The organism is Lentzea cavernae, assembly GCF_014653695.1.
Lineage (GTDB): Bacteria > Actinomycetota > Actinomycetes > Mycobacteriales > Pseudonocardiaceae > Lentzea > Lentzea cavernae.
Window position 1 is genome coordinate 114183 of the sequence record NZ_BNAR01000003.1, and the last position, 57671, is coordinate 171853.

At 68.4% G+C, this 57671-nt stretch carries 56 protein-coding genes (2 of these 56 cut by a window edge); 25 read left to right on the plus strand and 31 right to left on the minus strand.

The window, feature by feature from the left end; translation table 11 throughout:
* The 3 genes from IE307_RS10565 to IE307_RS10575 all read right to left on the minus strand — a co-directional run.
* On the minus strand, positions 1 to 456 hold the start of the coding sequence (locus IE307_RS10565; protein ID WP_191297728.1) for a glycoside hydrolase domain-containing protein. The gene continues 1875 nt to the left of window position 1, outside the view; the window shows 456 of its 2331 coding nt (coding positions 1-456); its start codon is at positions 454 to 456; its stop codon lies off the left edge, out of view.
* Between the two features lie 221 nt (positions 457 to 677).
* Complete coding sequence (locus IE307_RS10570) at positions 678 to 3467, minus strand: transglycosylase domain-containing protein (RefSeq protein WP_191297729.1); 2790 nt, start codon at positions 3465 to 3467, stop codon at positions 678 to 680.
* 80 nt (positions 3468 to 3547) lie between these two features.
* Positions 3548 to 3946 (minus strand): DUF5318 domain-containing protein, encoded by a 399-nt coding sequence (locus tag IE307_RS10575; protein WP_191297730.1) that lies wholly within the window; start codon positions 3944 to 3946, stop codon positions 3548 to 3550.
* A gap of 164 nt (positions 3947 to 4110) precedes the next feature.
* On the opposite strand from IE307_RS10575, the gene IE307_RS10580 reads away from it, so the two are divergent.
* Both IE307_RS10580 and IE307_RS10585 read left to right on the plus strand, forming a co-directional pair.
* Positions 4111 to 4650: a PadR family transcriptional regulator gene (locus IE307_RS10580; RefSeq protein WP_191297731.1), complete on the plus strand. Its 540-nt coding sequence runs from the start codon at positions 4111 to 4113 to the stop codon at positions 4648 to 4650.
* Positions 4651 to 4679: 29 nt separating this feature from the next.
* On the plus strand, positions 4680 to 5765 hold the full coding sequence (locus tag IE307_RS10585; protein WP_191298335.1) for an inositol-3-phosphate synthase: 1086 nt from the start codon (positions 4680 to 4682) through the stop codon (positions 5763 to 5765).
* 50 nt (positions 5766 to 5815) lie between these two features.
* Here IE307_RS10585 and IE307_RS10590 read toward each other — a convergent pair whose 3' ends face one another.
* Genes IE307_RS10590 through IE307_RS10600 form a run of 3 tightly spaced genes read right to left on the minus strand, consistent with a single transcriptional unit; the run spans position 5816 to position 8152 of the window.
* Positions 5816 to 6550 (minus strand): SDR family NAD(P)-dependent oxidoreductase, encoded by a 735-nt coding sequence (locus IE307_RS10590; protein WP_191297732.1) that lies wholly within the window; start codon positions 6548 to 6550, stop codon positions 5816 to 5818.
* 17 nt (positions 6551 to 6567) lie between these two features.
* A complete protein-coding gene (locus IE307_RS10595) occupies positions 6568 to 7257 on the minus strand; it encodes a ComF family protein (protein WP_191297733.1) in 690 nt (229 codons plus the stop codon).
* Position 7258: 1 nt separating this feature from the next.
* The gene (locus tag IE307_RS10600) at positions 7259 to 8152 is read right to left on the minus strand and encodes a DNA-processing protein DprA (RefSeq protein ID WP_191297734.1); all 894 of its coding nucleotides are present in this window, start codon (positions 8150 to 8152) and stop codon (positions 7259 to 7261) included.
* A gap of 101 nt (positions 8153 to 8253) precedes the next feature.
* Here IE307_RS10600 and IE307_RS10605 point away from each other — a divergent pair, with 101 nt between their 5' ends.
* On the plus strand, positions 8254 to 8835 hold the full coding sequence (locus IE307_RS10605; protein ID WP_191297735.1) for a hypothetical protein: 582 nt from the start codon (positions 8254 to 8256) through the stop codon (positions 8833 to 8835).
* On the opposite strand, the gene IE307_RS10610 is transcribed toward IE307_RS10605, so the two are convergent.
* Positions 8784 to 9410, minus strand: coding sequence for an HAD family hydrolase (locus tag IE307_RS10610; RefSeq protein WP_191297736.1), 627 nt, complete (start codon positions 9408 to 9410; stop codon positions 8784 to 8786). The genes IE307_RS10605 and IE307_RS10610 overlap by 52 nt on opposite strands.
* A 67-nt stretch (positions 9411 to 9477) precedes the next feature.
* On the opposite strand from IE307_RS10610, the gene IE307_RS10615 reads away from it, so the two are divergent.
* The 5 genes from IE307_RS10615 (at position 9478) to IE307_RS10635 (ending at position 16212) form a co-directional block, all read left to right on the plus strand.
* The gene (locus tag IE307_RS10615) at positions 9478 to 10644 is read left to right on the plus strand and encodes an MFS transporter (RefSeq protein WP_191297737.1); all 1167 of its coding nucleotides are present in this window, start codon (positions 9478 to 9480) and stop codon (positions 10642 to 10644) included.
* A gap of 64 nt (positions 10645 to 10708) precedes the next feature.
* On the plus strand, positions 10709 to 12739 hold the full coding sequence (locus IE307_RS10620; RefSeq protein ID WP_191297738.1) for a PhoX family protein: 2031 nt from the start codon (positions 10709 to 10711) through the stop codon (positions 12737 to 12739).
* A 131-nt stretch (positions 12740 to 12870) separates the two neighbouring features.
* A complete protein-coding gene (locus IE307_RS10625; RefSeq protein ID WP_191297739.1) occupies positions 12871 to 14973 on the plus strand; it encodes a PhoX family protein in 2103 nt (700 codons plus the stop codon).
* A gap of 116 nt (positions 14974 to 15089) precedes the next feature.
* Positions 15090 to 15626: a DUF3455 domain-containing protein gene (locus IE307_RS10630; protein WP_229904600.1), complete on the plus strand. Its 537-nt coding sequence runs from the start codon at positions 15090 to 15092 to the stop codon at positions 15624 to 15626.
* A gap of 46 nt (positions 15627 to 15672) precedes the next feature.
* Positions 15673 to 16212, plus strand: a complete 540-nt coding sequence (locus tag IE307_RS10635; protein ID WP_191297740.1) for a DUF3455 domain-containing protein — start codon at positions 15673 to 15675, stop codon at positions 16210 to 16212.
* On the opposite strand, the gene IE307_RS10640 is transcribed toward IE307_RS10635, so the two are convergent.
* Positions 16185 to 17360 carry an MFS transporter gene (locus IE307_RS10640; RefSeq protein WP_229904601.1) on the minus strand — a complete coding sequence of 392 codons (1176 nt, stop codon included), beginning with the start codon at positions 17358 to 17360 and terminating at the stop codon, positions 16185 to 16187. The genes IE307_RS10635 and IE307_RS10640 overlap by 28 nt on opposite strands.
* A 12-nt stretch (positions 17361 to 17372) precedes the next feature.
* On the opposite strand from IE307_RS10640, the gene IE307_RS10645 reads away from it, so the two are divergent.
* Together IE307_RS10645 and IE307_RS10650 are read left to right on the plus strand one after the other, a co-directional pair.
* The gene (locus IE307_RS10645) at positions 17373 to 18050 is read left to right on the plus strand and encodes an SDR family oxidoreductase (RefSeq protein WP_191297741.1); all 678 of its coding nucleotides are present in this window, start codon (positions 17373 to 17375) and stop codon (positions 18048 to 18050) included.
* Between the two features lie 379 nt (positions 18051 to 18429).
* A complete protein-coding gene (locus IE307_RS10650) occupies positions 18430 to 19305 on the plus strand; it encodes a hypothetical protein (protein ID WP_229904602.1) in 876 nt (291 codons plus the stop codon).
* Between the two features lie 13 nt (positions 19306 to 19318).
* On the opposite strand, the gene IE307_RS10655 is transcribed toward IE307_RS10650, so the two are convergent.
* The 5 genes from IE307_RS10655 to IE307_RS10675 all read right to left on the minus strand — a co-directional run bounded on the left by IE307_RS10655 (position 19319) and on the right by IE307_RS10675 (position 24961).
* Positions 19319 to 20626 carry an amidohydrolase family protein gene (locus IE307_RS10655; RefSeq protein WP_191297743.1) on the minus strand — a complete coding sequence of 436 codons (1308 nt, stop codon included), beginning with the start codon at positions 20624 to 20626 and terminating at the stop codon, positions 19319 to 19321.
* 431 nt (positions 20627 to 21057) lie between these two features.
* Positions 21058 to 22215, minus strand: coding sequence for a sensor histidine kinase (locus IE307_RS10660; protein ID WP_191297744.1), 1158 nt, complete (start codon positions 22213 to 22215; stop codon positions 21058 to 21060).
* Positions 22216 to 22517: 302 nt separating this feature from the next.
* The gene (locus IE307_RS10665; protein ID WP_268250358.1) at positions 22518 to 23624 is read right to left on the minus strand and encodes a nitric oxide synthase oxygenase; all 1107 of its coding nucleotides are present in this window, start codon (positions 23622 to 23624) and stop codon (positions 22518 to 22520) included.
* 132 nt (positions 23625 to 23756) lie between these two features.
* Positions 23757 to 24401 carry a tRNA (guanosine(46)-N7)-methyltransferase TrmB gene (gene trmB, locus IE307_RS10670; protein WP_229904692.1) on the minus strand — a complete coding sequence of 215 codons (645 nt, stop codon included), beginning with the start codon at positions 24399 to 24401 and terminating at the stop codon, positions 23757 to 23759.
* A 68-nt stretch (positions 24402 to 24469) separates the two neighbouring features.
* Positions 24470 to 24961, minus strand: a complete 492-nt coding sequence (locus tag IE307_RS10675; RefSeq protein ID WP_191297746.1) for a hypothetical protein — start codon at positions 24959 to 24961, stop codon at positions 24470 to 24472.
* A 185-nt stretch (positions 24962 to 25146) separates the two neighbouring features.
* Here IE307_RS10675 and mycP point away from each other — a divergent pair, with 185 nt between their 5' ends.
* Complete coding sequence (gene mycP / locus IE307_RS10680; RefSeq protein ID WP_191297747.1) at positions 25147 to 26295, plus strand: type VII secretion-associated serine protease mycosin; 1149 nt, start codon at positions 25147 to 25149, stop codon at positions 26293 to 26295.
* Here the strand turns inward: mycP and IE307_RS10685 are convergent.
* From IE307_RS10685 to IE307_RS10695, 3 genes are all read right to left on the minus strand, one after another.
* Entirely contained in the window at positions 26261 to 27163 is a 903-nt protein-coding gene (locus IE307_RS10685; RefSeq protein ID WP_191297748.1) for an ABC transporter ATP-binding protein, read from the minus strand. The two genes, mycP and IE307_RS10685, sit on opposite strands and share 35 nt — an antisense overlap.
* Positions 27164 to 27254: 91 nt before the next feature.
* Positions 27255 to 28010 (minus strand): DUF2705 family protein, encoded by a 756-nt coding sequence (locus IE307_RS10690; RefSeq protein WP_191297749.1) that lies wholly within the window; start codon positions 28008 to 28010, stop codon positions 27255 to 27257.
* 5 nt (positions 28011 to 28015) lie between these two features.
* Positions 28016 to 28927, minus strand: coding sequence for an ABC transporter ATP-binding protein (locus IE307_RS10695; protein WP_191297750.1), 912 nt, complete (start codon positions 28925 to 28927; stop codon positions 28016 to 28018).
* A gap of 131 nt (positions 28928 to 29058) precedes the next feature.
* On the opposite strand from IE307_RS10695, the gene IE307_RS10700 reads away from it, so the two are divergent.
* On the plus strand, positions 29059 to 29493 hold the full coding sequence (locus IE307_RS10700; RefSeq protein WP_191297751.1) for a PPOX class F420-dependent oxidoreductase: 435 nt from the start codon (positions 29059 to 29061) through the stop codon (positions 29491 to 29493).
* Between the two features lie 3 nt (positions 29494 to 29496).
* On the opposite strand, the gene IE307_RS10705 is transcribed toward IE307_RS10700, so the two are convergent.
* On the minus strand, positions 29497 to 30282 hold the full coding sequence (locus IE307_RS10705; RefSeq protein WP_191297752.1) for an HAD family hydrolase: 786 nt from the start codon (positions 30280 to 30282) through the stop codon (positions 29497 to 29499).
* 48 nt (positions 30283 to 30330) lie between these two features.
* Here IE307_RS10705 and IE307_RS10710 point away from each other — a divergent pair, with 48 nt between their 5' ends.
* The 3 genes from IE307_RS10710 to IE307_RS10720 are packed head-to-tail and all read left to right on the plus strand — an operon-like array spanning position 30331 to position 32241.
* Positions 30331 to 30858 carry a TetR/AcrR family transcriptional regulator gene (locus IE307_RS10710; protein ID WP_191297753.1) on the plus strand — a complete coding sequence of 176 codons (528 nt, stop codon included), beginning with the start codon at positions 30331 to 30333 and terminating at the stop codon, positions 30856 to 30858.
* Positions 30858 to 31337: a pyridoxamine 5'-phosphate oxidase family protein gene (locus tag IE307_RS10715; RefSeq protein WP_191297754.1), complete on the plus strand. Its 480-nt coding sequence runs from the start codon at positions 30858 to 30860 to the stop codon at positions 31335 to 31337. Before IE307_RS10710 ends, IE307_RS10715 begins: the two co-directional genes overlap by 1 nt.
* On the plus strand, positions 31321 to 32241 hold the full coding sequence (locus IE307_RS10720) for an SDR family oxidoreductase (RefSeq protein ID WP_229904603.1): 921 nt from the start codon (positions 31321 to 31323) through the stop codon (positions 32239 to 32241). Before IE307_RS10715 ends, IE307_RS10720 begins: the two co-directional genes overlap by 17 nt.
* Here the strand turns inward: IE307_RS10720 and IE307_RS10725 are convergent.
* Together IE307_RS10725 and IE307_RS10730 are read right to left on the minus strand one after the other, a co-directional pair.
* Positions 32238 to 32894: a response regulator gene (locus IE307_RS10725; RefSeq protein ID WP_191297755.1), complete on the minus strand. Its 657-nt coding sequence runs from the start codon at positions 32892 to 32894 to the stop codon at positions 32238 to 32240. The genes IE307_RS10720 and IE307_RS10725 overlap by 4 nt on opposite strands.
* 9 nt (positions 32895 to 32903) lie before the next feature.
* Positions 32904 to 34082 carry a sensor histidine kinase gene (locus IE307_RS10730; RefSeq protein WP_308436352.1) on the minus strand — a complete coding sequence of 393 codons (1179 nt, stop codon included), beginning with the start codon at positions 34080 to 34082 and terminating at the stop codon, positions 32904 to 32906.
* Positions 34083 to 34190: 108 nt separating this feature from the next.
* Here IE307_RS10730 and IE307_RS10735 point away from each other — a divergent pair, with 108 nt between their 5' ends.
* Positions 34191 to 34877, plus strand: coding sequence for a hypothetical protein (locus tag IE307_RS10735; protein WP_191297756.1), 687 nt, complete (start codon positions 34191 to 34193; stop codon positions 34875 to 34877).
* The gene (locus tag IE307_RS10740) at positions 34874 to 35242 is read left to right on the plus strand and encodes a GntR family transcriptional regulator (protein WP_191297757.1); all 369 of its coding nucleotides are present in this window, start codon (positions 34874 to 34876) and stop codon (positions 35240 to 35242) included. Before IE307_RS10735 ends, IE307_RS10740 begins: the two co-directional genes overlap by 4 nt.
* Here IE307_RS10740 and IE307_RS10745 read toward each other — a convergent pair.
* Positions 35227 to 35682: a hypothetical protein gene (locus tag IE307_RS10745; protein ID WP_191297758.1), complete on the minus strand. Its 456-nt coding sequence runs from the start codon at positions 35680 to 35682 to the stop codon at positions 35227 to 35229. The genes IE307_RS10740 and IE307_RS10745 overlap by 16 nt on opposite strands.
* Before the next feature lie 54 nt (positions 35683 to 35736).
* On the opposite strand from IE307_RS10745, the gene IE307_RS10750 reads away from it, so the two are divergent.
* The 6 genes from IE307_RS10750 to IE307_RS10775 all read left to right on the plus strand — a co-directional run bounded on the left by IE307_RS10750 (position 35737) and on the right by IE307_RS10775 (position 42618).
* Positions 35737 to 37239: a dynamin family protein gene (locus IE307_RS10750; RefSeq protein WP_191297759.1), complete on the plus strand. Its 1503-nt coding sequence runs from the start codon at positions 35737 to 35739 to the stop codon at positions 37237 to 37239.
* Complete coding sequence (gene grpE / locus IE307_RS10755) at positions 37236 to 37601, plus strand: nucleotide exchange factor GrpE (RefSeq protein ID WP_191297760.1); 366 nt, start codon at positions 37236 to 37238, stop codon at positions 37599 to 37601. The genes IE307_RS10750 and grpE overlap by 4 nt, the downstream gene beginning before the upstream one ends.
* Positions 37598 to 39418: a dynamin family protein gene (locus tag IE307_RS10760; RefSeq protein WP_191297761.1), complete on the plus strand. Its 1821-nt coding sequence runs from the start codon at positions 37598 to 37600 to the stop codon at positions 39416 to 39418. The genes grpE and IE307_RS10760 overlap by 4 nt, the downstream gene beginning before the upstream one ends.
* A 104-nt stretch (positions 39419 to 39522) precedes the next feature.
* Entirely contained in the window at positions 39523 to 40209 is a 687-nt protein-coding gene (locus IE307_RS10765) for a hypothetical protein (RefSeq protein WP_191297762.1), read from the plus strand.
* Between the two features lie 311 nt (positions 40210 to 40520).
* Complete coding sequence (locus tag IE307_RS10770; protein ID WP_191297763.1) at positions 40521 to 42332, plus strand: phosphoenolpyruvate carboxykinase (GTP); 1812 nt, start codon at positions 40521 to 40523, stop codon at positions 42330 to 42332.
* A gap of 73 nt (positions 42333 to 42405) precedes the next feature.
* Complete coding sequence (locus IE307_RS10775; protein ID WP_191297764.1) at positions 42406 to 42618, plus strand: hypothetical protein; 213 nt, start codon at positions 42406 to 42408, stop codon at positions 42616 to 42618.
* A 285-nt stretch (positions 42619 to 42903) separates the two neighbouring features.
* Here the strand turns inward: IE307_RS10775 and IE307_RS10780 are convergent, their stop codons facing one another.
* The 5 genes from IE307_RS10780 to IE307_RS10800 form a co-directional block, all read right to left on the minus strand.
* Entirely contained in the window at positions 42904 to 43746 is an 843-nt protein-coding gene (locus IE307_RS10780; protein WP_191297765.1) for a septum formation family protein, read from the minus strand.
* Complete coding sequence (locus IE307_RS10785; RefSeq protein WP_191297766.1) at positions 43743 to 44990, minus strand: pyroglutamyl-peptidase I; 1248 nt, start codon at positions 44988 to 44990, stop codon at positions 43743 to 43745. Before IE307_RS10785 ends, IE307_RS10780 begins: the two co-directional genes overlap by 4 nt.
* A 71-nt stretch (positions 44991 to 45061) precedes the next feature.
* Positions 45062 to 46696 carry a monocarboxylate uptake permease MctP gene (gene mctP, locus IE307_RS10790; RefSeq protein ID WP_191297767.1) on the minus strand — a complete coding sequence of 545 codons (1635 nt, stop codon included), beginning with the start codon at positions 46694 to 46696 and terminating at the stop codon, positions 45062 to 45064.
* Positions 46696 to 46962 (minus strand): DUF3311 domain-containing protein, encoded by a 267-nt coding sequence (locus IE307_RS10795; protein ID WP_191297768.1) that lies wholly within the window; start codon positions 46960 to 46962, stop codon positions 46696 to 46698. The genes mctP and IE307_RS10795 overlap by 1 nt, the downstream gene beginning before the upstream one ends.
* Before the next feature lie 105 nt (positions 46963 to 47067).
* On the minus strand, positions 47068 to 47754 hold the full coding sequence (locus IE307_RS10800) for a GntR family transcriptional regulator (protein WP_229904605.1): 687 nt from the start codon (positions 47752 to 47754) through the stop codon (positions 47068 to 47070).
* Between the two features lie 96 nt (positions 47755 to 47850).
* Here IE307_RS10800 and IE307_RS10805 point away from each other — a divergent pair, with 96 nt between their 5' ends.
* Positions 47851 to 48630, plus strand: a complete 780-nt coding sequence (locus tag IE307_RS10805; RefSeq protein ID WP_191297769.1) for a LamB/YcsF family protein — start codon at positions 47851 to 47853, stop codon at positions 48628 to 48630.
* Here the strand turns inward: IE307_RS10805 and IE307_RS10810 are convergent, their stop codons facing one another.
* From IE307_RS10810 to IE307_RS10835, 6 genes are all read right to left on the minus strand, one after another.
* Entirely contained in the window at positions 48631 to 49530 is a 900-nt protein-coding gene (locus IE307_RS10810; RefSeq protein WP_191297770.1) for an ROK family protein, read from the minus strand. It lies immediately after the preceding gene.
* A 19-nt stretch (positions 49531 to 49549) separates the two neighbouring features.
* Complete coding sequence (locus tag IE307_RS10815) at positions 49550 to 51658, minus strand: hypothetical protein (protein ID WP_191297771.1); 2109 nt, start codon at positions 51656 to 51658, stop codon at positions 49550 to 49552.
* A 5-nt stretch (positions 51659 to 51663) separates the two neighbouring features.
* On the minus strand, positions 51664 to 52431 hold the full coding sequence (locus IE307_RS10820) for an amino acid ABC transporter ATP-binding protein (protein WP_191297772.1): 768 nt from the start codon (positions 52429 to 52431) through the stop codon (positions 51664 to 51666).
* Positions 52428 to 53225: an amino acid ABC transporter permease gene (locus IE307_RS10825; protein WP_191297773.1), complete on the minus strand. Its 798-nt coding sequence runs from the start codon at positions 53223 to 53225 to the stop codon at positions 52428 to 52430. Before IE307_RS10825 ends, IE307_RS10820 begins: the two co-directional genes overlap by 4 nt.
* A gap of 73 nt (positions 53226 to 53298) precedes the next feature.
* Positions 53299 to 54117: a basic amino acid ABC transporter substrate-binding protein gene (locus IE307_RS10830; protein WP_191297774.1), complete on the minus strand. Its 819-nt coding sequence runs from the start codon at positions 54115 to 54117 to the stop codon at positions 53299 to 53301.
* Between the two features lie 241 nt (positions 54118 to 54358).
* Positions 54359 to 57013 (minus strand): MGH1-like glycoside hydrolase domain-containing protein, encoded by a 2655-nt coding sequence (locus IE307_RS10835; protein ID WP_229904606.1) that lies wholly within the window; start codon positions 57011 to 57013, stop codon positions 54359 to 54361.
* A gap of 136 nt (positions 57014 to 57149) precedes the next feature.
* Between IE307_RS10835 and IE307_RS10840 the strand changes: the two genes are divergently transcribed.
* A protein-coding gene (locus IE307_RS10840; protein ID WP_191297776.1) for a P-loop NTPase fold protein crosses the window boundary here: on the plus strand, positions 57150 to 57671 show its start. The gene runs 1539 nt beyond the window's last position; the window shows 522 of its 2061 coding nt (coding positions 1-522); the start codon lies at positions 57150 to 57152; its stop codon lies off the right edge, out of view.

The following is a 57671-nucleotide window of genomic DNA, read 5'->3' on the forward strand; positions in this document are numbered from 1 at the left end:
CTGGATGTTGCGCACCGAATCACGTCCGCCGGACAACAGGACGTAGGCGTCCATGGTCAGAATCGCCTTGAACAGCTTCGGATCGACCCCGCCCTCAGCGCTGAAACCGATGTCGCGCCTGAGTTCCCCCACCGCGTACTTGGTACCGAGGTGGTAGGTGCCCTCCACCTGGCCCGCGTCGTAACCCTTGCAGAACAGGCCGTGCTGGAGGATCTTGACGATGTTGGCGTGCGGGTAACCGAGCTGGATGGTGCCCCGCTCACCGAGCAGGCGCAGCGTGGTCGGCCCGAACGAGTCCGACAACGTGCCGATGCCGAGCTCGATCTGGAGGGCCCGGGTCAGCGAGTACATGGTGGTCCACCCGGTCTTGCCGTTCTCCGGGCATCTCTCGTAACCGCCTCTGCTGCCGTACGTGGCATTGACCCATTGCTGGGCCTCGAGTACGCGTGGATCCATTTTCCCCCCAAGGAAAATCAAATGGACCAGGTGTATGAACTTGTGCGTTCAGCTTCGGGCACTACGAGATTAACCGAGCCGAGGCTGAAGATCGCCAAGCCGGCGCGCAGTTGAACGGTCGCTGCTCCTCGGGCGCAAAAAACCGCTCCCCGGAGAGTCAGAACTGGAATTCCAGTCCGACCTCCGGGGAGCGGTTCGTGTGCACCGAGCCCCCGAGGGGATCAGCCTTCGCCGGGGCTACCACCCCTGGGGCGACCGCTGGTCGACGGATCGGGGTCGTCCGACGGGTCCGGGCAGTTGATGTTCGGGATGCAACCGCCGGGGGGCTGCGGCTTCGTCTGCGACGGCTTGCCGGGCTCCGAGGTCTGCGACGGCGGCTGCTCGGCGCTCGACGGCTTGTTGTTGCTCGACGGGATCACCGGCGGGTCGGACTTGCGCGGCGGGTTGAAGTTGCCCAGCGGGTTCGGCTTCGGGAACGCTTCCTTCTGCGCGCCCGCGAGTGCCCCGTCCATGAACTTCTTCCACATCAGGCCGGGCAGACCGGAGCCGAAGACGGCCCTGCCGGTCTTGTCCTTGATGGCCACGTTGCCCTGGTCCTTGCCGACCCACACGGAGGCGGACAGCTGCGGCGTGTAGCCGACCATCCAGGCCTTCGAGTTCTGGTCGAGGCTGCCGGGGAGCTCGTGCGTACCGGTCTTGCCGGCACACGGACGGCCGCCGGCGCACGCGATGGCGCCCGACGGGATCTCCTTCAACGTCTCGGTGACGTTGTCGGCGATGTCGCGGCTCTTCGTCTCCACCGGGTCGAACGCCGGGACCGGCTTGTCGACGTGCTGGTAGAGGACGTCACCGGTCGGTCCCACGATCTTCGTGACGAAGAACGGTTCGCGGTAGATGCCGCGGGCCGCGAACGTGGCGTACGCCGAGGCCATGTCGAACGGCCGCACCTGGGCGCTGTCGGCGCCGATGGCGATACCGGCGGTGGGAGCGTTGCCGCCCTCGCCGACCAGCGTCTGCTTCTCCTGGCCGCCGACCCGCACGACCTTCGGGATGCCCGCCGCGTGCGCCGCGTCGGCCACGGCCTTGGTGCCCGTGCCCTCCGGACCCGCCACCATGTCGTAGAACACGGTGTTGAGGGACTCCTTCATGGCCTGCTTGATCGGGCACTGCTTGCCGCACTGGCTGGAGCCCGCGTTGCGGACCTCGACGCCGGCGATCTTGCGCGGGGTGGCGTCGTAGGTGTCGCCGATCCCCTTGCCCGCCTTCAGCGCCGCCACCAGGTCGAACGGCTTGAACGACGAGCCGGCCTCCTGGATCGTGCCCTTGGCGTAGTCGATGCCCTTGAGGCCTTCCTTGCCCGGGTAGTAGGCCTTGACGGCACCGGACTGCGGCTCGATCGCGCTGAGCGACGTGCGCAGGTCCGGGTCCTGGCCCTCCATCACGGAGTTCACGGCGTCGAGCGCGGCCTGCTGCATCTTCGGGTCGATCGTCGTGGTGACGGTGACGCCTTCCTTCTGCGCCTTCTCCATCGTCAGACCGATGAGCTCGCTGTCGATCTCGTTCTGGACCTGCTGGCTCACGCGGGCGAGCGGGCCGTCGAGGCTCGCGGGCTGCGTCTGCTCGAACGGCAGCGGCGTCGGGTACTGCCGGGCGTCGTAGTCCGCCTGGCTGATCCACCCCTTCTCGCGCATCTGCTTCATCACGAACTCCCAGCGCTTCTTCGCGTGCTCCTCGTCCTCCGACCAGGAGGGGATCTGGATCATGCCCGCGATGAAAGCGGCCTCGGAGGGCGTGAGGTCCTTCATCTGCTTGTCGTAGTAGACCTGCGACGCGGCCTTCATGCCGTTCGCGCCACGACCGAAGTACACCGTGTTCATGTACGCGGTGAGGATCGTGTTGTGGTCCGACTCGTTGCTCATCTTGTAGGCCTTGACGAGCTCCGTGAACTTACGGGTCAGCGTCGGGGCCTCGTTGTTCGTGGCCTTCTTGATGTACTGCTGCGTCAGGCCGGAACCACCCGAGCTGCCGCCGGTCGCCTGGATCCAGACGGCGCGGACGATCGCCTTCGCGTCGAAGCCGGGGTTGTCGTAGAAGTTCGCGTCCTCGGCGGCCATGACGGCCTGCTTGACGGTGTCCGGGAGCTCCTCGTACGTGAGCAGCGTGCGGTTCTCACCGGGCGAGGTGATCTTGCCCATCTCGGAGCTGTCGGAGTAGAGCAGCGTGATCGTCTTGTCCTGCCCGGCCGCGATCTTGTCCGGCCGGGGCCAGTCGACGAGCGGGTACGCGACCGCCACGGCGATCACGGGGCCCAGGATCATCAGGCCGATCGCGACGAACGCGCCGATCCGGACGCGCTTCCAGATCTTCTTCTTGCGCAGACGACGCTCCTCCTCTTCGGTGAGCTCCGGCTCGTCGTCGTACTCGTAGTCGTCGTCATCGTCGCCGACACCGGCCATGAGGAACTCGTCCTCCGGCTCGCGGTGGGTGATGAGCTCGGGCTCGCGCTGCGTCGGCCGGTTGACCGGCGGCATCTGCGTGGTGCGTTCCTCACCGGGCTTGCGCGGGGGAACGGGACGGCCGGGACCACCGGGACCGCCCTGGGGACCGCCAGGACCGCCGGGCCCACCGGGGCGGCGTGCGCCGGGGGGCGGGGCGATCGGCATGCCGCCGGGAGGCGTCGGAGGACGGCCGGGGCCGCCCGGGGGACCACCCGGTCCGCCCTGAGGGCCGCCGGGACCGTTCACGGGCCCCTGCGGACGGCCTGGACCGCCCTGCGGCACACCGGGCCCACCCTGCGGACCGCCTGGTCCGTTCGGGCGGCGCGGGGGCTGCTGTTGTGGGAAACCACCGGGCGGCGTGCCACCCTGGGGAGGGCGCGCGAAACCGCCGGGCGGGGTGCCCGGTCGCGGCTGATTCGGGACATCGCGCCTCGTGCCGCCGCCGTCCGGGTCGTCCCCGGTCGGCCACTGCGGCTCGCCTCCGCGCTGCCGGTCATCATGCTGGTCGTTCACGTGAAAAGGCCTCCCAGACCGGCGTGCTTCAGCACACGGTTCGGTGGTCGTACTTCATTCGGAGCAGTGTCACCTGTAGGTCATTCCGCCGCAGTCCTCCTGCGTGGCTTTTCCAGCCCACGCTTCCCCAGGACGTATGACTGCACCAGGTGGTTCCAACTGCACGTGCGACAAACTTCAACGAGGTACACGGAGAACTCTTCGAAGAGGTTCGCCATCTTCACCAGTTCTTCAGGCGTGCGCGCCGAGCCGGCCGCGTGCTTGAGCTCGTCACCGTAGACCCACGCGACGTGGGTCAGCGGTTCCTTGCGGCACACCGGGCAGGGCACTTGCGTCGCCGTTCCGTGGAACTTCGCAGCTCGCAGCAGGTACGGGTTCGCGTCGCAGACCTCCATGGTGCCCGTGCGACCGGCATAGACCTCCGCCAGCAGCGCACGGCGCTGCAGCGAGTAGTCCACCACCTGTCGTTGGGTCAACACGTCACCAGAGTACGTGCCGGGCGCTTTTCGATGATGGGCCGTTCAGGGCAGCAGTCCCCGACGCGGTATCACGGTGTGCCACATCCCACAGTTGTAAGGGGCACGCGATGTATCGCACCGATATAATCACCTCACCTATCGGTGCAGGTGCGGGGAGGTGACTCGTGATCGAGTTCGCGCTGCTCGGCCTGCTGCACGAGGCGCCCATGCACGGCTACGAGCTGCGCAAGCGCTTGCATGACCTGCTCGGAGCGTTTCGCGCGTTCTCCTACGGATCGCTGTACCCAACACTGCGGCGACTCCAGAGGGCGGGCCTGATCGTGGAGGAAGGGCCGGAGGAATCGGCTCTTGCTTGGGGACGTCGGGCACGCAAGGTCTACGAGCTCACACCGGAGGGCAAGGAGCGGTTCGCTGACCTCCTGGCCAACGCGGGGCCGCAGACCTGGGACGACGACTCGTTCGGAGTCCACCTGGCGTTCTTCTCGCGCACGCCGGCCGACGTCAGGATGCGCATCCTGGAAGGCCGCCGGCGGCGTGTCGAAGAACGCAGGGAGGGGCTGCGCGAGCGGCTCACGCGCACGGGCGAGCAGATCGACCGCTACACCCGTGAGCTGCACAGCCAGGGCCTGGAGAGCACGGAGCGCGAGGTGCGGTGGCTCAACGAGCTCATCGCGCACGAGAAGTCCGAGCAGGACGAGCAGTAACTCACATGTTGATCAAGGAGGACTCGGCAATGGGCGAAAACCGCCGCACCGTTCGAGTGGCCATCGTCGGGGTTGGCAACTGCGCGGCGTCGCTGGTGCAGGGCGTCCACTACTACCGCGACGCCGACCCGAACACCCGCGTGCCCGGCCTGATGCACGTGCAGTTCGGCGACTACCACGTGCGCGATGTCGAGTTCGTCGCAGCGTTCGACGTGGACGCGAAGAAGGTCGGTGTCGACCTCTCGGAGGCCATCGGGGCCAGCGAGAACAACACCATCAAGATCGCGGACGTGCCGCCGCTCGGCGTCGTCGTCCAGCGCGGTCACACCTACGACGGTCTCGGGAAGTTCTACCGGGAGACGATCGAGGAGTCCGACGCCGAGCCGGTCGACGTCGTCGCCGCGCTGCGCGAGGCCGAGGTCGACGTGCTGGTCTCGTACCTGCCCGTGGGTTCCGAGGACGCGGACCGCTTCTACGCCCAGGCCGCGATCGACGCCGGTGTGGCGTTCGTCAACGCCCTGCCCGTCTTCATCGCGTCGGACCCCGAGTGGGCGGAGAAGTTCCGCGCGGCCGGCGTCCCGATCGTCGGTGACGACATCAAGTCCCAGGTCGGCGCCACCATCACGCACCGCGTGCTGGCGAAGCTGTTCGAGGACCGCGGTGTCCAGCTCGACCGCACCATGCAGCTCAACGTGGGCGGCAACATGGACTTCCTGAACATGAAGGAACTGGAGCGCCTGGAGTCCAAGAAGGTCTCCAAGACCCAGGCCGTCACGTCCCAGGTGGACCGCGAGATGGGCAAGCGCAACGTCCACATCGGCCCGTCCGACTACGTGGCGTGGCTCGACGACCGCAAGTGGGCCTACGTGCGCCTCGAGGGCCGCGCGTTCGGCGACGTCCCGCTGAACCTCGAGTACAAGCTCGAGGTCTGGGACTCCCCGAACTCCGCGGGCATCATCATCGACGCGGTCCGCGCGGCGAAGATCGCCCTCGACCGGGGCATCGGCGGCCCGATCCTCTCGGCGTCGTCGTACTTCATGAAGTCCCCGCCCGTGCAGTACTCGGACTCCGAGGCGCACGAGGCCGTCGAGAAGTTCATCCGCGGCGAAGCCTGATCACGTGAGAAGCCGCCTTCCCGTTCGCCGGGAAGGCGGCCTCCTCGCTGCTACCGCTTCGAGAGCCGCAGCTTCTGCCAGCTGCCGTCCGCGGTCCACCCGCCGTCAACGGGCAACGCGACCCCGTTGACGTACCTGGAGTTGTCGCTCGCCAGGAACCGCACGGCCTGAGCGATGTCGTCCGGCGCGGCGAACCGTCCCGCGGGCACGTGCTCGGTGATGTCGTCGTCGACGTAGTACCCACCGGCCTGCGACTCGACGTCCATCTCCGTCTTGACCCAGCCGGGGCACACGGCGTTGACCCGGATCCCCCGCCCGCCCCACTCGACGGCGAGCGTGCGCGTCAACCCGATCAACCCGTGCTTCGTCGTGTTGTAGGCCGCCCGGTCCGCCACCCCCTGCAACCCGGCGACGGACGCGATGTTGACGACACTGCCGCTCCGCTGCTCGAGCATGACCTTGCCCAGCGCCTGCGTGAGCAGGAACGGCCCGGTCAGATTCACCGCCATGATCCGTTCCCACTGCTCGAGAGTGGTGTCCTCGAACGGCACGATGCCCGCGATCCCCGCGTTGTTGACCAACACGTCCACCCGGCCATAAGTGCTCGTGACGTTGTCCGTCAGCCGCTGCACGTCCGCAGCGCTCGCCACGTTGCCGACGATCCCGTCCTTGCTCTCCTGCAGGTCGAAGCCGACGACGGCGTACCCGTCCTCGCGCAGCACGTCGGCGATCCGCAGACCCATGCCCTGCGCGGTACCGGTGACCACAGCAACTCGTTGCGTCATGCGGGCCACGCTAGGCATCAGCCCGGTCGGCAGACAACGCAGACGTCCCAGCTGAACGCACCGGGTGATCCGGCATCGACCCGCCGTCCGATCACGAGGCCGGTGACGCGAGCTGCTCCGGCGCGCTTGAGGGCGATGGCGGACGACTGGAGACTGGCTCCAGACGTCCACTGGTCGTCGACCAGCAGGATCCTCCTGCCCCGGACATCGGTGCGGACCGCGTACTCGTCCGGCCGCAACAACCGGGTGTTGCCGGCGGAGGTGCCGAGCACTTCGGCGAAGTGAGCGCGGGTGATGGCGAGGCGTCGTCCGAGAACGTCGACGAGCGGATGGCCGTGTGCTCGTCGCCTCGTGCTCGGAACGACGGTCACGAGGTCGAACTCGGCCAAGCAGCGCTGGTGTCCGGCGAGGAAGGTCGCGAGGACGGCGGCGAGCTCGTTGGTGAACTGCTTTCGCACTGCCGAGTTGCCGCTGTTCTTGTAGTTCCCCAGCACGTGGACGAGCTGACCGCCTTCCACCGCCATGGAGATCGGCACGACCTCGTCCACCAGTTCGGCGCCGTGCGCCCGGATGTGCTGATTGCACTGCCAGCACCGGGCGAAGCCTTCCGCGGGCCTGCGACACACCACGCACACGCCCGCCTCGCGCGCCGGCGGCGGAACGAGGACGTTGAGGTAGCTCTCGGAGATGCGGTTGAGAGGACTCACGTCAGAGGTCGATCAGGTCCGGCACTCCGGCACGCAGCTCGTCGAGCACGCGCATCAGGTGGTCGGGACCTTCGAGGACCGTCGTGTTCGGCCGCTCGGACAACTCCCGGCCCCACGTCGTGCCGAACACGACCTCGGGCAGCAGGAAGACGTGCCGGCCGTGCTCCAAGGCGAGACGCGCCTGGATGCGAGTGCCGCTGTGCTCCCCGGCCTCCACGACGACAGTCGCGACGCTGCAGCCGCTCATGACGGCGTTGCGCATCGGGAAGTGGTGCTTGGCGGGACCGGCGTCCGGCCAGAACTGGGACAGCACCGCACCGCTCCTGGCGATCTCCTGCTGGAGATCCGCGTTCTCCGCCGGGTAGCAGCGCCGCAGGCCCGTGCCCACCACGGAGACCGTTCGGCCTCCGGCGTCCACGACGGCTCGGTGCGCGGCCGTGTCGACGCCCGCCGCGAGTCCGCTGTAGACCGTGATGTCGTGCTTGGTCAGTGTCGTCGCGATCTCGCGCGTGATGTGGAGCCCTCGCGCGCTCGCGTGCCTGCTGCCGACGACCGCGACGCCGAACTGGTCCGCGGGGGCGAGAAAGCCCTTGCAGGTCAGGAAAGGCGGGCGCTGGTGCACCATGAGCAGCTGGACCGGGTACTCCTCGTCCAGCACGGTGACGAGGTGAATGCCCTCGCCCGCCCAGGACTCGATCTCCTCCACGACCAGTTCCAGGCGGCCCGCTACGTCAGGAGCGAGGTGGTCCAGCGTCGGCTGGTCGGGAGTGAGCAGCGCCTCCAGCACGGACAGGGCGGAGCCGGCGTCCTCCACGGCGCTCGTGACGTCGGCCCAGCCGCGTTCGCTGTCGCGAAGTGCGAGCAGGAGCGCTGCCTGTTCACGCCGGTTCACCACTGCCACATCCTATCGAACACAGGTTCGACTCGCTGGGTCGAATCGCCTGAAAGTGGGCGAGTCTAACCGCGGAAGCGGTGATCACCGCTAACTTCGGCCCGGTGCGCACGCTGCTCGTCGCCCTCCCCGGCCTGGTCCTCGCCGGCATCGGCCTGACCCACCCGCACCACCTGGACGCGTCGACCGCCCAGTGGTGGCAGAACATGCACATCATCCTGGCGGTGATCTTCCCGCTCCTCGGCGCCGCCCAATGGGTCCTGCTCACCGACAGCCCGAAGCCCGTCCGCTACCTCGGCCGCGCGGCCACCTTCGGCTACGTCGTCTTCTACGGCGCCCTCGACGCGCTGGCCGGCATCGGTGGCGGCGCGCTGGCCATCGCCAACGGCGGCCGTTCCCCCTCCGACGCGCCCATCTTCAAGATCGGCAACCAGCTCGGAACCGTCGGCGCGTGGTGCTTCTTCGCCGCCAGCGTCGCGATCGCGGTGTGCGCACTGATCGACAACCGCCTCAAGGCGATCCCGGGAGCCGCGTTCCTGCTCCCGGGCAGCTACCTGTTCCTGAGCAGCCACATCTACTGGCCGAAGGGCGTCCTCGCCTGCGCCTGCATCGCGATCGGCATGGCCGCGACCAGCTACGCCAGCGCGTCCGGCAGCTCCCCGATCGAACCCAGCACCCGCACCTGAGCCAGCACGTCCCCGGCCGGCGGGAAGTGCGGGTTCGGCACGGCCAGCACGGTCATCCCGGCGGCCAGAGCCGCCTTCAGCCCGTTCGTCGAATCCTCGACGGCGTAACAAGAAGCGGCCTCGACGCCGAGTTGTGAAGCCGCCGCGAGGTAGACGTCCGGCGACGGCTTCCCGGCGGCACAGGACTCCGACGACACGGCCACCGGCACCGGCAACCCGGTCACGTCGAGGAACACCCTGATCAGCACGGCCGGCGCCGAAGACGCGATCGCCACCGAGAACCGCTCCGAAACGGCCCGGACCGCGTCGACGGCCCCCGGGATCACCGGAAGGTGCTCGGCGTACGCCTTCTCCATCTCGGCGATCACCCCGGCGGACGCCTCGGCGGGAGTCAGCCGAACGCCCAGCGACACCAGGTGCGCGCCCCACTCCGGCGTCGACATCCCCTGCATGTCGCGGGTCGCGGTGGCGGTCCACACCCCGCCGTGGGCGGCCGCGAACGACTGGCGCACCTCGTCCCACACCTGCTCGGAGTCGATCAGCACGCCGTCGAGGTCGAAGATCACCGCATCCACGCAGGTAACCGTACCCTGTGGCCCAAGCTACTTCGCCATGCTAATTAAAATCAGTTAGGATGGCGAAGTGAATTTCAAAGCTCAGCCCAAGCAGGTGTGGATCACGGCGTTCGCCGCGGTCATCGCCTTCATGGGGATCGGGCTCGTGGACCCGATCCTGTTGTCCATCGCGGAGGGTCTGCACGCGACACCGTCGCAGGTCACCCTCCTCTTCTCCTCGTACCTGGGCGTCCAGGTCGTGGCGATGCTCTTCACGGGCGCGGCGACGGCGCGGTTCGGGGCCAAGCGCACGCTCGTCGGCGGGCTCGCGCTGATCGTCGCCGCCACGCTGGCGTGCTCGGCGGCCGGGAGCATCGGCCAGCTCGTGGGGTTGCGGGCCGTGTGGGGGCTCGGCAACGCGTTCTTCATCGCCACCGCGCTCAGCGTCATCGTCGGGGCGGCCAGTGGCGGGCAGAAGGCCGCGATCCTGCTCTACGAGGCCGCGCTCGGCCTCGGTCTGAGCGTGGGGCCGCTGCTCGGTGCGCTGCTCGGCAGCATCTCGTGGCGCGGGCCGTTCCTCGGGACCGCGATCCTCATGGCGGCCGCCCTGATCCTTTGTGCAACGTTCCTGGCCAAGGACTCGCACGAGGAACGTCCGAGGATCAGCCTGCTCGACCCGCTCAAGGCCCTCAGGAACCCGGTGCTGCTGCGCACCTCGATCGGAGCGGCGCTCTACACGGCCGCGTTCTTCACAGTTCTCGCGTGGTCGCCGTTCGTCCTGCGGTGGGGTGCCGTCGAGATCGGACTGATCTTCTTCGGCTGGGGCGTGTGCGTCGCCGTGTCGAGCGTCTTCCTCGCGCCCCGGCTCGCGGACCGCGTCGGTGAGAAGAGCGCGATCATCGGATCGGTGCTGGCGTTCGCCGTGCTCATGGCACTCATGGCGGTGCCGAGCAAGCCGTTGCTGGTGGTCGCCGTCATCGTCAGTGGCCTGGTGAGTGGCCTGTTGAACACCCTTTTCACCGGGACCGCGATGAGCGTCAGCGACGCGCCGCGGCCGGTCGCCAGTGCCGGGTACAACTTCCTGCGCTGGCTCGGTGGTGCCCTGGCCGCGACGTTCGTCAGCCACCTGGCGCAGCCGTTCGTCGTCGCCGCGGTGCTCTGCCTGGTCGCCGCCGTGCTGCTGGCGTTCAACCGGACGGACACAAGGGACGTTCCGTCCGAAGCTGTCCTCGCGGGTGAACAACTTGTGGGTTAACAAAGCATGAACAGAAGCCTACGGTCGGTGGCGGTTCCCGCACCGACCGTAGGAGGCCACCACCATGATCCCTCTGCCACTCGTCAACCACCGCGTCGGCAGAGCGGCGGTGACTTGCGAGTACCGCTGCGGGGACGCGTGCTTCCACGACGTCCCGAACACCTCCGGCAACCCCTACTTCGGTGACCTCGTCAGCCGTCGGACCGCGCTCAAGGCCGGTGCGGTCGTCGCGGCCGCGGCCACCATCGCCACGCCCGCCGTGGCAGCGGCCGCCGAACCCCAGCAGCAGCAGCAGTCCCAGGGCCGCCCACCCAAGGGACTCGACTTCAAGCCCGTGCAGGTCAACACCAAGGACGAGGTCGTCGTCCCCGAGGGGTACGAGCAGGGGATCGTGATCCGCTGGGGCGACCCGCTCTTCCCCGGCGTGCCCGAGTTCGACTTCGACAACCAGACCGCCGCGAAGCAGGAGAAGCAGTTCGGCTTCAACTGCGACTTCGCCGCCATCCTGCCGCTGGACCCGCTGGAGCTCAGCGGGATCATGGTCACGAACCACGAGTACACCAGCGAGCCGTTCATGTTCCGCGGCTACGACGCGAACAACCCCACCGAGGAGCAGGTGAAGATCGGCTGGGCCGCGCACGGCCTGTCGGTGTTCATGATCAAGCGCTCGTTGTTCTCCGGCCACTACCGGCCGCGGTTCAGCAAGTACAACCGCCGCATCACGCTGAACACGCCGTTCGAGGTGCGCGGTCCGGCGGCGGGCAGCGACCTGCTCAAGACCTCGGTCGACCCCACCGGCAGGAAGGTCTTCGGCACGATCAACAACTGCGCGGGCGGCGTCACGCCGTGGGGCACGATCCTGTCCGGCGAGGAGAACTTCAACCAGTACTTCGCCAACGCCGCCGGCCGCAACGACCCCAGGCTCACGCGCTACGGCGTCACGGGAACGGCGACCACGCGCAAGTGGGAGCGCTTCGACAAGCGCTGGGACCTGGCCCAGGAACCCAACGAGGTCAACAGGTTCGGCTGGGTCATCGAGCTCGACCCGCACGACCCGGACTCCACGCCGGTCAAGCACACGCACCTCGGCCGCTTCAAGCACGAGACCGCGAACATCCGCGTCGCCGACGACGGCCGCATCGTCGCGTACTCCGGTGACGACGAGCGGTTCGAGTACATCTACAAGTTCATCTCCAACGGCAAGATGAAGCGCGGCAACAGCAAGGCCGCACGCCGCCACAACATGACGCTGCTCGACGACGGCACCCTGTACGTGGGCCGGTTCACCGGCGACAGCCCCGTGTCCGAGATCGACGGCACCGGAAAGCTGCCCAGCGACGGCAAGTTCGACGGCAGCGGCGAGTGGATCCCGCTGGCGGCGGGCAACCGGTCGTTCGTGCCCGGCATGACCGCCGAGGAGGTGTACGTCTTCACGCGCATCGCGGCGGACAAGGTCGGCGCGACGAAGATGGACCGCCCCGAGGACATCCAGTGCCACCCGCGCACCGGCACGGTCTACTGCGCGCTGAGCAACAACGTCGAACGCGGCGTCACCGCGGGCAAGGAAGGCGCGACCGAGCCGAACCCGCGGGTCAACAACCGGCACGGCCAGGTCCTGGAGATCACCGAACGCCGCAGCGACGCGCTCGCGCTGACGTTCGACTGGGGCCTGTTCCTCGTCTGCGGCTTCCCCGGGGACCCGAACACCTACTTCGGCGGGTACGACAAGTCGCAGGTCAGCCCGATCTCCAGTCCGGACAACGTGGCGTTCGACCGGTACGGCAACCTGTGGATCTCCACGGACGCCGACGGCAAGCTCGACGGGCTCAACGACGGCCTCTACGGAGTTCCGCTGGAAGGCCCGGAACGCGGTCACCTCAAGCTGTTCCTCACGGTGCCGCGCGGCGGTGAGACGTGCGGCCCGATCATCGGCGAGCGGGTGATCACGGTCTGCGTGCAGCACCCCGGCGAGGTGGACGGCGCGAGCGCCGACAAGCCCGTCTCGAACTGGCCGGACCGCGGCACCAGCAGGCCGCGCCCGTCCGTCGTGGCGGTGTGGCGCAAGGGCCACCGGCAGCTGGGTGAGATCGGCTGATCACGCAGCGTGCTGTGATCGTTCGGGTGTAGTACGAGTTCGCCTGCCGTTCACCTGCTGGACGGCAGGCGATCTCGTTGGGCTCTTAGGTTCGGCCAGTTCCCACACTGACACCGATCTCGGAGGCCTGCGTGTCCTCACCCACCGATCGGGGCCGTCGTCTGCTGCCCCTCCTCACGGCCGGCCACCCGCTCGGGCGACAGGCCGTCACCTGCGAGTTCCGCTGCGGCAACGCCTGCGCGCACGAGGCGCCCAACTCGTCCGCCAACGCGTACTTCGGCGACGTCGTCCAGGAGGTCGTGAGCCGCCGCGGCATGCTCAAGGCCGGTGCGGTCGTCGCGGCCGCCGGCGCCGGTGCGCTCGCGTTCTCCGGTGCGGCCACTGCTGCTCCCGACCAGCCCGACGCCGAGGTCCTCGGTCGTGGCGGCCACGGCGGTCCCGGCAACGACGGTCTGAACTTCGAGCCGGTGGCGCCCAACACCCTCGACCAGATCAGCGTGCCCCAGGGCTACCAGCAGGACGTCGTCATCCGCTGGGGCGACGCGGTGCTGCCCGACGCGCCGAAGTTCGACTTCGACAACCAGACGCCCGAGGCGCAGGCCAAGCAGTTCGGCTTCAACAACGACTTCTGCGGCCTCGTCCCGCTGCCGGGCCACCACGACAGCTGGCTCATGGTGAGCAACCACGAGTACACGACCGAGTCGTTCATGTTCAAGGACTGGGCGGCGGACAAGATCACCGAGAAGCACGCGAAGATCGCGTGGGCCGCGCACGGCCTGTCGGTCGTCAAGGTCGACCGCGACCGCCGCAGCGGCAAGCTGGTCGTCTCCAAGAACGACATGAAGAAGTACAACCGCCGGATCACGCTCACCACGCCGTTCGAGGTGAAGGGCCCGGCCGCCGGCTCGAAGTTCCTCAAGACGTCCGCCGACCCGACCGGCACGCGGGTGCTCGGCACGCAGAACAACTGCGCCGGTGGCGTCACGCCGTGGGGCACGATCCTGTCCGGCGAGGAGAACTTCAACCAGTACTTCGCCAACGGTGGCAACGTCACCGACCCGGACACCAAGGCCAAGTTCGCCCGCTACGGCATCAGCGGCGGCGCGTCGCTGCGCCAGTGGGAGCGCTTCGACAAGCGCTTCGACCTGGCCCAGGAACCCAACGAGGCCAACAGGTTCGGCTGGATCGTCGAGATCGACCCGCTCGACCCGAAGTCGACGCCGGTCAAGCACACCGCGCTCGGCCGCTTCAAGCACGAGGGCGCGAACGTCATCGTCGCCAAGGACGGCCGCGTGGTCGCGTACATGGGCGACGACGAGCGCTTCGACTACATGTACAAGTTCGTCACGGACGAGAAGATGCAGAAGGGCGACTCGAAGCGCGCCCGCGAGCACAACAAGAAGCTGCTGGACAAGGGCACGCTCTACGTCGCCAAGTTCACCGGTGACAGCCCGGCCGCCGAGATCGTCGGCGACGGCACGCTGCCCAAGGACGGCGAGTTCGACGGCTCCGGCGAGTGGATCGCCCTGGCGCACAACGACAAGTCGTTCGTGCCCGGCTTCACCGCCGAGGAGGTCTACGTCTTCACGCGCCTGGCCGCCGACAAGGTGGGCGCCACGAAGATGGACCGCCCGGAGGACGTCGAGCCCTCGCTGCACAACCGCCGGATCTACGCGGCGCTGACCAACAACACCGACCGCGGCAAGGCGGGCAAGGAAGGCCCGACCGAGATCAACCCGCGCAACGGCAACAAGCACGGCCACGTCCTGGAGATCGAGGAGCGCCGCAGCGACAACACGGCGCTGGCGTTCTCGTGGAAGCTGCTGCTGGTGTGCGGCGACCCGAAGGACCCCGGCACGTACTTCGGCGGTTTCGACAAGTCGCAGGTCAGCGCGATCTCCTGCCCGGACAACGTCGCGTTCGACTCGCGCGGCAACCTGTGGATCTCCACGGACGGCAACGCCCTGGCGTCCAACGACGGCCTGTTCGCGGTGCCCGTCGCCGGCAAGCGCCGCGGCCAGGTCAAGCAGTTCCTCACCGTGCCGAAGGGTGCGGAGACCTGCGGTCCCGTCATCACCGACGACTTCGTGCTGGTGTCCGTGCAGCACCCCGGTGAGATCGACGGCGCCTCGGCGAACAACCCGCTGTCGCACTGGCCGGACGGTGGCACCTCGCAGCCGCGTCCGTCCGTCGCGGTGGTGTGGCGCAAGGACCGCCGCAGGATCTGCGACTGATCATGTGGTCCGGCTCACTCTGAAGCCGTGAACCGGTGCGGCCACCCGTCCGTGTGATGGGTGGCTGCACCGCGGACAGCCGAAGTCCACTTTGGTCGTCCACTTTGGAGTGAGTCGTGAATGTTCGTCTTCTCGTTGGTGCTGCTGCTCTTCTGGGTCTTGCTGCGTGTGGCACCCCCACCGCCGGCACCGCTTCCCCCACTCCCGTCGCTCAGGCGCAGGACGTTCCCGTCGCGGCGGCGGTCCAGGTACCGGCAGGCCAGGAGCTGGTCGGCGAATACCAGGCCACGGGCGTTCAGACGTACTCCTGCACGGGCAACGCGTGGAAGGGTCTAGAGCCCACCGCGACGCTCGTCGACAAGAGCGGCAAGCCGATCATCATCCACTCCCGCGGTCCCGTCTGGATCTCCACCGTCGACGGCAGCGCGGTCGAGGCGACCCCGGTCGACGGCGCCAAGAACGACGTCAAGGGCGCCGTTCCCGAACTCCTGCTCAAGACCAAGACCGCGCGGGGCGACGGCCTGTTCGGCAAGGTCACCTACGTGCAGCGCCTCGCGACCGAGGGCGGCGTCGCCCCGGCCGGCGGCTGCAAGGCCGGTGCGCAGACCTCCGTTGCGTACAAGGCCCTCTACACCTTCTACGCGGCCAAGTGAGACGGTACTGAACCGGTCCGCATTTCGCTCCGTACGACAGCAGGTGATGAAACGAACTGGCATCGTCCTGGTCGCATCAACCCTTCTGGGCATCCTCGCGGGAGGCGTGGCGTCCACCGCCGCGCCGACGCCGGACGCCATGAGCGAAGCCGCCGCGAGGGTCGCACCCGCGGTTCAGGTTCCAGCCGGCAACAAGGTCGTCGAGAAGTTCTACGCCAAGGGCGTGCAGACCTATACATGCATAACCGGAGCGTGGAAGGGCCTTGAGCCCGCGGCCACGTTGGCCGACAAGCTCGGCAGGGCGGTCGGACTGCACTCCCGCGGTCCGATCTGGGTCTCCACCGTCGACGGCAGCGCGGTCGAGGCCGCCCCGGTCGACGGCGCCCGCAACGAGGTGCCGGGAGCCGTTCCCGAGCTCCTGCTGAAGGCCAAGACCACCAGGGGTTCCGGGGTGTTCGCGGGCGTCAGCTACGTGCAGCGCCTCAACACCAAGGGGGGCCTCGCACCGACCGGCGGCTGCACCGAGGGCGCCCAGACGTCCGTCCGCTACGAGGCGCTCTACACCTTCTCCGTGCCCGCCCTCTGAACGAGCGCGACCACCGCTGCCACGACCATCGTGATGCCGACGACCCAGAGGCCGGTCTTCTGGGTCCCGGTGAGGTCGCGGAGCGTTCCGGTGACGTAGGGCGCGACGAAGCCGCTCACGTTGCCCAATGAGTTGATCAACGCGATTCCGCCCGCCGCAGCCGTGCCGCCGAGGAAGCTCGTGGGAAGTGCCCAGAACGTCGGCAGGGCCGCACAGACACCGATGGCGCAGACCGAGACCGCGACCATCGCGGCGACGGGGTTCTCGAGGTGGAGCGCGAACGGGATCGCGACTCCACCGAGCAGCATGGGCGCGGCGACGTGCCACTTCCGTTCTCCGGTGCGGTCTCCGTGCCTGGCCCACAGGACCATGGCGACCGCACCGAGGACGTACGGAATCGCGTTGATCAGCCCGCGCTCCACGATCCCGGCCTCGGGCGCCAGGCCCTTGATGATCGTCGGCAGGAAGAACCCCAGCGTGTACAGCCCGTAGACGATCCCGAAGTACACGAAGCTCAACGCCAGGATCCGGGGGTGCGTGAGCGCCTTCTTGAGCGGCCACTCCTCCGTGACCGGCTCGTCCACGGCGTCCTCGGGCTTGTCCGGCAACCAGAACCACACCACGAACGCCAGCGCGATCGCCGGCAACCCCTCGACGAGGAACATCGTCCGCCAGTCCGTCCACTGGATCAGCAACCCGCTGAACGTGGCCCCGAGCGCCGTCGAGATCGGCACCGCCACCATGAACAACGCCACGATCCGCGCCCGCTCCTTCTGCGGGTACCAGTACGTCAGGTAGAGGATGATCCCCGGGAAGAACCCGGCCTCCGCCACACCGAGCAGGAACCGCAGCACGATCAGCACGGTCCCGTTCGGCACGAACGCCATGGCCGTGGCGATGATCCCCCAGCTGACCATGATCCGCGCGATCCACCGCCGCGCCCCGAACTTGTGGAGCGCGAGGTTGCTGGGCACCTCGAGCAGCAGATACCCGATGAAGAACACCCCGGACGCGAACCCGAACACCGTCGCACTGAGCTGCAACTCGTCCGACATGCCGTTGGGCCCGGCGAACCCGATGTTGACCCGGTCCAGGTAGTTGACGAAGTACAGCAGGCACAGGAACGGCAGGATCAACTTCTTGGGCACTAGAGTCCCCCCATGACTGATCGTCCGGTCGCCCTCGTCACCGGGGCATCCAGCGGAATCGGCTCGGCCATCGCTCGCAGTCTGGCCCCCACGCACGACCTCCTGCTAGGCGGCCGCGACGAAACGTCCCTCTCCGTCCTCGCCGCCGAACTCCCCGGCGCCCAGGCCTGGCCGTTCGACCTGACCAACACCGCCTCAGCCGACCTGAGCGCGCTCTCACGCCTCGACGTGATCGTCCACAGCGCCGGCATCGCCCTCCTCGGCCCCCTGGCCGAGGCCACCCAGGACGACTGGCGCCGCACGTTCGACGTGAACGTCTTCGCGGTGGCCGAACTGACCAACCTGGTCCTGCCTCAGCTCCGCGCCGCCGGCGGCCACGTGGTGCTGATCAACTCCGGCGCGGGCCTCGCGGCGAACCCGGGCTGGGGTGTGTACGCGGCCTCGAAGTTCGCGCTTCGCGCCTACGCCGACGCGCTGCGCGGCGACGAGCCGTCGGTGCGGGTGACCACGGTGTACCCCGGCCGGACCGCCACGCCCATGCAGGAGGACGTGCGGCGGCAGGAGGGCGGGGAGTACGACCCGTCGAAGTACCTCGACCCGGCCTCGGTGGGGCGGGCGGTGGCGGCGGCCGTGCTGGCGACGCCCGACGCCCACATCACCGAGATCAACGTGCGGTCGCGCCCGCACTGAGTTGTCCACAGGTCGATCAACAGCCTGTGGCCAGAGGTTGACGGACGGTAAGGCTCAGCACGTCACAAGACGAAAGGCGCCACGACCTCGATCCAGGCAGCCACGGCCTCTCCCACGGCTGTGGCGGCTGCGGCGACCGCTGTCACGACCGCAGCGATCTTCAGCAAGCGATCGCGTCGGGCGGGGGGCGGCCCCGGCTGTTCGTTGCTCGTGCCCACTGTTTGTGAGTTCCTTCCTGCGGACCCTGTGCGGACCACCAAGAACGACTCTGGCATCTGGAATACCGCAGCTCAAACGGTTGATATTGCGCTTGTGGCGGTGACATAGCGCGCTTGCTGCAAGATCGATGGTTGATACTGCTGAGGGCTTACTTCGCTAGGTGCGTGTTCAAAACGTGCTTGTGAAGGAGAGAAATAAGGACGAATATCTGTTCACACCTATCAACATCAACTCACACCTCCCACACCTGGTGTTACCGCAGCAAGGGCACACGAGCATGAGCGTTGATCCGACCGAGGCCGGCACTGAGTCGGCCAGGCAGTTGCGACGCCTCGTCGAATTGTCCAAACGAGCTGGGATTCAGCTTCCGCGGGAGTTCGTTCGTTCCGCAGGCAGCGACCGCCCACCTCCGCTCGCCAAGATGATCAGAGGTGGTCGCGGTGGTGAGGTGCGGCTGAAGCTCTACCTGTCGTTGACGCTGATCGCCGTCAAAGCACCCTATGGAGTGCGGCAGATGGCTGGGCGCAGTTGGGCCTCGGCTTTGGCTCTCCCTGCGCCTGAGAGCCGGGGTGCGCGTCGGATCGGTGACGCACTCAACTGGCTGTGCGCGGAGAAGCTGATCGCGCTGGAGCGGGACCCGGCACGCCCGCCGCGCATCGCGATGCTCAGTCCGGTCGGCGACGGCACGGCATACGAGCGACCGGGAAGTCGATACACCACGCTGACGACTGGGTTTTGGACGAACCAGTGGATCACCGTGTTGTCATCGTCTGCAGTGGCACTGCTTCTGGTTCTGCTCGATCTGCAGGGTGGGGAGAAGGAGCAATCGAACGCACCATGGCTCGCTGGTGATCAGTGGCCGCGGTACGGAATTTCTCCAGACACCAGAACCCGCGCCACCAAGGAACTGCAGCGCGCCGGGCTCTTGACCGTCAGCCGTGTGCCGCAGGGCAAGGAGTTCGATTACCTGCGGCTCCGCAACACCTACTGGGTTCACAAGGAACGTCTTGAGGAGCCTGCGGAGCTCCGCAGTTAGTCGTCACGCCTGATCAGGTGCTCCGCAGCCGCCGAGCCACCGCCGTCACCCCGGCCTGAGCCTCGAACCGGTCCACCCGAGTCGACTCCCCACCGGCGACGACCTGCTCCCCGGCCACCCACACGTCAGTGACCCGCCGCGACCCCGACCCCCACACCAGATTCGCCAGCACCTGCGAATCCGGCGCATCCAACCCAGTCGCGAAAGCCGGGTCATCAGCGGCGATGTGCACGACATCCCCCCACCGCCCGGCCTCCAGCGCACCGATGTCGTCCCGACCCAAGGCCGAAGCCCCACCCCGAGTCGCCATCAACAACGCCTGAGCCGCCCCCAGCACGGTCGCGTCCATCTTCGACACCCGAGCCAGCAGCCCGGCCAGCCGAGCCTCCTCGAACAGGTCCAGGTCGTCGTTGGAAGCAGGCCCGTCCGTCCCCAACCCGACCGAAACCCCCGCGGCCAGCATCTCCGGCACCCGAGCAATGCCAGAAGCAAGCTTCGTGTTCGACCCGGGGCAGTGCGCCACCCCGACCCCGAACGACGCGTACAGGGCGATGTCGTCGTCAGACAGGTGCACGGAGTGCGCGGACAACACCCGCCCCCCGAACACGTCGGACGCCTTCATCAACGCCGGCACCGACCCGAACTCGGCCCGAGCGGCCTCGTCCTCGAACGGCGACTCGGCCACGTGGACCATGAACAGCGCCCCACGTGCCCGGGCCTCCACGGCGATGGAGGTCAGCTGCGGAGCCGACAGCGTGTAGGCGGAGTGCGGGCCGTAGGCCAGTTCGACGCGCTCGCCGGGCCCGAACCGCAGACCGTCGGAGTCGATCCACGAGGAGATCTCGTCGGTCTGGGCCTTCCAGTCCATGCCCGGCACGTCGAGGATCGCCCCGCCGAACACCACCCGCGAGCCGGCCTCGAGGACCGCGGACACCAGCTCGGGGCCGTGGAAGTACATCTCGGCGGACGTGGTGACGCCGTGCCGCAGCATCTCGACTGCGCCAAGGAGCATGCCCGTGCCGACGTCGGCGGCGGTCATCTGTGCCTCGTTCGGCCACATCTGCTCCTGCAGCCACCGCAGCAGCGGCAGGTCCGAACCGAGGCCGCGCAGCACCGTCATCGGGCTGTGGGCGTGGGTGTTGACCAGGCCGGGGAGCAGGATGCCGGTCAGCGAGCGGATCTCGCCGTCGAAGGCCGGGGCGGACGCCAGCTCTCCGACGTAGGTGATCCGGCCGTCGACGACGTCCACGACCGCGTCGCGCAACACGGCGCAGGACGGGTCGCAGGGCAGGACCACCGGGGCGTGCAGACGCAGTGACATGCGATGAATCCTGCCACTGTGACGACGGTCACATGCATGCATACATCCGGTCCGCATGGGAATCCTGGCTGTGTCGGGCGCGGGCCGACCCCCAGGGTCCGCCCCGGCCTAAAACTTCTCCCCAACCAAGGGGCCCGTCAGAGCATGAGCCGACGGGCCCTTTGTGCATTCACGAGCAACCACAGGTAGGACAGGGGCGTCTCAAGATCATGTCGAAGAAGCCGTGCACGTCCAGTGGACAGTTCCGCCGCGCACAGAAGCCCGCGACCCCCAAGCCGCCGACCCGGCGCTGAGTTGACATGATCACTGTCCACGGTACGGGCGTGATCATGCGGAGGCATCAGTGGCCGACATCGACCCTCAGAACGACGACCAGCAAAGCGATGTCGAGATGACTCAGGAGTTCGAAGTCATCCGCGACGACATGTGAGTTAGCTGATCGGCAGATCGGCGCGGACCGTCCACCCAGTCGGTTCGCGTCGGCCTGCGGAGAACGTCCCGCCCAGCAGTTCCACGCGCTCGCGCATGCCGACGAGCCCGTAACCCCCCGAGCCGCCGACGGGAACGCCGGAGGCGACGCCGTCGTCGAGCACGGCCAGGTGCAGCACACCGTCGCTTGAGGACAGTGTGACGTCCACTGAGGACACTGAAGAAGCGTGTTTCTGGGTGTTCGTCAGTGATTCCTGCACCAGCCGCAGCACCGAGCGGGCCAGTTCCTGCGGCACGGCGTCCTGCAGGTCGAACGAGAGCCGCACCGGCAGCCCCGACTCCGCCGCCAGCGCGCGCACGTCGTCCATCAACGACGAAGACGCGGCCGGACCCTCGGAAGTCCCGTCCCGCATCGTTCCCACGAGTCGTCGCATCGCGGTCAGCGCCTCGGTTCCGGACGACGCTATCGCCGGCAGCACGTCGAACTCGCGGTTCAGCTGTCCCGCCTGCGCGTGCACGACGATCGCCGTCACGTAGTGCGCGACCACGTCGTGCAGTTCGCGCGCCAACGCCATCCGTTCGGCGTTCTGAGCCGCCGCAACGGAAGCGGCGAGCTGCGAGGCCCGTTCGTTGTCGCGGGCCCGGAAGTACATGCCGCTGCCCACCGACAGGACCAGCAGCACGGCCGCCGCGATCCCGAAGTTCCACGTGTCCGGGCTCCACTCGCTGTACTCGCGCGGTGCCACGATCGGCCAGCCCAGGACCTCGGCCAGCGCCATGGCCGCGAGCACGACCAGGGTTCCGGTCACGGCCCTCACCCGCGGCGCGTCCCGGACGAGAGTCGCGATGGTGGCCATCGCCGCGCCGGTCATCGAGATGCCGGCGCCGCTCCAGAACAGGTGCGGTGCGAGCGCCACGCCGAGCAGGCGCATGTAGACGGCCACGCAGGCGACGGCGAACCCCAGCGCGAGGGCCGCGTCGAACGGTCTGCGGGGTGCGAGCACCGCGATCACGCAGATCACCGCGATCCCCGGCACCTGCCACCAGCCGAGACCCGTCGAGATCGACCCGGTCTCCAGCAGCGCGATGGCGGTGAGCGCGAGCGCCAACGGCCACTGGCGCTCGGCGAGCCGCCGCCAGCTCATGTCCGTGCTCTCCACCCGAGCAACAGTAGGTCCGGAGGAGTGATCCCGCGTCCGACCGAGGGGTTACCCGGGCATCAGCCAGAAGGCTGATGAGGCGACCTGCGGAAACACCCTCACGGCGGATGCCGGATTACGCCTGGGTCACGGACTCTGGAGGAGCAGGAAGTCGGGGAAACGGAGGACGCCATGTTGTCAGTTGTGTTCACTTGGGCCGCCGCTGTGGTCGGTCTGCTGGTCCTGGCGCTCATGGCACTCTCGGGCGTGATGATCGACTCGAAGCACTAGGTCGCACCACGGACCAGCGTGTGATGGGGAAGTCAGGCGCTGGTCAGGGAATGCTGCTGGCGGAGCAGTTCCGCCAGCCTGCTCGTCGGTTGTGGGCGGGTCTCGTCCAACGCGGCCGTGAAGCGCGCCGGAGAACCGTTCCGTGCGCGCGCCGCGGCCGCGGTGTCCAACCGGAACGCGGGACGCGCCGCTGACGGACGTTGGCGGGAACGCAGCCAGGCGAGGCGGTGCAACGCCTCCGCGTGGTGGTCCGTGATGGTGACGGCCGCCTTGTCGAACGAGTGCAGCACTGCAGCGTTCAGGTGAACGGTGGCGAGGTCCCGCCACAGCGTGCGTTCGGACGAGGTGTCGAGGCCCAACGCCTCGGCAACCTCACGCGCCACACCGTAAGCACCTTCGTCGGCAAGGGAACGCGTGCCGATCTCGGCGCCGACGAACCACGAGTTGAACGGCGCGGCGGGGTAGTGCACGCCCCCGATCGACAGCCGCATGTTCGAGATGACCGGAACCGCGTGCCAGCGCAGGCCCATCTCGCCGAACCACGGCAGAGTCGGGTGCTCCAAAGGAACTTCGTGCACGATCTCGGACGGCAGTGTGAACAGCCGCGGACCCTCGTGCTGCGTTTCCACCACCAACGGCAGCAGGTCGAAGCGTGAGCGTCGCACGGGCGGACGCCAGCCCATGCCCTGCATGGACTCGGTGAACCCCATGTACCGGCGGTCGCCTATCCCGTCGGAGTACCCGGCGTACCGGATCAGCTGCTCGTTCCAGATCACCGGGCCGGGCGAACCGGGCGCGTCCGGCGCGAAAACCGTGACCAGCGGCCGGATCTCACCGCCGTTGGTCGCGAGCCGCAGGTGCTCGACGCACTCGCCGGCGACGGCGGAGGCGTTGCGGTAGCCGCGCAGATCGCGGACCTTCAGCCGGCGCCATGGCACACCTGAGGTGCACCAACCGGAGTCGCGCAACGCGATCCGCGCGCCGTACGCGAGCTCGTCGGTGGTGTGGCGGTAGGTTCCGGTCTCGGCGATCTCGGCGCGCACCTGGGCGATGCGGGCGGACAGCGAGCCTGCGTCGGAGTGCGCCGCGTGGAACATGCGGACGAACTCCTCCGCGACGGGGAGGACGTCGGGGGTCACGCAGCGAGACGCTAAGCCCGGAACAGCCTCACGCGTCACTGCCACTCGGGGCATATCGGGTGATCAACACCAGCCACTCCGACGAGTGAACGAAAGACCCACTGTGTTCACTCGATCGGCTTGAGACCTCGATCAGGTGAGGTCGTTCCGCCGGAACATCAGGTCGTGCGAGACCCGGTCCTCGTTCACAGCGCGCTGCTCGAACTTCGTGACGGGCCGCCAGTCCGGCCGCGGCGCCCAGCTGTCGTGCACGTTGGTCAGCAGCCGCTCGCCGGAACAGACCTCCAGCATCTGCTCGGCGTAGTGCTCCCAGTCCGTCGCGAGGTGCAGCACGCCACCGGGCTCCAGCCTCGACGCCACGAGCGACACGAACTCCGGCTGCACGAGCCGGCGCTTGTGGTGCTTCTTCTTCGGCCACGGGTCCGGGAAGAAGATCCGCACGCCGTGCAGCGACGCGGGAGCGATGTGGTCGGTCAGCAGGTCGACGGCGTCACCGCGCAGCACGCGCAGGTTGTCGAGACCGCCGAGGTGCTCGGCGCGCAGCAGCAGCTGGGCGAGGCCGGGCTTGTAGACCTCGGCGGCGACGTAGTTGAGCTCGGGCGCGGCGGCCACGAGCTGCGAGGTGGTCTCGCCCATGCCGGACCCGATCTCCAGCAGCACGGGCGCGGAGCGGCCGAACCACGAGTCGAAGTCCAGGGGTCCCTCGGGCAACGACTTCACGTCGTTGCCCATCTTCTCCCAGTACGTGTCCCACGCACGTTCCTGTCCCACGGTCATGCGCTCGCCGCGCTGGACGAAGCTGACGATGGAACGGGGGAACTCAGCGCTGGTCACGACCAGACAGTCTAGGCAATCAGTTCGATGTCCTCGATCTGAGCACGCAGGTCAGCCACCGTGAAGTCGATCGGCTGGGGACGACCGGCCCCGCGATGTGCGGGAACCAGGTGCACGAACCCGCGGTGCGAGTCGGTGAACTGCACGGTTGTCGGGGTGGCGGGCCCGTAGACACCGCTCTCGGACGGCACGTACTCCCAGTACCCGACCTCGCCGAGGTCGACCCAGGGCACGAACACCCAGCCGGGGCGCGCCGCGAGCAGTTCGCTCACCGCGTCCTCGACGGCGTGACCTTCGGCACGGGAGCGCAGGCGTCCCCGGTCCAGCGCGCGCAGCCACCACGGCGCGGGCGCGTCCTCGGCGTCGCGCACCGAGCGGAACATCGTGAGCACCTCGTGCTCGGGGGCGCGGTTCACCCAGGAACGGCGCGCCTGCGCAGGGGTGAGGGCGATCTCGTCGGGGTTGGGGGCTTCGAGCGCACTGGACCACTCGAGACCGAGCATTGCTTCCACACGGACCACTGGCCACCTCCGCAGCGGGGATAACCCCATTGAACGGGAAACCAAACGTTGGTGTTGTCCAAAATGCCTGTTTTTATCGGCTGTTAACAGCCCTCTTACGCAACCTGTCGCACAACCTGTGACGCCAGGCACGTTGCGTTGTGACCTGGAAACACGATGTAGCTGGCGTGCCTGTGCTCCAAGCCTTCGTCGTCGCGCTGCCGTTGCTGCTCGCCGCGCAGACGATCGAGGAGCAGGAATGGCACCTCGACGCGCTCGACGTGTACTCGGCGCAGGCCCAGTCCCGCGGGGACGGCGTGGTCGTCGCGGTGATCGACTCCGGCGTCGACGCCCGGCACCCCGACCTGGCGGGACGCGTCCTGCCGGGCACCGGCTTCGGCCGTTCCCAGGGCACGGACGGCACGACCGACATCGACGGCCACGGCACGGGCATGGCCGGGATCATCGCCGCGACCGGCAAGGGCGGTGGCGCGCTCGGCATCGCCCCCGGAGCCAAGATCCTGCCGATCGCGAGCGCCGACGAGAAGGAGCAGTTCGGGCTCGACGTCGTCGCCGAGAGCATCAGGTGGGCTGCCGACCACGGCGCCAAGGTCGTCAACATGTCGCTGGGCTTCTCCAGCTCGATGACGCCGTCGCTGGTCAAGGCCGTGAACTACGCGATCGAGAAGGACGTCGTCCTCGTCGCCGCCACCGGCAACGACGGCAAGGAGGTGTCCGCGCCCGCCAACATCAAGGGCGTGATCGCGGTCGCCGGCACGAACAAGGTGGGCAAGCCGTGGGTGTCGTCCAACGTCGGCGCGGACACGGTGCTCGCGGCCCCGGCGGAAGGCATCGTGACGGCCGCGCCGGAGAGCGTCTACGCCAGCGGGTACGCCGAGATGGACGGCACGAGCGCGGCGTCGGCGATCGTGTCCGGGGTGGCGGCGCTGGTGCGCGCGAAGCACCCGGAGATGCCGGCGAAGGACGTCGTCAACGCGTTGATCAGCACCGCGAAGGACATGGCGGAACCCGGCCGTGACGCGACGACCGGGTTCGGCATGGTCGATCCGATGGGCGCGCTGACCGCGAAACTGCCGCCGGTGGAACGCAACCCGCTGCTGCCACCGCCGCAACCCTCGACGGCGCAACCCGCTCCGACGCTCGCCTCCCAGCGCCCCGAGCAGCCGGTCGACCTGAGCGACCGGCTGCCGTTCGTGGCCGCCGTGGCGGGCGGTACCGCGGTGATGACAGGACTGCTGATCGCGGTGCCCGCCATCAGGTCGCGGCGTCCCAAGCCCGGCGTCAGTGAGCGTGGTACTCCACCGACTCCTTGGTGAGCTGCATGAAGGCCTCCTCCAGCGAACCCCGCTGAGGGCTGAGCTCGTGCAGCACGACCTGGCTCTCCGCCGCGAGCTCACCGATCTGCTGGGCCGTGATCCCCTGCACGACGAGGCTCCCGCTCGCCGAGTCGTCGGTCACCGTCGCGTGGGCGGCGAGGATCTCGCGCAGCTTCGCGGCGTGCGGCGACCGGACCCGGACCGTGTCCTGGGTGGCGTCGGCGATGAACTGCTCGGTGGTGGTCTGCGCGATCAGCTGGCCCTTGCCGATCACGATGAGGTCCTGGGCGGTCTGCGCCATCTCCGAGAGCAGGTGGCTCGACACGAACACAGTGCGGCCCTCGCTCGCGAGGCGGTGCATGAACTGCCGGATCCAGAGGATGCCCTCGGGGTCGAGGCCGTTGACCGGCTCGTCGAACAGCAGCACCTCGGGGTCGCCGAGCAGCGCGCCCGCGATGCCGAGCCGCTGCGACATGCCGAGCGAGAACCCGCCGGCGTTCTTGTGGGCGACCTCGGTGAGGCCGACGACCTCCAGCACCTCGTTCACCCGGCTGACCGGGATCTTGTTGGAGACCGCGAGCCACTTGAGGTGCGAGCGCGCGGAACGGTTGGGGTGCACCCACTTCGCGTCGAGCAGCGCGCCGACCTTGCGCAGCGGCTGCTTGAGCTCGACGTAGTGCTTCCCGTCGATCTTGACGTCACCACCGGTGGGCGTGTCGAGGCCGAGGATCATCCGCATGGTCGTGGACTTGCCGGCGCCGTTCGGCCCGAGGAACCCGGTCACGCGGCCCGGCCGGACGGTGAACGACAGGTCGTCGACGGCCTTGGTCTTGCCGTAGTGCTTCTGCAGGCGGACTGCTTCGATCATGACCTCTCCCGGTGTGCTCGAAAGAACTGACAGGGACCTGGGTCATCCCCCGACGGATGACCCAGGTCCCTCTCCCCCTATTCGGAACAGGTCACGCGTCCCGCCGCTTCGCGACGATCAGGGCGACCACCAGCATCGCGACGGCGATGGCGGCGAAGTACGCCAGCGATCCCCACTGGCTGAACTTGAAGTCGACGCCCGCCCCCGGCGATTCGGCCGGGTCGCCGCCGCCGAGCTGCAGGAAGTGGTTGGCGTTCATGAACGGCAGCCACGCCTGGATCTTCACGCCGGCCTTCGGGATGATCCCGATCAGGCCTTCGAGCAGCATGTTCCACACGAGCAGGATGGCGACGGCGCCGGCGGTCTGGCGGACCAGGATGCCGACGGCGATCGCGATGATCGCGCCGATTCCGTAGAGCAGGCCGACGCCGGCGACGTGCCGCCACTCGTCGCTCGTGGTGATCGCGAGGTCCGAGGCGGGCGAGAGCACCTTCGCGATGCCCACCGAGCCGAACGCGATGATCTCGCCGAGCAGTGCGGCGATGAACGCCACCACGACGGTCTTCGCGACCAGCGCGGACGTGCGGTTCGGCACCGCGAGGAAGGTGGCGCGGATCGTGCTGAAGCGGTACTCGGTCGTGACCGCGAGGGCCGCCATCACCAGCACGACGGACAGCGCGAGCTGGCTGCTGCCGAACTGCGTGGCGCCGAGGGACAGCTGGCCGTTGTCGGTCGAGGCCGCGATGATCGCCGTGAGTCCGACACCCAGGACCAGGGCGAGCGCGCTGCACCAGTACGGCGAGCGGGTCGAGAAGAGCTTGATTCTCTCAACTGCCAACAGGGTCATCAGACTCACTTCCCGATCTCTGCGTGGTACTCGACAGCATCGCCGGTCAGCTGCATGAACGCCTCTTCGAGCGAACCGCGCTGGGGGCTCAGCTCGTGCAGGACGACACCGTTGGCAGCGGCGATGTCCCCGATCTGGTCACTGGTGGCACCCGATACGGACAACGCGCCGTCCGCACCGTCACGAACGGTGAAGCCCTTGTCGACGAGCAACGGGCCGAGCTTGAACAGCTGCGGGCTGCGCACGAGGACGGTGTTACCCGTCGAGCGGTCGATGAACTCCTGCGTCGTGCTCTGCGTGATCAGCTTCCCCCGGCCGATCACCACGAGCTCGCTGGCCGTGAGGGCCATCTCCGACAGCAGGTGGCTCGACACCAGGACCGTGCGGCCCTCGGCGGCGAGGTTCTGCATGAACGTGCGGATCCAGAGGATGCCCTCCGGGTCGAGGCCGTTGACCGGCTCGTCGAACAGCAACACCTTCGGGTCGCCGAGCAGTGCCGCGGCGATCCCCAGCCGCTGCGACATGCCGAGCGAGAACCCGCCCGCGTTCTTCCCGGCGACCTGCGTGAGCCCCACGGCCTCGAGCACCGCGTCGACGCGGCCCTTCGGCAACCCGTTGGACACGGCGAGCCACTTGAGGTGGGCGCGAGCCGAACGGTTCGGGTGAACCCACTTGGCGTCGAGCAGCGCGCCGACCGTCTGCAGTGGACGGTTGAGCTCGGTGTAGGGCTTCCCGTCGATCAGCACGCGGCCTGCCGTCGGACGGTCGAGCCCCAGGATCATCCGCATGGTGGTGGACTTGCCTGCGCCGTTCGGACCGAGGAATCCGGTCACCCGTCCAGGTTGGACGGTGAACGACAGGTCGTCGACCGCGACCGTCCTGCCGTATCTCTTGGTGAGGCCGATTGCCTCGATCATGGGCTTTCCCCTCTCGGTGATGGGACTACTTTGACGCTCTGGGGGGTCAGCGCACATCGACCTGCGGTCTGCGGTCGGCGTCAACTTCCGTCGCCGTGTGGCGCTACCTCCGTCGTAGTTGAATGAGCCACATGGGATACACGGAAGCGCCCGACGGCTGGTGGCGGGAGTTCGTCCTGGCCAAGCCGGCCCGCACCGGCAAGCTCGCGGTCACCCGCAAGGACGGATCACCGCACGTCGCACCGGTCTGGGTGGACCTCGACGGCCCCGACGTCGTCTTCCTGACCGCGCGCGACACGGTCAAGGGCAAGTCGATCCTGCGCGATGGCCGGGTGGCCCTCTGCTTCGACAACGAGCTGCCGCCGTTCGACTTCGTGACGATCACCGGCCAGGCCGTGGTCGACGAGGACCCGGAACAGCTCAAGTACTGGGCGGGCCGCACCGCCGCGCGCTACATGGGCGACGACCGCGCCGACGAGTACGCCGACCGCAACGGCGTGCCCGGCGAGATGGTCGTGCGGGTCAAGGTCGACAAGGTCGTCGCCAAGCAGAACGTCTCGGACTAGGACCTAACCGGGGAAGAAGCGGTTCAGCACCTGGGCGGCGCCGTCCTCGAGCACGGTCGGCGCCACCTCGTCCGCCACCGCTTGCACGTGCGCCGGCGCCTGTCCCATCGCGACACCGAGTCCGGCCCACTTCAGCATCTCCACGTCGTTGGACCCGTCGCCGATCGCGAGCGCGTCCGCGGCCGTCAGGCCCAGTCGTGCGCTGAGCTCCTCCAGTGCCGTGCCCTTCGTGACGTTGGGCGGCACCGCGGTCAGCCACGCCTCGGTGTGGTCGACGGACCACTCGACGCCCGGCAGGTCGAGGTCCTTCACCGCGAACGACAGCTCGGCCGGCGTGTGGTCGAGCCAGCGCATGACCAGCCGTGACGTGGGCACGGCCACCTCGTCGAAACTGGCCTGTGTCGTCACGCCCCACAGGTCACCGGGCAGGAACTCGCCGAGCGACAGGTTGCCGACGCCGGTCTTCTCCACCGCGAACACCGCACCGGGCAGCAGGGCCAGCAGCGCCTTGATCGTCGGGCCGGGGTCGAACGTCACGCGCCTGGTGACCTCGCCCAGAGCCGGGTCCCACCACACGGCGCCGTTCGAGCACACGGCGAACGTGACGGGCAGCTTCGCGGCGACCTCGCTGATGCCGACGAGGCTGCGGCCGGTGCAGAGCACCACGTGAGCGCCGTGTTCCGTCGCGCGCGTGATGGCCGCTTTCACGGCCGGTGAGATGTCGTTCGAGCCGACCGGGGTCAGGGTTCCGTCGATGTCCAGCGCTACCAGTCGCGGTCTCCAGTTCACGTGACGTCACCCTATGCGAAGGTTAGTGAATTGTGGTTCACTAACTGCGTGGCACGACCCCGCACGATCACCGACGAACGGATCCTGAACGCCGTCGCGGCGGTCATCGACCGGCGCGGACCGGAGTTCACCGTCGCGGACGTGGCGGCGGAGGCCGGGGTGTCGGTCGGGGCGGTGGCGAAGAGGTTCGGGTCGAAGAGCGGGCTGCTGCAGGCGTTGACGAAGGCGGGCACCGAGGAGGTCGCGCGCCGGATGCACGAGGCCGGTTCGGTCCGCGCCGCGCTGATGACCTGGTTCGACCGCCTCAACGACCCGGTGGTCGCCACGAACAACCTGGCGCAGCTCGGCGTCGACCTGATCGACCCGGAGCTGCGCGCGCTGCTCGCCCAGCACTACGCGGTGCTGGAACGAGAGCTGGAGACGTTGTGCGCCGCCGAGCACCTGCCGCCGAACGCGGCACGCGTGCTCGCCGCGCTGGTGTACGGGATCTCGATGGACTGGTCGGTGCGCCCGCGCGGAGACCTGTTGGCGCGCATGGGAGAGGACATCGATCTGGTGCTGGAAGGGATGCGCTGATGGCCACCTGGGCGGAGTTCGCGGCCGAGGAGCCCGACATGGCCGCGTTCGTGGAGGGCAGGTTCGCCGCCGATCGGCACGCGTTGCTCGCGACGCTGCGCAAGGACGGCTCGCCGCGGATCAGCGGCGTGGAACCGGACTTCACCCACGGCGAGCTGTGGGCGGGCATGATGCCGGGCTCGATGAAGTCGAGGGACCTGCGGCGCGACCCGAGGTTCGCGCTGCACTGCATGAGCACGACCGCGTCGATGACGGAGGCGGGGGACGCGAAGGTCAGCGGCACCGCCGAGTTCTGGACGGACAAGGAGATCTACCTGAAAGACCTGTTCGACCGCACGGGCTGGGAGCCGAAGCCGGAGGAGATCGACCTGTTCCGGTTCGACGTCACCGAGGTCGTGCAGCTCACCGTCGAGGGCGACGGGATGGTCGTCCTCTCCTGGCACGAGGGAAGGGGAACTCGCCGTGTCACCAAGCAGTAGTCCTGATCTGAGCGGGAAGGTCGCGGTCGTCACCGGCGCCACGCGCGGTGCGGGACGGGCGATCGCCGTGGAGCTCGGTGCGGCGGGGGCGACGGTGTTCGTCGCCGGCCGCACCACGCGGGAGCAGCAGTCGGAGGTCGGGCGGTCGGAGACGATCGAGGACACCGCCGAGCTGGTGGACGCCGCGGGCGGCAAGGGGATCGCGGTCCGGTGCGACCTCACGGTTCCGTCCGATGTGGACGCTCTGGCGGCGCGGATCGACAAGCTGGACATCTTCGTCGACAACGCCTGGGGCGGCGAGAACCTCGTCGAGTGGGGCAAGTTCTGGGAGCACGACCTCGAGAAGCAGTTGCACATGTGGCGCAACGGCGTCGAGACGCACCTTGTCGCCATCCACAGGCTGATGCCGCTGGTCCTGCGGTCCGACGACGGGCTCGTGGTCGAGGTGACCGACGGCGAGGACGGCGAGGCGTACTTCGTGAACCTCCCGTACGACGCGGTGAAGAACACCGTGCGCCGCTTCGGTGAGGTGCTGGCGAAGGACCTCAAGGACCACCCGAACGTCACGGCTCTCGCGGTGACGCCAGGATTCCTGCGCTCCGAGCAGATGCTGGAGACGTTCGGCGTCACCGAGCAGAACTGGCGCGACGCGATCGAGAAGGTGCCGGACTACGCGCTGTCCGAGACACCGCACTACCTCGGCCGAGGCATCGCGCACCTCGCCGCGGACGAGGACCGCAAGAGGTTCGCCGGACAGTGCCTGTCGTCGTGGAAGCTCAAGCGCGAGTACGGGTTCACCGACCTCGACGGCTCGCAGCCCGACTGGGGCCACTGGTGGGACGACGTCGTGAAGCCGCGCATGGCGGGTCAGACGGTGGACGCCGATCCCGAGAAGTACCGCTAGGCGTCACCGGGGCGGACGAGACCGGTCTCGTAGGCCAGCACCACGGCCTGCACCCGGTCTCGCAGCTCCAGCTTCGCGAGGATCCTGCCGACGTGCGTCTTCACCGTCGCCTCCGACAGGAAGAGCTTGCGGGCGAGCTCGGTGTTCGACAGGCCCTTCGCGATCAGCACGAGCACCTCGCGCTCGCGCTCGGTCAGCACGTCGAGCATCGAGGCGTCCCGCAGCTCACCGCCGCCGTCGCCGAGGAACCGGCCCAGCAGCCGCTTCGTCACCGAAGGCGAGACCACCGCGTCACCGGAGGCCACCGCGCGCAACGCCGACACGAGGTCGGACGGCGGGGTGTCCTTGAGCAGGAAGCCGCTGGCTCCGTTGCGCAGGGCGGAAAGCGCGTACTCGTCCATGTCGAAGGTGGTCATGACCAGCACCTTCGCCGAGTCGGCTTCGGCGATGCGCTTGGTCGCCTCCACGCCGTCCATCACGGGCATGCGCACGTCCATGAGCACCACGTCGGGCCGGAGCTTGTCGGCCATCTGCACGGCGTCGAGCCCGTCGGCCGCCTCGCCGATCACGTCGATGTCTTCCTGCGCGCCCAGCACCATGCGGAAGCCCATGCGCATGAGTTCCTGGTCGTCGACCAGCAGCACCCGAATCACTCGATCACCCTATGCGGCCAGTGGGAAAGTTGCCCGGACGCGCCAGCCGCCGCCGGGGTTGGGGCCTGCCTCGAACTCGCCGCCGAGCACCGCGGCCCTCTCCCGCATGCCGATCAGGCCGTTGCCACCGGAGACCTTGACGACGTCGTGGGGCGTGCCGAAGCCGTTGTCGGTCACTTCGAGACGAAGTTCCTCCGGTGTGCGAGCCAGTCGCACCAGGGCGGACGTGCCCGCGCCGGCGTGCTTGATGATGTTCGTCAGCGCTTCCTGCACGATCCGGTAGATGCTCAGGCCGACGCCCACGGGCAGGTCGTCCACGTCGCCGGTGATCTCCAGGCGCACCGGGACCCCGGCGGCGCGGGTGTTCTCGGCCAGTTCGACCACGCCCCGCGCGTCGGGCTGGGGAGCCCACTGCGTCTCGGCGTCCTCGCTGCGCAGCACGCCCAGCAGGCGGCGCATCTCGGTCAGGGCGAGGCGGCCGGTGTCCGCGATCGTGCGGACCGCGTTCTCCGCCATCTCCGGTTTGGTCCTTATCGTGTACGCGGCGCCGTCGGCGTGGACGATCATCACGCTGACCGCGTGGGCAACGACGTCGTGCAGTTCACGGGCGATCCGGGACCGCTCCTCGCCCACGGCGATCTTGGCCTGCTGGTCGCGTTCGGTCTCCAGCAGCAGCAGGCGCTGTTCCATCTCGCGCTGGTAGGCGCGGCGGGCGCCGACGAACTCGCCCATGGCCCAGCTGAAGCCGAAGATCACGAGCACGAGGAACACCAGGAACACGGCCGCGATCTCGCCGACCTGGAAGATCGCCCAGAGCAGCGTGCCCGCGAGCAGCCAGCCCACGTAGATCAACGCAGTCTTGCGGTTCGTGTACGCGACGAGCGTGTACAGCGCGATGGCCAGCGCGAAGTCCGACATCCGCACCGGCATGCCGCCGTCGTAACCGCCGTGCGTGAACAGCTGGAGGAACGCGCCTGCGAGGATCAGGTAGCTCGAACCCAGCGGGTGGTAGCGCCGGAACGGCAGCGGCCCGAGCATCAGCAGCGTCACGGCGAGGAACGCCGAGAACGACACGCCGAGGTCGACACCGGCGACCCCGAAGCCCATGTCGAAGATCAGCAAGATGCCGGCGATCAGGGAGTCCCCGAACGCCGGGTGAGCCTTCATCCACAGGCTGAACCTCCGCACCGGACAAGATTAGGTGCGGATCGAAGTTCCCCGCGTCGCGCCACGGGCTGACCCCGCGTACGACTTCAGTGTGAGTTATTGTGCCAAGGAGTCGGTACAAAGCTGGGGGTGGCCGTGTTCGACAGGGAGTTCTGGATCCAGCTCGCCGTTCTGGCCGGCGTGGGCCTGTTCCTCGTGGTGATGTTGTGGCCGACCGCGTCGACCGGGAAGCGCCTGCTGCGCAAGTGGCAGGTGCGGGACCCGTCCGACGCGCAGGTCGAGGACGCCGTCCGCTACCTCAAGCGGCGCAGGCTGCTCTACCCGTGGCTCTACCTGGCGGGCGGGTTCCTCCCGCCGCTGGGTGACATGCCGAACCAGCTGCTCGCCATCGTGCTCGCGGGCACGCTGCTGGCCGAGCTGCTGGCGCTGCGGGTACCGCGGGGGACGCGCCGGGTGGCGACGCTGGCTCCGCGCGGGCTGACCGACATCGCCGCCAGGGGCGTGCTGATCTGCTACCCGGTGCTCGTCCTGGCCATGGCGGTCCACCTCGGCGTCCAGGGGCAGTGGGCGCGGGTCGGCTGGATCGCGCTGTCCGCACTCGTGGTCGCGGTGGTCACCTGGGTCGCCGTGGTGCGCCCGGCGACCGGTGACGAAGCCGTCGACCTGGCCCTGCGCACCCGGAGCGTGCACGTCACCGCCGGTCTGGGGGTGGCCATGGCGGGCCTGATCGCCCTCCACGTGTGGGGTTATGTCGGCATCTTCGCGTGGGTGGCCATGGCGAACACGAAACCGGTGCCGACGAAGATCGCTCCGTGACATCTCCGAGGATCGTCGTCGACGTCGAGAACGGGGTCGCGCCCTGGCGCCAGGTCCGGGACCAGCTCGTCCGGCTGATCAGCGGAGGGGTGCTGCCGGTCGGGTCCAGGCTGCCGACGATCCGCCAGCTCGCCGCGGACCTCGGGCTCGCCGCCGGCACCGTCGCGCGGGCGTACCGGGAGCTGGAGGTCACCGGCGTGATCACGACAGGACGAAGGCAGGGCACCGTGGTGGCCGCCCTGCCTTCGCATGCACCGGACCCGCTCTCCGCCGCCGCGGCGGAGTTCGTCGCCATCGCTCGGTCACTCGGCGCCAGTGAGGGGGAGGCACTGAACGCCGTGCGAGCCCGTTACTTGGGTGAGTAAGGCGACTCGATCTTGGGTGCGGGTCGCGGCTCGCCGATGTGGGCCTGAGCCTGACGCTCCTCTTGCCGTTCCTCGTAGATGCGGTGCTCCTCGGCCATCTGGTCCGCGAGCTGCTGCTGCATCTGGCGATCCCTGATCCTGGACAGGATCGCCATGGTGGCGCCGTGAGCCAGTGCCAGCAGCAACAGCACGATGCCCAGCTTCACGACCACGTTCTTCGCCGGGTCACCGGTCTCGACGTTGACGATCGACACCAGTGCCAACAGGCCGAGCACGACGAGGTGGAACAGCACGGCCGTCAGCTTCATCATGCCGCCGACCTGCTCTTCGTCGTACGCAGCGCGCTTGAGGTATCCCTTGCCGCTGTGGTAGATCAGCTGGCCGTCGATCGCGACCAGGACGATCCCCAGCACTAGGAACGTCACGTAGCTGTCACCCATGCGCTGTGGCTACCCGTGCACGCACGCGTACAAACCGTGGCACGATTTGTGTTCGTGACGGCGTTGCAGGGACAACAACTGGCCGGTCCGCTGTGCGCGGCGGTGGCCAACCTGTGCGTTGCCCTGCAGCCCCAGGTCTCGCCGCGGACGGCCGCCGGTTTCCAGGAGGTCCTGCGCCGCCTGCACGCGCCGTTGCAGGTCGCCGTCGCCGGTCGGATCAAGTCCGGCAAGTCGACTCTGGTGAACGCTCTGATCGGACGCCGAGTCGCGCCCACCGACGTAGGTGAGTGCACACGGCTCGTCACGCGCTATCAGTACGGCACGGTCGACCGCATCGAAGTCGTGCTGCGCGACGGCAGGCGGCAGGTGCTGCCGTTCGACGCCAACGGCATGATCCCCGCTTCTCTCGGCTTGGACGGCGTCTCGCACATCGAGGCCTATCTGACGAACGCCGTGCTGCGCGACATCACCGTCATCGACACCCCAGGCCTTGGTTCGCTGGACGCGACTTCGGTCGCACGCACCGAGGAACTGCTTGATCCCGTGTCGAGCAACGCCGTCGCAGGTGCCGAGGCCGTCGTCTACGTCGTGACGCAGGGCGTGCGCGCGGACGACCAGTCGACGTTGGCCGCGTTCACGGCCGCGACCGCTTCCCGCGAGGCCGGCCCGGTCAACGCCATCGCCGCGTTGAACAAGGTCGACGCCGTCGCCCCGGAGACCGTCGAGGGCTCGGACGGCGACGTCTGGCGGGCCGCGCAGATCCTCGCGGCGAAGCAGGCCGACCTGCTCAAACCGCGGGTCGCGGACGTGCTGCCGGTGATCAGCCTGCTCGCCGAGTCCGCGGAGACCGGGGAGTTCACCTCGGCGGACGCGGAGGCCTTGAGGGCGTTGGCGGCCCTGGACGCGGACACCCGCACGATGATGCTGATGTCGGGCGACCTCTTCACGTCGTGGGAGTGCGACGTCGCGGCCGGCGTGCGGTCCCGGTTGCTGGAGAAGCTCGACCTCTACGGCATCGGCCGTGCGCTGCAGGCCCTGGACGCCGAACCCGCGCTGCCCGCCGGAGCGTTGCGGCGGGTGCTGTTCGACGCGTCCGGCTTCGCCGCCGTGCGCAGCCGTCTGGACGAGGTCTTCCGTGCGCGCGCCGACGGCATCAAGGCCGCCGCCGCACTGGCCTCGGTCACGGCGCTGGCCTCGGGTGATCCCGGCGAACGGCAGCGCGTGCACGACGCGATCGAGGTCCTGCTGGCCCGCCCGGAGGCCCACCAGTTGCGGCTGCTGGAGGCGTTGACGCTGGTCTCGTCCGGCGCCGTCGCGCTGGCACCCGACCTGACCGACGAGGTGCTGCGCGTCGGCAGCACCCCGGACGTCGCCGCCCGGCTCGGCCTGGCCGGCAGACCAGGTGCGGAACTGACGGCGTTCGCGCTGGAACGGGCCGGGTGGTGGCGTTCCTTCGCCTCCTTCGGCGCGACCCCGGCACAGGCCCGCGTGGCGCACGTCGTCCACCGGGCGTACTTCCTCATCTGGCAGCAACTACGTGCTGGGGGGCACCGATGAGCGTGAACGGAACCGAACACCACGGTCTGGCGTCGGACGACGGTGTGGAGACCATTGCCGACGAGCTGCTCGACCAGGCGCTGGCCGAACGCCGCGCGCTGGTCCAGCTGTGCCTGTACGCGCTGGACCGCGCCAGTGCCGGCGTGGTCCAGCGCATCGAGGAAGGCCTGTCGTCCATAGGTGTCGTCGCCGTGCGGGCGGACGGTGAGCGCTTCGACCCGTCGCAGCACGAGGCCGGTGGCGCCGTGCCGACGGACGACCTCGCGTTGCAGGGCCTGGTCGCCGAGACCGAGGTGCCCGGCTTCCGCGACCGCGACCGCGTGCTGCGCGCCCCGATCGTGACGGTCTACACGTCCCGATGAGCAACCTCTCGCAGACAGTCCGGCAGACGCGCGAACGTCTCACCTCTCTCGTGCGCGAGCTCGACCCGTCGATGGCCGACTGGGTGACGCGGAGCGCGACGCAGGAGGTGTCGTCGGTCGTGATCGTCGGCGAGACCAACCGCGGCAAGTCGTCCCTGGTCAACGCCCTGCTGTCGACCCCTGGCCTCTCCCCGGTCGACGCCGACGTCGCCACCTCGACGTACCTCGTCTTCCAGCACGGCCCCTCGTGGGCGGCCCGCGCCTGCTACCCCGGCCTGCTCGCCCCCGTCAGCTTCCCGCTGCCCGCGCTGATCAACTGGGTCTCCGCCGCCCACGACCTGCCCGAGGGCGAACTCCCCCCGCGCTACGTCGAGGTCGACGCCCCGATCCCGTTGCTCGAACGAATGTCCCTCGTGGACACCCCCGGCGTCGGCGGCCTGGAGTCCGTGCACGGCGAACTGGCCCTGGAGGCCGTCACCTCGGCGACCGCCCTGGTCTTCGTCGTGGACGCCTCGTCCCCGTTCACCCGCGGCGAGCTCGACTTCCTCAAGCGCGTCGGCGACCGCGTCGAAACCGTCGTCTTCGCCCTGACCAAGACAGACCAGTACCGCGGCTGGCGCCAGGTCCTCGACGCCAACAGGGCCCTGCTCGCCCAGCACGCCCCGCGCTTCGCCGACGCCACCTTCCACCCGGTGTCCTCGCGCATGTTCGGCATGGCCGCCCAGGCCCCCAACCCGGACGCCGCCTCCATGCTCCGCGAGCGCTCCGGCATCTCGGCCCTGCAAACCGCCCTGCAGGAACTCGTCACGGGCCGCGCCGGCATGCTGGCCGAGGCCAACGCCCTGCGCGCACTCTCCACAGTCCTGGACGAGCTGGTCGTGCGCCTCGAACACGAGAAGCGCGCTCTCTCCGTGGGCGAGGACGAAGCCGCCGTCCTCCGCGCCCGCCGCGAAGAACTCCAGACCGAACGCCGCTCCTCCACCCGAGGCTGGCAGGTCCGCCTGCGCGGCGAGGTCCAGCGGGCCCGCATCGAGAACTCCCACGAGATCTCCCGCCAGATGCGCGACCTGCAGACCTGGTACCGCCAGGCCATCGACGCGGCCGACCGCACGTCCCTCGCCGCGCTTCCGGGGCAGGTCGACACCGCACTGCAGGTCGTCTCCGGCCGCATCTCCACAGCACTGTCCGTGCGCCTCTCCCAGGTCACCGACGCCGTGCTCGCCACCCTCTTCTCCCCCGAGGAACTGACCCTCATCCGCGGCCAGTTCGCCCGCGGCGAGCAACCCCCGGTGGTGTTGCGCCCCAAGGAGAAGCGCCCGCCCACGGCCGAGGACAAGCTGCTGGTGTTCATGGGTGTGTCCGGTGGCCTGGGCGCGGGCAAGCTCGCCGTCATGCCCCTCGCGGGCCTCGGCATCGCCGCGCTGAACCCGATCGTGCTGCCCGTGACCATCGCTCTCGGTCTGGGTGCTGGGTGGTGGATGGCCCGCACCCGTACCCACACCGCGGAGAAGCAGCACGTCAAGCAGTGGCTCTCCGACGCCATCGCCGATGCTCGCTCCACTGTGGACCAGCTGGCCGCCGAGCAGTTGATCGAGGCCGAGCAGGCGCTGTCGCTGGCCCTGGACGAGGCGCTGGCCAAGCGGATCGAGGCGATCGAGGCGGAGCTGCGGGAGGTCGACAGGGCGTTGCGGATGGAGGCCGGGGAGCGGGGGCGGGAGCTGCAGGGCGTGACGCGGCAGCTCGCGGAGGTGGAGCAGGGACGGTCGAAGGCGGAGGAGTTGCTCGGCCGCATCCGCTCGGTGCGCGATCGCGCCTGACGCCGCCGAAGGTCATCCGGACCGGCACGAACGGTTGGCGGCGGAACCAAACCGGCATAACGTGGGTCATACCGGTACATGAGCAGGTATGGAGGTGTGTCCCGGTGTACATCGACGAGAACGGTGCGGCCGACGCCGAGCTGAAGGTGACCGTCGAGGACGAGGAGTACACCGCCGACGTCACCTTCGACCTCGACCAGGACGGCGTGAACGACTCCGCCGTCGTCGAGACGGATGACGGCGGTCATCTCGCGTTCACCGACACGAACGGCGACGGTGACGCCGATCTGATGAGCACGTTCGACAAGGACGGCAATCTCCTGAGCCAGGCGCGGTTCGAGGAGAATTCCGGTGAGTGGATCGCCGTCGACCCGAACGACTCGCAGCAGGAAAAGACGAATTCGACTTCCAAACAGGCGATTGTCGTGGAGACCGACGACGGTGAACGAAACGTCGGTCAAGCCACCGAGGACACCGACGGGGACGGCAAAGCTGACACCGTTGTCGTCCGGGACGACGACGGCGACACGTGGTTGTTCACGGACAAGAACGGCGACGGCAAGGCGGACGTGGCGACCGAGATCACACGATCCGGCGAGGTCACGATGTCGGAACACCGCGGTGACGACTGGGTCGAGGTCGAGCACGGGCACATCGAGGCCGACGGCCGGTACGTGACGGACTCGAAGAGCGGCATTCTGGACGACTCGGACGACTGGCTCGAGGAAGAACGGTTCGACGGAGTCGTCCGAATCGATTCCACAACGGGGCAGTGGATCAGCCCGAACTGACCCCCTAACTGAAGCGCAGGTCACAGGCCCCGGTGTGGTGAGAACCGCATCGGGGCCTCTTGTGTTTTTCCGACCTCAAGCCCGCCTTAACGCCGTCCGAGTGCTGAATCGATTCCAGAATCGGTTTTGTGAGGGAAGCGACAGGCTGGGGGTGCTTTACCTGCCATTCACCGGGCTAACCTCGGTCCATCCCCTTCCACGTACGCCCGGCCCCACCGGGCGTCGTGAGCTATTCCCGAGGACGACGAAGTCCTGCACCGGACCACCACGTGCTCGGGTTGCCGAGGCGTTCAGTCAGGAGACGAGACGAGATGACGGCAGTGACCATTCCCGGTCTCGAACAGGCACCTACCAACCACGCGCAGCTGCTCGCATGGGTTCAGGAAGTCGCTGAGCTGACCTGCCCCGACGAGGTTGTTTGGGCTGACGGGTCTCAGGGCGAATGGGACCGTCTCACGAAGAAGCTCGTCGACGCCGGCACGTTCGTGCCGCTCAAGAAGAAGCCCAACTCGTTCTGGGCGGCCTCGGACCCCAGCGACGTCGCTCGCGTGGAGGAGCGCACGTACATCTGTTCGGTGCGCGAGGAGGACTCGGGCGCGACGAACAACTGGATGGACCCTTCCGAGATGAAGGCCATCATGACCGAGCTCTACCGGGGCTGCATGCGTGGTCGCACGATGTACGTCATCCCGTTCTGCATGGGCCCGCTGGACGCGGAGAAGCCGATGCTCGGTGTCGAGATCACCGACTCGGAGTACGTCGTCGTCTCCATGCACATCATGACCCGCATGGGCACCAAGGCGCTGAACCTGTTCGGTGAGGACGCCCCGTACGTCCCCGCGCTGCACTCGCTCGGCGCCCCGCTGGAGCACGGTCAGGAAGACGTGCAGTGGCCGTGCAACACGACCAAGTACATCTCGCACTTCCCGGAGACCCGCGAGATCTGGAGCTTCGGCTCCGGCTACGGCGGCAACGCCCTGCTGGGCAAGAAGTGCTTCTCGCTGCGCATCGCGAGCGCGATGGCGCGCGACGAGGGCTGGCTCGCCGAGCACATGCTGATCCTCAAGCTCACCTCGCCGGAGAACAAGGCGTACTACATCGCCGCCGCGTTCCCGTCGGCCTGCGGCAAGACGAACCTCGCCATGCTGGAGCCGACCATCCCCGGCTGGAAGGTCGAGACGCTCGGCGACGACATCGCCTGGATGCGCTTCGGTGAGGACGGCCGCCTGTACGCGGTGAACCCGGAGAACGGCTTCTTCGGCGTCGCGCCCGGCACGGACTACCACACCAACCCGAACGCGATGCGCACCATCGCCAAGGGCAACTCGCTGTTCACGAACGTCGCGCTGACCGACGACGGCGACATCTGGTGGGAGGGCATGGGCGAGCCCCCGGCCCACCTCACCTCGTGGAAGCACCAGGACTGGACGCCGGACAGCGAGGAGCTCAGCTCGCACCCGAACTCCCGTTACTGCACGCCGATCGAGCAGTGCGACATCAAGGCGCCGGAGTGGGAGGACCCGAAGGGCGTCCCGATCTCGGCGATCTTCTTCGGTGGCCGCCGCGCCACGACGATCCCGCTGGTCACCGAGTCGCGCGACTGGCAGCACGGCACCTACATGGGCGCCACGCTGTCGTCGGAGACCACGGCCGCCGCGGTCGGCAAGACCGGCGTCGTGCGCCGCGACCCGATGGCGATGCTGCCGTTCATCGGCTACAACGCCGGCGACTACTTCCAGCACTGGGTCGACCTCGGCAAGCGCGCCGACGCCGACAAGCTGCCGAAGATCTTCTACGTCAACTGGTTCCGCCGCGGTGAGGACAAGCGCTTCCTGTGGCCGGGCTTCGGCGAGAACTCGCGCGTGCTGAAGTGGGCCATCGAGCGCCTCGAGGGCAAGGCCGCCGCCCAGGAGACCCCGATCGGTTACGTGCCGACCGCGGCCGACCTGGACCTGGAGGGCCTGGACGCGTCGCGTGAGGACATCGAGGCCTCGCTCGCGTTCGACGCCGACGAGTGGCGTGCCGAGATCCCGCTGGTCGAGGAGTGGTTCGAGAAGATCGGCGAGAAGGTCCCGACCACGCTCCGCGACGAGCTGGCCGCCCTGAAGCAGCGCCTGGGCTAGTTCCCGGGTGTTCGAGAAGCCCCATCGGTCAACGGCGACCGGTGGGGCTTCTTCATGGGGTACTACTGGTCGTGTGACCCAGGACGACTTCCTCGGCGGACTCAACTACGACGGTTCGAAGCGCGATGTGGAGGTCGGCCCGTCGACCGGCATCGTGCGCTACTACCCGGTGCCACCGTCCACCGAGCCGGTCCGCACGCCGTGGTGGCGCTACACGCTCGTGTTCGGCCTCGGTTTAGCCATCGGCGTGGTGGGCGGCGTGGTCCTGTGCAGCAATTTTCTCTGAATCAGCGCAGCTCATAGTCCACATGGGACGAAGTTGTCCACAGGTGTGGACGGGCTTGTGCACATGTTGTGGATAGCTGTGGACAAGCCTGGGGACTTCTCCGCGGCCGCGAAAATGCTCTTGCACCAGGAATGAACCTGGGCCACTCCGGGAACGTCTTAGGTATGTGATGGCGGTCACAAAGATCGTCAACTGAGGCGGAATGGGAGGTGTGCCGTGGGAATCGCAGCGATCGCGATGCTCGTGCTGTCCCTGGCCGCCATCGTGATGGTCGTGGTCGCCGAGTCAGTTCGGGAGCGGGTTGTCCCGGATGCCGAGGAGGGTCCCGTTGAAGACCTTGGTGGCCTCCGCGTAGCAGACGGCGTTGGTCCAGCCCTCTGACCAGGCCTGCGAGCCGGGGTTCCGCCACGCCGGGAACACGTCCGTGCGCTTGGTCGAACCCAGGTAGTCGTGCACGGCCTTGGTGCACTTCTCGTTCGCGATGGAGTTCATCTGCTCCTTGGACGGAGCCGGGTCGGACGACTTGCCGAGCGACACGACACCGCCGGGCACGGCCTCGGCCAGGTGCGCGGTGTTGCAGGCGACGACCTTGACCTCCTGGTCCTTCGACGGAGAACCCTGGGTGCAGGTCTGGAACGTGCCGAAGCCGTTGGACTTCAGCACGTCCCGCACAGAACCCTTGCGCGCCAGCGGCTTCTCGTCGGGGCTGATCTCCACGACGGTGCACAGCCGCCAGCGCTGGCCGTCCTTCCAGCCCTGCTCGTTCGGCCAGAACGCCCAGACCCGCAGGCGCGTCGAGTCGGCGTCGCCGCTGCCCAGGTACTCGCTGAGCGTCTGGCGGCACGGCGGGAGCGCGGCCTTGCGCAGCGCCTGCGTGTCCGGGTAGGCCGACGGCAGGCCGCTCAGCTCACCGACGCTCATGACCTCGGCCTCGTGCGAGTCGGTGCACTGCAGCACCTTCAGCTCGTAGGCGTTCATGCACTGCCCCGATTTCGGCAGCGTGGGCGCGGAGGCGGAAGCGGTGGACGGCATCGGTCCCGGGACCGCCTGCCCTCCCACCTGGATCGCGCACGCGGACAGCGTCAACGCGCTCAGGACAATTGCCACCGCCAGCCGCACACGAGTCACACCACAGAGACTAGGGCCTTCACCTGATCGGCGATGTCCCGACGCTGTTTTTCGAAGGCCGCATCGGTCAGCGCGGCCGGATCGGCGGGCTGCCCGAGCACCGGCGTGTGCAGGTGTCCACCGAGGACGTTCGTTGCGCCGTAACCGATCCGCAGCCGGTTGGCCCGGTACATGCTCTCGTTGGAGAGGTAGTCACCGCCGCCACCGGACGCCGCGACCCTGCCGGGAGTCGGTTCGTCCGTGCGGCACGACTGCTGCGAACCGACGACGATCCACTCGCAGAAGCTCCGGTTCAGCGCCACGGTGAACGGGCCGGTGCCCGCGTCGATCATCTTCTGGTGCGGCAGGGAGGTCTCGATGAACTCGTTCGCCGGCTGCGGCCAGCCGGGAGCGTTCGGGACGCTGCCGTAGGAACTGACGTTGTTGTTGTCCCCGAAGCCGCCGCGCCAGCGCGCCGCCCACCGCTCGACGTCGAACCGGCCGGGCCTGCCCTGGCTGATCGTCACGAACGCGTCGGGCTTCTGCTCCAGCGCCTTGCCGTAGAACTGCTCCACGACCCCCTCGTCGAACCCGCCCCACAGCACCGGGAGCACCGAGGCCTGCAGCACGACCTTGCCCTCCGGCGTCGAGATCTCGCGGCCGTCGAGCTGCAACGCCGCCACCCCGGCCGGGTTGGAGCGCCGCACGTTCACGCCGGTGAGCTGGAACGGGTCGAAGCCGGTGACCGCGATCCTGCGCACGCCGGGCTTGGCGGAGAACTGCGCGTCGCTCAGACCGCGAGACGCCCAGTCGAACTTCTGGATGAGCGTCGCGCGGTCGTGCGGGGAGAAGGCGAACCGCGGCTTCCACTGGCGCAGCGCGGAACTGAGCTGCAGCCGTGCCCAGTAGAGCGGGCGGTCGTCGTAAGCGTCGTGCGTCACCGTTGCTGTGCTTTGGGCGCGGGCGACGGCGGCCTTCCACAGCGCGTTGCCTTCGCGTTCCACGAACTGCTGCGCCTGCCTCGGCAGGACCTGGCGGCACAGCTTCGCGGTGAAGTCCGCGACGCGGCCGTCGAACCCGGCCAGCTTCACGAGCGACGGGCCGACGGCGGCGCCACCGACGACGAGCACGTTGTCGAGCCGCTGCTCCTCGACGGTCAGCGCGGCCGTGGTGTCGTAGCAGTTCGCGTCCTGCGCTTGGGCGACGGCAGGACTCAGGGTCAGGGCGATCGCGGTCAGTCCGACCAGCCCGGCGATGGTTTTCACGTGGTTGATCCTCAACGCAAAGGGCCACCCGCCGTAACCGGCAGGTGGCCCATAGTGTTGCGGACCGCGTCTCAGTGGGCGGCGATGGGCTTGACCCTCGGGTTGTCCTCGTCGACGTGGTAGTCCGACGGGTCGGTCTGGTCCGTGCCGTTGAACCAGCCGGCCTTCTTGGCGATCAGCGTGACGACCACCGCGACCACGAGGTTGACCAGCAGCGCGACGATGCCGACGTAGATCTGCGTCGTCGAGGCGCCGAACGGGTGCCAGCCGAAGACCGAGATGTTGCCCAGCGGCAGCGCGGAACCGGCGAAGTGCGCCTTGCCGATGGCCGGGTTGCCGATGTTGTAGAGCAGCCACATGCCGTAGCCCATGCCCGCGATCCAGCCGGCGACCAGGGCGTAGACGTGGAACCAGCGCGTGTACAGCGCGATCGCGACCGCAGGCAGCGTCTGGAGGATCATCACGCCGCCCATGAGCTGCAGGTCGATCGAGAACTGCGGGTCGACGAACACGATGAACGCGACGGCGCCGAACTTCACCACGAGCGACGCGAGCTTGGCCTGCTTGGCCTCCTCCGCCGGGGTGGCGTTCTTCTTCATGTACTCCTTGTAGACGTTGCGCGTCCACAGGTTCGCCGCGGCGATGGACATGATCGCCGCCGGCACCAGCGCGCCGATGCCGATGGCCGCGAACGCGATGCCCGCGAACCACGACGGGAAGTTCGCGCCGAAGAGCTCGGGGACGATCGTGTTGGTGTCGGGGCGGCCGGTCGCCTGGTTGACGATCGGCTTGGTGCCCGCGCTGATCGCGACGAAGCCCAGCAGTGCCAGCAGACCCAGCAGCAGCGAGTACGCGGGCAGCGCGACCATGTTGCGCTTGATCACGTTGCGGCCGCGGCTCGCGAGGATGCCGGTCAGCGAGTGCGGGTAGAGGAACAGCGCGAGCGCGGACCCGAGAGCCAGCGTGGCGTACTGCAGCTGGTTGGTGCCGGTCAGCAGGATGCCGTCGGTCTTGCTGGGAGTCGCGTCGAACTTGGCCTGCGCGTCGTTGAAGATCTCGCCCCAGCCGCCGAACTTCGAGGGCAGGTAGATGATCGCCACGAGGATCACCAGGTAGATCAGGATGTCCTTGACGAACGCGATCAGCGCCGGCGCCCGCAGACCCGACTGGTAGGTGTAGAGCGCGAGGATCAGGAACGCGACGAACAGCGGCAGGTGGCCGAGGATGCCCGAGCCGTTGAGGCCCATCGACCGCAGCACCGCTTCGAGACCGACGAGCTGCAGCGCGATGTACGGCATGGTCGCGACGATGCCGGTGACCGCGATGATCAGCGCCAGCCAGTGCGAGCCGTAGCGGCCCTTCACGAAGTCGGCGGGCGTCACGTACCCGTGCACGCGGCTGACCGACCACATCCGCACCAGCGGCAGGAAGACCAGCGGGTACAGGATGATCGTGTACGGCAGCGCGTAGAAGCCGAGCGCGCCCGCACCGAACATCAGTGCCGGCACCGCGACGAAGGTGTACGCGGTGTAGAGGTCACCGCCGACCAGGAACCACGTGATCCAGCTGCCGAACTTCCTGCCGCCGAGCCCCCATTCGTCGAGGTGCTCGAGCGTGTCGCCCTTCTGCCACCGCGCCGCGAGGAACCCCATCACGGTGACCAGCAGGAAGAGGGCGCTGAAAACGATCAGCTCTGTCCACTGCATCAGTTCGCTCCCTCGTCCAGGTCGTCAACGCCGAGCTTGTCCAGCTTGCCGGTGACCACGGGCTCGTCCTTGGTCTTGACGTAGACGAGGCCGACGCACACGACGCCGAGCGGGACGAACAGGAACTGGTACCAGTAGAAGAACGGCAACCCGAAGATCCTGGGCTCGTCCATGTTGAACCACGGCGTGATGAGCATGAACAGCGGAAGTATCAGCAGCAGGTTCCAGTTGCTCCAGCGCAAGCCGGTCTTGTGATCCGACGGCATGGTGGCCCTCCGTGTACGCGGTGTTGCGCGGATGTTAGGCCTGCTCGTCGGCGCCGTCAGCCTCGTGATCGCAATCGTTGCCTTCGCCTTAACGTTCTCTTTGGACTAATCCGCCGTCAGACGGCTCGCGAGGTCTCGTTCGGCGGCGTCGAAGTACTCGTCGAGCTGCAGGACCGCCTGCTCGACCGTGCCGTTGTTCAGCAGTTCGACGATCTTGCGGTTCCACGGCAGGTACGTCTGGTGGAAGGCGTCCATCTCGCGCGCGACCCGGAACGCGAGCATGAGCTCGGCGAACAGGCGGTCGGACTCGTCGCTCAGCCGCGCGCTGCCCGCCAGGCCGACGATGCCGCGGTGGAACTGGATGTTCGCGCTGCCGGTCTTGCTGAAGTCGTTCTTCTCCGCCCTGGCCACGGCCTGGCGCACCGGTGCCCGCACCGCCTCCCGCTGGGCCTCGGTGACGTCGTTCCACAGGCGCAGGGCACCGCACTCGATCGCACGGCGGGCTGCGTAGAGGTCCTTGACGTCGGCGCTGGTGGGACGGCGGACGAACACACCGCGGCTGTGCTCGTGCACCAGGATCCGGTCGCGCGTGAGCAGCCGGAACGCCTCCCGCAGCGTGTTGCGGCTGACCCCGAGCGCACCGCCGATCGCTTCCTCGCTCAGGCGCAGCCCCGGCTCCAGCTCACCGTCGAGCACGCGTTCCCTGAGCATGTCGGCGACCTTCTGCGCGGTGCTCGCGCGCTCCAGGTCGGCCTTGCCCTGAGCCAGCGTCGACACCCACGTCTCGGTCACCTGAGAAGTCTATTTGCAGGATCGTTCGATTGCACTATCGTAGAATCGTTCAACAATCCTACAAGAAGCGGCGGGCACGGACGGGGAGGGGCAGTCATGGACCTGAACGCGGACCTGGGCGAGGGCTTCGGCCACTGGACCCTGGGCGACGACAAGGCGTTGCTGTCCCTCGTGACCAGCGCGAACATCGCCTGCGGCTACCACGCCGGCGATGCCGACACGATGCGCGAGACCTGCACCCTCGCCGCAGCCGCGGGCGTGGCGGTCGGCGCCCACGTCGGCTACCGGGACCTCCAGGGCTTCGGCCGCCGCTTCATCGACGTAGCCCCGGACACCCTCACCAACGAGGTCCTGGCCCAGCTGGGCGCCCTGTCGGCCTTCGCCCGAGCCGCCGGCACCCGCATCGCGTACGTGAAACCGCACGGCGCGCTCTACAACACCCTGTTCCGCCACGAGGCCCAAGCCGACGCCGTGGTCGACGCGGTCCGCCTGTTCGACCCGGCGCTGGCGGTGCTGGGCCTGCCGGGCGCGGTGTGGCTGAAGCGCGCCTCGGTGGCGGGCCTGCGCGTCTGGCACGAGGCGTTCGCCGACCGCGCCTACACGGCGTCCGGCACCCTCGTCCCGCGCGGCGAGCCGGGGGCCGTCCTGCGCGACCCGGCCGAGATCGCGGCCAGGTGCGTGCAACTCGCGACCGAGGGCTGGGTCCGCAGCGCTTCCGGCCGCCCGGTCCGCATCCAGGCGGACTCCCTCTGCGTGCACGGCGACACGCCGGGCGCCGTGGAGATCGCCCGCGCGGTCCGCTCGGCCCTGGAGTCGGCCGGTGTGGAGGTGGGCCGGGTGGAGTCGCCGCTGCGGCACACCCGCCAGGCGGTCTGATCAGGCGGTCTGACGCACCAAGGCGGCCGCCCCCACCAGCCCGGCCTCGCCGCCCAGTTCCGCCGGACGCACCTCGAACCCGTCCAGGAACGACAACCCGGCGTGCGTCTTCAACGTCCGCCGCACCGGCTCGAACAGCAGCTCCCCTGCCTGGGCCACCCCGCCCCCGACGACCGCCAGCTCCAGGTCGCACACCGCGGCGGCTCCGGCGATCGCCATCCCCACGGCCCGGCCGGCGCGTTCGAACGCCTCCAGCGGAACCTCCTCACCGGCCAGCGCCGCGGCGGCCAGCAGAGCGGCATCGGCGTCGTCCGGCGCCTGCCAGCCGGCCCGGCGCGCCCAGGACACCATCCGCGGGCCGCCCGCGATGGTCTCCACGCACCCCCGGCCACCGCACGTGCAGTGTTCGCCGCCGGGTTCCACGACGACGTGGCCGATGTGGCCCGCGTTGCCGGTGCGCCCGCCGAACGGCCGCCCGTCCAGCACCAGGCCACCGCCGACGCCGGTGGACACGACCAGGCCCACCATGAACCTGCTGCCCCGGCCCGCGCCCCGCCAGTGCTCGCCCAGCGCCATGCACACGCCGTCGCCCGCCAGCTCGACCGGGACGTCCGGGAACAGCGACCCCACCGACGAGCGCAGCGGGAAGTCCTGCCACGACGGCACGTTGATCGGTGAGACGGTGCCTGCCGAAGCGTTCACCGGGCCCGCCGAGGCGATGCCCACGCCCGCCACGGCGGAGTCCTCGACCACCGTCGAGATCACCGACACGACGGCGTCCCAGGTGTCGGTGGCCGGCGTCGGCACGCGCGAGGACCGCACCACGGCACCGAAGGGGTCCACGAGGGCGGCGGCGATCTTGGTGCCGCCGAAGTCCAGTGCCAGCACCAGATCAGTCACGATTCAGGAGCTTAACCAGCTAACGCTTCAACATCCGGGTGAGACCGGCCGCGACGGTCGTGGCGAGGATCCAGCCCGTCACGATCAGCCCGGACGCGATCCACTGCGACGCACCCGGCGTCTGCCAGCGGTTCTTGTTGCCGAAGTCGACGATCGGCACCACCAGGTCGATCGTGTAGAGCCACGCGTTCCACGGCAGGTGGTCGTCGTCGTTGATCTCCACCAGCGGTCCCTTGAACTGGAACCACAGGCTGCCCACGACCCACGCCGCGATGAGCCACCCGAGCGCACGCGCCGGGCGGTAGCCGTAGCCGACCATCGACCGTTGCAGGAAGCTCCACACCAGCACCAACGGCCCGAAGAAGCGCATGCCCTCCGCGACCGCCTTGTACCGCAGGCGTTGCTTCTCGATCAGCACGGTCGAGGCGTGCTCCTCGTTGCCGGCCGCCGTCAGCATCTCGGCGAACTGGTCGTACGGACGAGGGTGGTAGCTGCGCCGCATCGCCTGCCGCAGCCAGCGCAACCGTTGCTGCACCTGGTCGTCGTCGCGGAGGTCGATGGGGTACGCGAGAGAGTCGTAGCGGAAGTCGTCGAGGTCGATGAAACCCGTGGCGTTCCAGAAGTTCTCGTTGTCGTCCAACGACGTGCAACGCGCCTGTCGCAGCGTCACGAGGCCCTTGGGCGGCGACACGACGTTGAGCATCAGCTCCTGCACCTGCATGCCCATGGCGTTCAACGCATGGCTGTCGAGCTTGTAGCCGAGCACCGCGCCGTTGAAGTTCGCCATGCGGCCGATCACCGCGCGACGGCACCGCACGCCTCCGTGCGCGACGAACTCCTTGTCGCCGCGCGCGCAGATGAGGTCACGGCCGATCGTGGCGCCGCCGATGTCGAGCGACGGCTTCTCGCGCGGCTGGTGCCGGTACTTGCCCGGCTTGATCAACCGGCTGCCGCGCAGGTCGAGGTTGGCACCGACGGTGATGCCGCGCAGTTCCAGGCCGCCGGAGACGTCCGACTCGCGCACCACGAAGTTGCTGCCGATCTGGGAGCGGTTGGCCAGCACGGCGTCCGCGGCCGGGTTGTCCACGGTGGCCCGTTCGATCGTGATGCTGCCGCGCACGTGCGTGTCGACCATGCGCAGCTGGCCCTTGATCTTCACGCCGCGTCCGACGACGTCGCCGCCGATCTCCGCGCCGTCGACGTGCAACGCGCGGCCCGAGCCGGTCGGATCGGTGCCGACGGCGGGAGGCGAGACGGCGTCCAGCACGGCCTCTGCCACCGACAACGTGCCGCCGATGCGGGCGTTCACCGCGCGGACCGTGCCCTGGCTCGTGAAACCGCGGTCGAGCTCCAGGTCACCCGACACGTCCACGCGGTCGAGGATGAGCGTCGCGGACGGGTCGGCGTGCGGGTCGTTGGTGTCCTTGAAGTCCGAGCCGCGGGAGAGCACCGCGCCGCTCAACGACAAGGTCGAGCTGATGCGGGCGTTGGCCAGGAACACCACCCCGTGCGAGGTGAACGCGCCGAGCAGGTTGCCGCCGACCTGCATGCCGTTGCCGTTCAACGTGAACCCGTCGGCGTTCTCCAGCACCGCGCTGCCGAGGGTGACGTTGCCGCCGATGCGCGCGCCCGCGAGCCGCACCTCGCCCTCGGTGATGATGCCGAACCCGAGCAACGCGCCCGCGACCGTCAGCCGGTCGCCGTGCAGGCAGAGCCCGCCGGGAACGCTGAACCTGGTCTCCCGCAACAGGACCGAGCCCGCGATCTCGGCGTCGGTCAGGTCGGTGAGACCGGAGACCCGGCAGTCGAGCAGCGAGACGTCGTTGCTGCTGCTCAGGTTCCGCGCTTCGAGCCCCGGCAGGTCGCAGTCGCTGAACGAGATGCCCGCCAGGTTGGCCTGTCGCAGGTCCGGTGCCGCCTCGAACTGGCAGCGCTCGAACTCCAGCACGTACGGGACCTCGACCGCGCGCAGGTCGAGCACGTCGGTGACCACCCGGTCCACCACGCGGATGACGGGTGGGGTGCTCGGCTTGCGCCGGGGCAACCTCCACCCGCCACCACTGGAACTCTCGTTCTCCCCCAACAGTCCCCGCAGAACATCAGCCGCGGCGACCTTCCCCCTGGCCACCGGACCTAGGCCGGGTCGCTCGGGCCGTGGTGCGTCGGGTCGAGCACGCGGGCCAGGAACTCCTGGGTGCGCGCCTCCTGCGGGTCGCCGATCACCTCGGCCGCCGGGCCCTCCTCGACGATGTAGCCGCCGTCCATGAAGATCACCTTGTCGGCGACCTCGCGGGCGAACTGCATCTCGTGCGTCACGACCAGCATCGTCATGCCCTCGTCGGCGAGCTGGCGCATCACGCCGAGCACGTCACCGACGAGCTCGGGGTCCAGCGCCGAGGTCGGCTCGTCGAACAGCATCACGTCCGGGTCCATCGACAGCGCGCGGGCGATCGCCACGCGCTGCTGCTGGCCGCCGGAGAGCTGCGCCGGCATCGAGTTGGCCTTCTCCTTCAACCCGACGCGGTCGAGGTTGCGCAGGGCGATCTCCTGCGCCTCCTTCTCGCTGCGCTTGAGCACCTTGCGCTGCGCGACCGTGAGGTTCGCGAGGACGTTCAGGTGCGCGAACAGGTTGAACGACTGGAAGACCATGCCGATCTTCGTGCGCGCCAGGTCGATGTCGACGTCCGGGTTGGTCAGCTCGACGCCGTTGACGACGATCTTGCCGTCGTTCGGCTCCTCGAGCAGGTTCACGCACCGCAGCAACGTCGACTTGCCGGAACCGGACGGGCCGATGATGCAGACCACGTCACCGCGGTTGACCGTGACGTCGATGCCCTTGAGGACGTCCAGCGAGCCGAACGACTTCTTCAGCCCGGTGATCTCAACACTGATGTCGCTCACAGGACGGACACCTTCTTCCCGCCGGAGCGGCGCTCCAGGTACCGCGAAAGGTACCCGAGAGGCAACGTGATGATCAGGTAGCAGAGGCCGACCACGAGGATCGGGGTGAGCGACGGGCTGCGGCTCAGCGTCTCCCGCCCGAACTTCGTCAGCTCGTACTGGTCGCGCGCCAGGCCGATGATGTAGATCAGCGAGGAGTCCTTGGTCAGCAGGATCAGCTCGTTGGTCAGCGGCGGCAGGATGATCCGGAACGCCTGCGGGATCACGATGGTGATCATCGCGCGGCCCTGCGACATGCCGAGCGACCTGGCCGCCTCGACCTGCCCCTTGGGCACGGCCTGGATGCCGGCGCGGATCGTCTCGGCCATGTAGGCGGCACCGACGATGCCGAGCGCCAGCATGACCGTCGAGTAGATGTCGAACTGGATCTGGAACGCGAGCGGCACGCCGAACGCCAGACCGATGAACACCAGCAGAGCCGGAACGCCGCGGAAGAACTCGATGTAGACGGTCGCGATCCAGCGGTACGGCGCGATCGACGAGAGCTTCATCAGTGCGAGCACGAGGCCCAGCGCGAGGCCGAACGCGAAGCCGAGCGCGGTGTAGATGAGGGTGTTCTTCAACGCGACGGTGATGACGTTGGGGAACATCTCCCCCATCGTCTTGAAGTTGAAGAACGCCGTGCGGATCTGTTCCCAGTCGGCCAGGAACGCGATCACGACAACGATGACGACCAGCAGCGCGTATTGCGAGTACCGGAAGTATTCGGCCCGCTTGCGCTTCGACAGCGCCATTCTGACTCCTAGCGGATGTGGTTCGGAACGCGAACGGGGCGGCGTCGTCCGCCGCCCCGTCAGCACGAGATCGCTACTTCTTCTCCGGCTTCTTGCCGAACCACTTCTCGTAGATCTTGTCGTACTCGCCGTCGTCCTTGGCCTTCTTCAGCACGGCGTTGACCTTCTCGGCCAGGGCGGTGTTGCCCTTCTTGATGCCGATGCCGTACTGCTCGTTCGTGTCGAACTCGGCGGACACGGCGGTGTCCGGGAACTCCTTGACGTAGTCGAGGAGCACGCCGTTGTCGTTGATGGCGGCGTCGACGGCGCCGGTGCGCACCGCGGTCTCCATCAGCGGGAGGTCTTCGTACTGGATGACCTCGTAGCCGTTGGCGGCCTTGTTCTCGTTGGCGTAGATCTCACCGGTGGTGTCCAGCTGGACACCGATCTTCTTGCCCTTGAGGTCCGCCAGCGTCTTGATCGGCGAGTCCTTCTTGACCAGAAGCGCCTGCGAGGCCTCGAAGTACGGGTCCGAGAAGTCGATCGACTGCTTGCGCTCTTCCTTGATCGTCATACCGGCGGCCGCGAGGTCGCACTGGTTGGCGTTGAAGCTCGCACCGGAGGTGATCGTCTCGAACTGGGTGTCGAAGATCTCCTGCTGGACGCCGAGTTCCTTGGCGATCAGGTCGACCAGATCGACGTCGAAGCCGACGGTCTTGTCGCCGTCGGTGTACTGGAACGGCTTGTAGGACAGGTGGGTGCAGGTGACGAGCTTGCCTTCCTTGACAAGCTTGATGCCACCGTCGGTCGTTCCACCACCGCTGTTGGTGCTCGTCGCGCAACCGGCGAGCGCGGTCAGCGCTAGGGCCGCTGCGGGCAGCAGGGCGAGCACGTGCCTGGGTCGACGAGCCACTGCGTCACTCCTCGTAACTGTCGCGGACGAGTGAACGGGATCCTGCCACTCGGGTGACGTGGAGGACAGCACGTGCGTGTTACAGGCCACTGCCTTGCAATGATTTTGCGTCAAATCGGCTTTTCGATCACAAAATCTTGCGCGGTTTGGTCCAGATCACACAACTTCTTCACGTATTGCACACGGATAATTACGATCCGCGAGCGTTTCCTTGATCAGGATTTGATCACGACGGTGCTGGTCAGCGTGTTCTTTCGGTCATCAGACCTGCCACGAGAGCGGTCCAGCCCGTTTGGTGGGTGGCGCCGAGACCCTCCCCGGTATCACCGTCGAAGTACTCGCTGAAGGTGACGTGGTTGCGCCAAAGAGGTGAATCGGACGACTCGATCCGCTTGCCGTCCGACGGCCTGCGCCCGTCGTGGTCGGGCAGGAACAGCCCGACGAGCCGGTCCGAGAGCTCGTCCGCGACCTGACCCGCCGTGACCCAGCGCCCGGAGTGCGTCGGCATCTCGACCTGGAACATGCCGTCGTGGAACGCGCAGACCGTGCGCAGCGCCTCCACCAGCAACGCGTTGGTCGGCAGCCAGATCGGGCCGCGCCAGTTGGAGTTGCCGCCGAACATCGGCGTGTGCGACTCGCCAGGCTCGTAGCCCATGCGGTGGTCCTGGCCGGCGACCTTGACCTCCAAGCCCTCGCGGTGAGCGGCGCTGAGCGAGCGGATCCCGTGCGGTGACAGGAACTCCTGCTCGTCGAGCATCCGGTGCAGCACGCGCTTGAGCTTGCCCTCGTCGAGCAACGACACGAACGCGCCGCGCTCGTAGTGGAAGGTGATGAACTGCCGCAGTTCAGGCCGGCGCTTGAGCAGGTGCTCCAACCGGCTCGTGAACCCGGGCAGTTCGCTGAGCACCCACGGCTCCAGAACTGCTGACGCGAGCAACGGGATCAGGCCGACCATCGACCGCACGCGCACCGGCTCGGACTCGACGTCGCCGTCCGGGCGGCGGCGCGAGACGCGGTCGTAGCAGAAGCCGTCCTCGTCGTGCCAGATCCCGCCGCCGTGCGACCCGAAGTGCGTGAACGCCCCGGCGATCGACAGGAAGTGCTCGACGAACTTCGTCGCGACGTCCTCATAGGACTCGTCGTCCCGCGCCAGCTCCAGCGCGATCTGCATGAGGTGCAGACTGTACGCGGCCATCCACGACGTGGCGTCGGACTGCTCCAGCCGCCACTCGCCCAGCATCGGCTCCGACCTGTTGACCGGCCCGATGTTGTCCATGCCGAGGAACCCGCCCTCGAACAGGTAGCTGCCGTCGGCGTCCTTGCGGTTGACCCACCACGAGAAGTTGAGCAGCAGCTTGTGGAAGATCTTGGCGAGGAACCCGCGGTCCCTGCTGCCGTCCGCGCGGTAGACCTGCAACGCCGCCCACGCGTGCACCGGCGGGTTCACGTCGCCGAACTCCCACTCGTAGGCGGGGATCTGGCCGTTGGGGTGCATCATCCACTCACGGCAGAACAGCAGCAGCTGCTCCTTCGCGAACGCCGGGTCGACCAGCGTGAACGGGAGGGTGTGGAACGCCAGGTCCCACGCCGCGAACCACGGGTACTCCCACTCGTCCGGCATCGAGATGACGTCGGCGACGTCGAGGTGCCGCCAGTGCACGTTGCGCGCCCGGGCAGTCCGCCTGCTCGACGGCGCTTCGGGCTTGGTCGGGTCGCCGTCCAGCCAGTCGCGCGTGCGGAACCGGTAGTGCTGCTTCGTCCACATGAGACCCGCGAGCGCGCGCCGCAGCACGTGCTTCTCCTCGCGGCTGGTCTGCGTGGCGATGGCGCCGTGGAACTCGTCGGCCTCGAGCTTCCTGCTCGTCATGGTCTCGGCGAAGCTCGGCCCGAACGGGTCCAGGTGCCCGTCCCCGCCGACGAGCCGCAGCCTGACCGTCACCGTCTCGCCCGGCTCGACCGGGTCGAACGAGTACCAGGCGGCGAACTTCGTGCCCGCCGTCCCCGCGTCGTCCGGCCCGGCGACCTGGCACGTGGTCGTGCTGCCGCCCACCACGTAGTCGCAGATGCCGTCCTTGACCCACGGCGACGGGTTGCGCCCGGCACCGAAGAGCGCCACCTCGTTGCTCTCGTTGTCCGTCATGAGCATCGACGGCCGGTCGTCCAGGTGCAGCGTGTACCGGCCGAGGTTGCCGTGATCAGCCGTGACCTTGCGTCCGGCCGTGGTGCTCGCAACGAGCTGACACGGCCGTTGGTCCCGGCCCCAGGCCCACGTGTTGCGGAACCACAGCTGCGGCAACAGGTGCAGCGGCGCGTCCTCGGGACCGTGGTTGGTGGCGCTGATCTCTACGCAGATGTCGTCCGTGTCCGCCTTCGCGTAGGTGACCTGGACGTCGAAGAACCGGTTCTCGTCGAGCACGCCGGTGTCGCTCAGTTCGGGCTCGCGGTTCTCCCGCCCGGCGCTGCGCGCCATCTCCCGCAGCCGCTCGTACGGGAACTCCCGCTGCGGGTACCGGTAGACGACCTGCATCCAGGAGTGGGTGGGCGTCCCGTCGGTCACCCACCAGTGCTCCTTGACGTCCTCGCCGTGGTTGCCCTCTTCGTTGGCGAGGCCGAAGTACCGCTCCTTGAGGAACGGGTCCCTGCCGTTCCACAGCGCGACGGCGAAGTTCAGGAACCCGTGCACGTCGCAGATGCCGGCGATGCCGTCCTCGCCCCACCGGTAGGCGCGCGAACGGGCGTGGTCGAACGGGAACGAGGCCCACGCGTCACCCTCGGGCGAGTAGTCCTCGCGGACCGTGCCCCACTGGCGACCCGACAGGTACGGCCCCCACAGCCGCCACGGCGAAGTCGGGGTGTCCGACTCCGCCAGGCGTGCCCGTTCCGCTTCTCCGACCATCCGCCCAGTGTGGGACACCTGGTCGTACGGCCGGTCGGGGCCACGTCTCGGCTGAGTCCTAGCTCACTCGAGGCGGGGTGGAGCGTGACCTGTTCGGCTCATTTTGATCGTGCCCGAACGAGCGCACGATGCACGGATGACCGAGGACGAGGTCTTCGAGCAGGTCGTGGAGGCGGCACTGCGGCTGGGCGAGCACGGGGAACCGCCTGGTGATCCCGAGGCGCTGCGGGCCGTGCTGCGAGATGCCAAGCCGTGGATCGTCGCTTCGGCGCGCGCCCAGCACGACCGCTACACGGAGCTCGCCGTCGTGAGCGCGAGCGGTCTGGCCCGTTCCGCGACGAAGCACCCGTTCCTGTGGCGCTGCCTGCTGCTCGTCGTGATTCCGGTGACCGTGTGGGTGCTTTGGGTGCTGTTGTTCAAGTACGGGGTCAACGGCAACCCGGCGATACCCGTTGTCCGCAACTCGGCGTTCGGCCTCGGAACCGCCGCGGTGGTGTTCGGGATCTCGTACACGGGCGTGATCGGGAGGACGGTCGCGTGGTTCTGGGGGGTCGCGGGGCAGGGCAGCGTCTCCCTCTCCGTGCTCATCGCGAACGTCGGCGCGGTGGTGGCAGCCGGCTGGCTCGTGCTGCTCGTCACCGTGCCGCTCAGCCTCGCG

Bases quoted from the DNA above. Each gene is read 5' to 3' on its own strand.
- IE307_RS10585 (WP_191298335.1), top strand. From the start codon at position 4,680: ATGGGCGAAAACCGCCGCACCGTTCGAGTGGCCATCGTCGGGGTTGGC.
- IE307_RS10590 (WP_191297732.1), bottom strand. From the start codon at position 6,550: ATGACGCAACGAGTTGCTGTGGTCACCGGTACCGCGCAGGGCATGGGT.
- IE307_RS10620 (WP_191297738.1), top strand. From the start codon at position 10,709: ATGATCCCTCTGCCACTCGTCAACCACCGCGTCGGCAGAGCGGCGGTG.
- IE307_RS10635 (WP_191297740.1), top strand. From the start codon at position 15,673: ATGAAACGAACTGGCATCGTCCTGGTCGCATCAACCCTTCTGGGCATC.
- IE307_RS10645 (WP_191297741.1), top strand. From the start codon at position 17,373: ATGACTGATCGTCCGGTCGCCCTCGTCACCGGGGCATCCAGCGGAATC.
- IE307_RS10655 (WP_191297743.1), bottom strand. From the start codon at position 20,626: ATGTCACTGCGTCTGCACGCCCCGGTGGTCCTGCCCTGCGACCCGTCC.
- trmB (WP_229904692.1), bottom strand. From the start codon at position 24,401: ATGACCGTGGGACAGGAACGTGCGTGGGACACGTACTGGGAGAAGATG.
- IE307_RS10675 (WP_191297746.1), bottom strand. From the start codon at position 24,961: ATGCTCGGTCTCGAGTGGTCCAGTGCGCTCGAAGCCCCCAACCCCGAC.
- IE307_RS10685 (WP_191297748.1), bottom strand. From the start codon at position 27,163: ATGATCGAAGCAGTCCGCCTGCAGAAGCACTACGGCAAGACCAAGGCC.
- IE307_RS10690 (WP_191297749.1), bottom strand. From the start codon at position 28,010: ATGACCCTGTTGGCAGTTGAGAGAATCAAGCTCTTCTCGACCCGCTCG.
- IE307_RS10695 (WP_191297750.1), bottom strand. From the start codon at position 28,927: ATGATCGAGGCAATCGGCCTCACCAAGAGATACGGCAGGACGGTCGCG.
- IE307_RS10700 (WP_191297751.1), top strand. From the start codon at position 29,059: ATGGGATACACGGAAGCGCCCGACGGCTGGTGGCGGGAGTTCGTCCTG.
- IE307_RS10715 (WP_191297754.1), top strand. From the start codon at position 30,858: ATGGCCACCTGGGCGGAGTTCGCGGCCGAGGAGCCCGACATGGCCGCG.
- IE307_RS10745 (WP_191297758.1), bottom strand. From the start codon at position 35,682: ATGGGTGACAGCTACGTGACGTTCCTAGTGCTGGGGATCGTCCTGGTC.
- grpE (WP_191297760.1), top strand. From the start codon at position 37,236: ATGAGCGTGAACGGAACCGAACACCACGGTCTGGCGTCGGACGACGGT.
- IE307_RS10760 (WP_191297761.1), top strand. From the start codon at position 37,598: ATGAGCAACCTCTCGCAGACAGTCCGGCAGACGCGCGAACGTCTCACC.
- IE307_RS10770 (WP_191297763.1), top strand. From the start codon at position 40,521: ATGACGGCAGTGACCATTCCCGGTCTCGAACAGGCACCTACCAACCAC.
- mctP (WP_191297767.1), bottom strand. From the start codon at position 46,696: ATGCAGTGGACAGAGCTGATCGTTTTCAGCGCCCTCTTCCTGCTGGTC.
- IE307_RS10795 (WP_191297768.1), bottom strand. From the start codon at position 46,962: ATGCCGTCGGATCACAAGACCGGCTTGCGCTGGAGCAACTGGAACCTG.
- IE307_RS10805 (WP_191297769.1), top strand. From the start codon at position 47,851: ATGGACCTGAACGCGGACCTGGGCGAGGGCTTCGGCCACTGGACCCTG.
- IE307_RS10825 (WP_191297773.1), bottom strand. From the start codon at position 53,225: ATGGCGCTGTCGAAGCGCAAGCGGGCCGAATACTTCCGGTACTCGCAA.
- IE307_RS10835 (WP_229904606.1), bottom strand. From the start codon at position 57,013: ATGGTCGGAGAAGCGGAACGGGCACGCCTGGCGGAGTCGGACACCCCG.